Origin of the sequence: Aestuariivirga sp., assembly GCF_037139295.1 — a bacterium.
Taxonomy (GTDB): domain Bacteria; phylum Pseudomonadota; class Alphaproteobacteria; order Rhizobiales; family Aestuariivirgaceae; genus Aestuariivirga.
In genome coordinates, this window is sequence record NZ_JBAXGR010000003.1 from 56,642 (window position 1) to 113,233 (window position 56,592).

General features: G+C 65.2%; 51 protein-coding genes (2 of these 51 only partly in view). 23 read left to right on the forward strand and 28 right to left on the reverse strand.

Annotated features, from left to right (window positions below):
• The 3 genes in view from otnK to WCJ41_RS01790 are tightly spaced (at most 18 nt apart) and all read left to right on the forward strand, a layout consistent with a single transcriptional unit that may run on beyond the window.
• Nucleotides 1-678 carry the 3' portion of a 3-oxo-tetronate kinase gene (otnK, locus tag WCJ41_RS01780; RefSeq protein WP_336904104.1) on the forward strand. The gene continues 582 nt to the left of window position 1, outside the view, so only the last 678 of its 1,260 coding nucleotides appear in the window; its start codon lies beyond the left edge, outside the window; the stop codon is at nt 676-678.
• Complete coding sequence (gene otnC, locus WCJ41_RS01785) at nt 675-1,313, forward strand: 3-oxo-tetronate 4-phosphate decarboxylase (protein ID WP_336904105.1); 639 nt, start codon at nt 675-677, stop codon at nt 1,311-1,313. Before otnK ends, otnC begins: the two co-directional genes overlap by 4 nt.
• A gap of 18 nt (nt 1,314-1,331) precedes the next feature.
• Nucleotides 1,332-2,429 (forward strand): alanine racemase, encoded by a 1,098-nt coding sequence (locus WCJ41_RS01790; RefSeq protein ID WP_336904106.1) that lies wholly within the window; start codon nt 1,332-1,334, stop codon nt 2,427-2,429.
• Here the strand turns inward: WCJ41_RS01790 and WCJ41_RS01795 are convergent, their stop codons facing one another.
• Nucleotides 2,430-3,317 (reverse strand): LysR family transcriptional regulator, encoded by an 888-nt coding sequence (locus WCJ41_RS01795; protein ID WP_336904107.1) that lies wholly within the window; start codon nt 3,315-3,317, stop codon nt 2,430-2,432. It abuts the gene before it with no gap.
• A 99-nt stretch (nt 3,318-3,416) separates the two neighbouring features.
• On the opposite strand from WCJ41_RS01795, the gene WCJ41_RS01800 reads away from it, so the two are divergent.
• Together WCJ41_RS01800 and WCJ41_RS01805 are read left to right on the forward strand one after the other, a co-directional pair.
• Complete coding sequence (locus WCJ41_RS01800) at nt 3,417-4,913, forward strand: CoA-acylating methylmalonate-semialdehyde dehydrogenase (RefSeq protein ID WP_336904108.1); 1,497 nt, start codon at nt 3,417-3,419, stop codon at nt 4,911-4,913.
• Between the two features lie 176 nt (nt 4,914-5,089).
• Nucleotides 5,090-6,091: a Gfo/Idh/MocA family oxidoreductase gene (locus tag WCJ41_RS01805; RefSeq protein ID WP_336904109.1), complete on the forward strand. Its 1,002-nt coding sequence runs from the start codon at nt 5,090-5,092 to the stop codon at nt 6,089-6,091.
• 12 nt (nt 6,092-6,103) lie between these two features.
• Here the strand turns inward: WCJ41_RS01805 and WCJ41_RS01810 are convergent, their stop codons facing one another.
• Nucleotides 6,104-7,129 carry a LacI family DNA-binding transcriptional regulator gene (locus WCJ41_RS01810; protein WP_336904110.1) on the reverse strand — a complete coding sequence of 342 codons (1,026 nt, stop codon included), beginning with the start codon at nt 7,127-7,129 and terminating at the stop codon, nt 6,104-6,106.
• Nucleotides 7,130-7,219: 90 nt separating this feature from the next.
• Between WCJ41_RS01810 and WCJ41_RS01815 the strand changes: the two genes are divergently transcribed.
• Nucleotides 7,220-9,298, forward strand: coding sequence for a hydantoinase/oxoprolinase family protein (locus WCJ41_RS01815; RefSeq protein WP_336904111.1), 2,079 nt, complete (start codon nt 7,220-7,222; stop codon nt 9,296-9,298).
• Entirely contained in the window at nt 9,295-10,977 is a 1,683-nt protein-coding gene (locus tag WCJ41_RS01820; protein ID WP_336904112.1) for a hydantoinase B/oxoprolinase family protein, read from the forward strand. The genes WCJ41_RS01815 and WCJ41_RS01820 overlap by 4 nt, the downstream gene beginning before the upstream one ends.
• A gap of 57 nt (nt 10,978-11,034) precedes the next feature.
• Here WCJ41_RS01820 and kynB read toward each other — a convergent pair whose 3' ends face one another.
• The 3 genes from kynB to WCJ41_RS01835 are packed head-to-tail and all read right to left on the reverse strand — an operon-like array spanning nt 11,035 to nt 13,795.
• Complete coding sequence (kynB, locus tag WCJ41_RS01825; protein WP_336904113.1) at nt 11,035-11,652, reverse strand: arylformamidase; 618 nt, start codon at nt 11,650-11,652, stop codon at nt 11,035-11,037.
• Nucleotides 11,649-12,881 (reverse strand): kynureninase, encoded by a 1,233-nt coding sequence (kynU, locus tag WCJ41_RS01830; protein ID WP_336904114.1) that lies wholly within the window; start codon nt 12,879-12,881, stop codon nt 11,649-11,651. The genes kynB and kynU overlap by 4 nt, the downstream gene beginning before the upstream one ends.
• A 5-nt stretch (nt 12,882-12,886) precedes the next feature.
• Nucleotides 12,887-13,795 carry a choline/ethanolamine kinase family protein gene (locus tag WCJ41_RS01835; protein ID WP_336904115.1) on the reverse strand — a complete coding sequence of 303 codons (909 nt, stop codon included), beginning with the start codon at nt 13,793-13,795 and terminating at the stop codon, nt 12,887-12,889.
• 189 nt (nt 13,796-13,984) lie between these two features.
• Between WCJ41_RS01835 and WCJ41_RS01840 the strand changes: the two genes are divergently transcribed.
• The 6 genes from WCJ41_RS01840 to WCJ41_RS01865 all read left to right on the forward strand — a co-directional run bounded on the left by WCJ41_RS01840 (nt 13,985) and on the right by WCJ41_RS01865 (nt 20,436).
• On the forward strand, nt 13,985-14,845 hold the full coding sequence (locus tag WCJ41_RS01840; protein ID WP_336904116.1) for a xanthine dehydrogenase family protein subunit M: 861 nt from the start codon (nt 13,985-13,987) through the stop codon (nt 14,843-14,845).
• 1 nt (nt 14,846) lies between these two features.
• Nucleotides 14,847-15,317, forward strand: coding sequence for a (2Fe-2S)-binding protein (locus WCJ41_RS01845; protein WP_336904117.1), 471 nt, complete (start codon nt 14,847-14,849; stop codon nt 15,315-15,317).
• A gap of 5 nt (nt 15,318-15,322) precedes the next feature.
• Complete coding sequence (locus tag WCJ41_RS01850) at nt 15,323-17,680, forward strand: xanthine dehydrogenase family protein molybdopterin-binding subunit (protein WP_336904118.1); 2,358 nt, start codon at nt 15,323-15,325, stop codon at nt 17,678-17,680.
• Nucleotides 17,681-17,926, forward strand: coding sequence for a MoaD/ThiS family protein (locus WCJ41_RS01855; RefSeq protein ID WP_336904119.1), 246 nt, complete (start codon nt 17,681-17,683; stop codon nt 17,924-17,926).
• 251 nt (nt 17,927-18,177) lie between these two features.
• Nucleotides 18,178-19,395, forward strand: coding sequence for a sodium/glutamate symporter (locus WCJ41_RS01860; protein WP_336904120.1), 1,218 nt, complete (start codon nt 18,178-18,180; stop codon nt 19,393-19,395).
• A 120-nt stretch (nt 19,396-19,515) separates the two neighbouring features.
• On the forward strand, nt 19,516-20,436 hold the full coding sequence (locus WCJ41_RS01865; protein ID WP_336904121.1) for a ring-cleaving dioxygenase: 921 nt from the start codon (nt 19,516-19,518) through the stop codon (nt 20,434-20,436).
• A 334-nt stretch (nt 20,437-20,770) separates the two neighbouring features.
• Here the strand turns inward: WCJ41_RS01865 and WCJ41_RS01870 are convergent, their stop codons facing one another.
• Both WCJ41_RS01870 and ilvD read right to left on the reverse strand, forming a co-directional pair.
• Complete coding sequence (locus WCJ41_RS01870) at nt 20,771-21,406, reverse strand: carbonic anhydrase (RefSeq protein WP_336904122.1); 636 nt, start codon at nt 21,404-21,406, stop codon at nt 20,771-20,773.
• Nucleotides 21,407-21,410: 4 nt separating this feature from the next.
• Nucleotides 21,411-23,252, reverse strand: a complete 1,842-nt coding sequence (gene ilvD / locus WCJ41_RS01875; protein WP_336904123.1) for a dihydroxy-acid dehydratase — start codon at nt 23,250-23,252, stop codon at nt 21,411-21,413.
• 155 nt (nt 23,253-23,407) lie between these two features.
• Between ilvD and WCJ41_RS01880 the strand changes: the two genes are divergently transcribed.
• The 3 genes from WCJ41_RS01880 (at nt 23,408) to WCJ41_RS01890 (ending at nt 27,568) form a co-directional block, all read left to right on the forward strand.
• Nucleotides 23,408-24,385 (forward strand): CoA ester lyase, encoded by a 978-nt coding sequence (locus WCJ41_RS01880; RefSeq protein WP_336904124.1) that lies wholly within the window; start codon nt 23,408-23,410, stop codon nt 24,383-24,385.
• Between the two features lie 72 nt (nt 24,386-24,457).
• The gene (locus WCJ41_RS01885) at nt 24,458-25,372 is read left to right on the forward strand and encodes a fatty acid desaturase (protein WP_336904125.1); all 915 of its coding nucleotides are present in this window, start codon (nt 24,458-24,460) and stop codon (nt 25,370-25,372) included.
• 42 nt (nt 25,373-25,414) lie between these two features.
• Entirely contained in the window at nt 25,415-27,568 is a 2,154-nt protein-coding gene (locus WCJ41_RS01890) for a malate synthase G (protein WP_336904126.1), read from the forward strand.
• Nucleotides 27,569-27,689: 121 nt separating this feature from the next.
• On the opposite strand, the gene WCJ41_RS01895 is transcribed toward WCJ41_RS01890, so the two are convergent.
• The 5 genes from WCJ41_RS01895 to oiaX all read right to left on the reverse strand — a co-directional run bounded on the left by WCJ41_RS01895 (nt 27,690) and on the right by oiaX (nt 34,655).
• The gene (locus tag WCJ41_RS01895) at nt 27,690-30,062 is read right to left on the reverse strand and encodes an aldehyde dehydrogenase family protein (protein WP_336904127.1); all 2,373 of its coding nucleotides are present in this window, start codon (nt 30,060-30,062) and stop codon (nt 27,690-27,692) included.
• A 7-nt stretch (nt 30,063-30,069) separates the two neighbouring features.
• A complete protein-coding gene (gene deoC, locus WCJ41_RS01900; RefSeq protein WP_336904128.1) occupies nt 30,070-31,059 on the reverse strand; it encodes a deoxyribose-phosphate aldolase in 990 nt (329 codons plus the stop codon).
• A gap of 173 nt (nt 31,060-31,232) precedes the next feature.
• Entirely contained in the window at nt 31,233-32,069 is an 837-nt protein-coding gene (locus WCJ41_RS01905; RefSeq protein ID WP_336904129.1) for a phosphoenolpyruvate hydrolase family protein, read from the reverse strand.
• Nucleotides 32,070-32,094: 25 nt separating this feature from the next.
• Nucleotides 32,095-33,405 carry a four-carbon acid sugar kinase family protein gene (locus tag WCJ41_RS01910; protein WP_336904130.1) on the reverse strand — a complete coding sequence of 437 codons (1,311 nt, stop codon included), beginning with the start codon at nt 33,403-33,405 and terminating at the stop codon, nt 32,095-32,097.
• A complete protein-coding gene (gene oiaX / locus WCJ41_RS01915; protein WP_336904173.1) occupies nt 33,405-34,655 on the reverse strand; it encodes a 3-oxo-isoapionate-4-phosphate decarboxylase OiaX in 1,251 nt (416 codons plus the stop codon). The genes WCJ41_RS01910 and oiaX overlap by 1 nt, the downstream gene beginning before the upstream one ends.
• A 75-nt stretch (nt 34,656-34,730) precedes the next feature.
• Between oiaX and WCJ41_RS01920 the strand changes: the two genes are divergently transcribed.
• Complete coding sequence (locus WCJ41_RS01920; protein ID WP_336904131.1) at nt 34,731-35,441, forward strand: transcriptional regulator NanR; 711 nt, start codon at nt 34,731-34,733, stop codon at nt 35,439-35,441.
• A gap of 34 nt (nt 35,442-35,475) precedes the next feature.
• Here WCJ41_RS01920 and WCJ41_RS01925 read toward each other — a convergent pair whose 3' ends face one another.
• Together WCJ41_RS01925 and WCJ41_RS01930 are read right to left on the reverse strand one after the other, a co-directional pair.
• Complete coding sequence (locus tag WCJ41_RS01925) at nt 35,476-36,300, reverse strand: 3-keto-5-aminohexanoate cleavage protein (RefSeq protein WP_336904132.1); 825 nt, start codon at nt 36,298-36,300, stop codon at nt 35,476-35,478.
• 14 nt (nt 36,301-36,314) lie between these two features.
• A complete protein-coding gene (locus tag WCJ41_RS01930; RefSeq protein WP_336904133.1) occupies nt 36,315-37,118 on the reverse strand; it encodes an aldo/keto reductase in 804 nt (267 codons plus the stop codon).
• Between the two features lie 157 nt (nt 37,119-37,275).
• Here WCJ41_RS01930 and otnI point away from each other — a divergent pair, with 157 nt between their 5' ends.
• Together otnI and WCJ41_RS01940 are read left to right on the forward strand one after the other, a co-directional pair.
• Nucleotides 37,276-38,043, forward strand: a complete 768-nt coding sequence (gene otnI / locus WCJ41_RS01935; RefSeq protein ID WP_336904134.1) for a 2-oxo-tetronate isomerase — start codon at nt 37,276-37,278, stop codon at nt 38,041-38,043.
• A complete protein-coding gene (locus WCJ41_RS01940) occupies nt 38,036-38,815 on the forward strand; it encodes a DNA-formamidopyrimidine glycosylase family protein (RefSeq protein ID WP_336904135.1) in 780 nt (259 codons plus the stop codon). The genes otnI and WCJ41_RS01940 overlap by 8 nt, the downstream gene beginning before the upstream one ends.
• Here the strand turns inward: WCJ41_RS01940 and WCJ41_RS01945 are convergent.
• The 5 genes from WCJ41_RS01945 to WCJ41_RS01965 all read right to left on the reverse strand — a co-directional run bounded on the left by WCJ41_RS01945 (nt 38,812) and on the right by WCJ41_RS01965 (nt 44,187).
• The gene (locus WCJ41_RS01945) at nt 38,812-39,240 is read right to left on the reverse strand and encodes a BLUF domain-containing protein (RefSeq protein ID WP_336904136.1); all 429 of its coding nucleotides are present in this window, start codon (nt 39,238-39,240) and stop codon (nt 38,812-38,814) included. The two genes, WCJ41_RS01940 and WCJ41_RS01945, sit on opposite strands and share 4 nt — an antisense overlap.
• Nucleotides 39,241-39,248: 8 nt before the next feature.
• Complete coding sequence (locus WCJ41_RS01950; protein WP_336904137.1) at nt 39,249-39,962, reverse strand: GTP cyclohydrolase I; 714 nt, start codon at nt 39,960-39,962, stop codon at nt 39,249-39,251.
• Between the two features lie 112 nt (nt 39,963-40,074).
• A complete protein-coding gene (locus WCJ41_RS01955) occupies nt 40,075-41,130 on the reverse strand; it encodes a lipocalin-like domain-containing protein (protein WP_336904138.1) in 1,056 nt (351 codons plus the stop codon).
• The gene (locus tag WCJ41_RS01960) at nt 41,120-43,531 is read right to left on the reverse strand and encodes an ABC transporter permease (protein WP_336904139.1); all 2,412 of its coding nucleotides are present in this window, start codon (nt 43,529-43,531) and stop codon (nt 41,120-41,122) included. The genes WCJ41_RS01955 and WCJ41_RS01960 overlap by 11 nt, the downstream gene beginning before the upstream one ends.
• On the reverse strand, nt 43,531-44,187 hold the full coding sequence (locus WCJ41_RS01965; protein ID WP_336904140.1) for an ABC transporter ATP-binding protein: 657 nt from the start codon (nt 44,185-44,187) through the stop codon (nt 43,531-43,533). Before WCJ41_RS01965 ends, WCJ41_RS01960 begins: the two co-directional genes overlap by 1 nt.
• Before the next feature lie 143 nt (nt 44,188-44,330).
• Here WCJ41_RS01965 and WCJ41_RS01970 point away from each other — a divergent pair, with 143 nt between their 5' ends.
• Nucleotides 44,331-44,855: a 2,4'-dihydroxyacetophenone dioxygenase family protein gene (locus WCJ41_RS01970; protein WP_336904141.1), complete on the forward strand. Its 525-nt coding sequence runs from the start codon at nt 44,331-44,333 to the stop codon at nt 44,853-44,855.
• Entirely contained in the window at nt 44,852-45,586 is a 735-nt protein-coding gene (locus WCJ41_RS01975) for an SDR family NAD(P)-dependent oxidoreductase (RefSeq protein WP_336904142.1), read from the forward strand. Before WCJ41_RS01970 ends, WCJ41_RS01975 begins: the two co-directional genes overlap by 4 nt.
• A gap of 2 nt (nt 45,587-45,588) precedes the next feature.
• On the opposite strand, the gene WCJ41_RS01980 is transcribed toward WCJ41_RS01975, so the two are convergent.
• From WCJ41_RS01980 to WCJ41_RS01995, 4 genes are all read right to left on the reverse strand, one after another.
• Nucleotides 45,589-46,671 carry an ABC transporter ATP-binding protein gene (locus WCJ41_RS01980; protein WP_336904143.1) on the reverse strand — a complete coding sequence of 361 codons (1,083 nt, stop codon included), beginning with the start codon at nt 46,669-46,671 and terminating at the stop codon, nt 45,589-45,591.
• A 70-nt stretch (nt 46,672-46,741) separates the two neighbouring features.
• The gene (locus WCJ41_RS01985) at nt 46,742-47,884 is read right to left on the reverse strand and encodes an extracellular solute-binding protein (RefSeq protein ID WP_336904144.1); all 1,143 of its coding nucleotides are present in this window, start codon (nt 47,882-47,884) and stop codon (nt 46,742-46,744) included.
• A gap of 23 nt (nt 47,885-47,907) precedes the next feature.
• Entirely contained in the window at nt 47,908-48,717 is an 810-nt protein-coding gene (locus WCJ41_RS01990) for an ABC transporter permease (RefSeq protein WP_336904145.1), read from the reverse strand.
• The gene (locus WCJ41_RS01995; RefSeq protein WP_336904146.1) at nt 48,714-49,595 is read right to left on the reverse strand and encodes an ABC transporter permease; all 882 of its coding nucleotides are present in this window, start codon (nt 49,593-49,595) and stop codon (nt 48,714-48,716) included. The genes WCJ41_RS01990 and WCJ41_RS01995 overlap by 4 nt, the downstream gene beginning before the upstream one ends.
• Nucleotides 49,596-49,769: 174 nt before the next feature.
• Between WCJ41_RS01995 and dapF the strand changes: the two genes are divergently transcribed.
• Complete coding sequence (gene dapF / locus WCJ41_RS02000; RefSeq protein ID WP_336904147.1) at nt 49,770-50,591, forward strand: diaminopimelate epimerase; 822 nt, start codon at nt 49,770-49,772, stop codon at nt 50,589-50,591.
• Here dapF and WCJ41_RS02005 read toward each other — a convergent pair.
• From WCJ41_RS02005 to WCJ41_RS02015, 3 genes are read right to left on the reverse strand one after another with little or no spacing between them, the layout of a single operon-like run.
• Nucleotides 50,588-51,544, reverse strand: coding sequence for a sugar-binding transcriptional regulator (locus WCJ41_RS02005; protein WP_336904148.1), 957 nt, complete (start codon nt 51,542-51,544; stop codon nt 50,588-50,590). The genes dapF and WCJ41_RS02005 overlap by 4 nt on opposite strands.
• Nucleotides 51,545-51,567: 23 nt before the next feature.
• A complete protein-coding gene (locus WCJ41_RS02010; protein ID WP_336904149.1) occupies nt 51,568-52,266 on the reverse strand; it encodes an HAD family hydrolase in 699 nt (232 codons plus the stop codon).
• An 11-nt stretch (nt 52,267-52,277) separates the two neighbouring features.
• Nucleotides 52,278-53,117, reverse strand: coding sequence for an endonuclease/exonuclease/phosphatase family protein (locus WCJ41_RS02015; RefSeq protein ID WP_336904150.1), 840 nt, complete (start codon nt 53,115-53,117; stop codon nt 52,278-52,280).
• 128 nt (nt 53,118-53,245) lie between these two features.
• On the opposite strand from WCJ41_RS02015, the gene WCJ41_RS02020 reads away from it, so the two are divergent.
• A complete protein-coding gene (locus WCJ41_RS02020; RefSeq protein WP_336904151.1) occupies nt 53,246-54,817 on the forward strand; it encodes a phospholipase D family protein in 1,572 nt (523 codons plus the stop codon).
• Here WCJ41_RS02020 and WCJ41_RS02025 read toward each other — a convergent pair.
• Nucleotides 54,814-56,187 (reverse strand): hypothetical protein, encoded by a 1,374-nt coding sequence (locus WCJ41_RS02025; protein WP_336904152.1) that lies wholly within the window; start codon nt 56,185-56,187, stop codon nt 54,814-54,816. The two genes, WCJ41_RS02020 and WCJ41_RS02025, sit on opposite strands and share 4 nt — an antisense overlap.
• Nucleotides 56,188-56,189: 2 nt before the next feature.
• Nucleotides 56,190-56,592 carry the 3' portion of an ABC transporter ATP-binding protein gene (locus WCJ41_RS02030; RefSeq protein ID WP_336904153.1) on the reverse strand. Its footprint extends 293 nt past the window's final position, so 403 of the gene's 696 nt are visible here — the last part of the coding sequence; the start codon falls outside the window, past its right edge; its stop codon occupies nt 56,190-56,192.

Consider the following 56,592-nt stretch of genomic DNA (forward strand, 5'->3'; position numbering starts at 1 on the left):
ATCGTCGATGCGCTGGAGGACCGCGACCTCGAACATATCGGCGCCGCCTCCTCCGCACTGCCGCTGATCACCGGTGGTTCCGGCGTCGCCATCGGCCTGCCGCAGAACTACCGCACGGCAAGGCTCATCCCGAAGCGCGAGGGCGCGTCGCCATTGGCAAAGGTCGGCGGCCCCGGCATCGTGCTGTCAGGCTCCTGCTCCGCCGCCACGCTGGGCCAGGTGGAGCGTTTCGCGGCCAAGCATGCCGCACAGGCGATCGACCCGCAGGCGCTCGCGAACGATCAGGAGAAGACAGTCGCCGCCCTGCTCGCCTGGGCCATTGAGAAGCTGAAGAAGGGCCCTGCCCTCATCTATGCCTCCGCCGCGCCTGACAAGGTGGCGGCCGTGCAGGCCAATTTCGGGCGCGAGAAAGCGGGTGAGATGATCGAGCATGCCATTGCGAAACTGGCGAGCGGGCTTGCCGCGCAGGGCGTGCGGCGCTTTGTGATCGCAGGTGGCGAGACGTCCGGTGCCGTGGTTTCGGCCTTGAAGGTTGAGGCGCTCGAGATCGGGCCGCAGATCGCGCCCGGTGTTCCGACCTGCCTCTCGTACGGAAGTCCGCGCTATGCACTGGCCCTGAAGTCCGGCAATTTCGGCGGGCCTGATTTCTTCGCGGAAGCGCTGGAGGCCCTGGCATGAGCGAGGCGAAAGCGCGGGAGCTTATCTGCGAAATGGGCCGCTCGATGTTCGAGCGGCGCCTCACCTTCGGTTCCTCCGGCAACATCTCGATGCGTGTGGACAACGGCTGGCTGATGACGCCTACGGGTTCATCATTGGGCCGCCTCGACCCCGCACGGCTGTCGAAGCTGGATGATCAGGGCAAGCTTGTCGATGGCGACGATCCGACCAAGGAAAGCTTCCTGCACCTTGCCATGTATCGCGAGCGGGCGAAGGCGGGTGCGGTCGTGCATCTGCACTCCACCCATTCCGTCGCCGTCTCCTGCCTCGACTGCATCAACCATGAGGACGTTCTGCCGCCGATCACCGCCTATTATGTGATGCGCGTCGGCAAGCTGCCACTGATCCCCTATTATGCGCCGGGCGACAAGGCGCTGGGCGAGGCCGTGGGCAAGGCTGCCGCCAACCACAATGCGGTGCTGCTGGCCAACCACGGCCCGGTGGTGGCGGGCACCAGCCTCTCCGCCGCCGTCGATGCCATCGAGGAGCTGGAGGAGACCGCGCGGCTCTACCTGCTGCTGCATGGCCGCCCCACCCGCTACCTGACGGACGAGCAGATCGCCGACCTCAAGCGCCGCTTCCCGCCGCAGGGTTGATCAGGCTAGACTGTGCCCATGGACATTCTCAGCTACTTCGACTTTGAACCCGCGGGCCAGCGCCTCGAGGACCTCGAAACCCCCGTTCCGGTGATCGACATCGACGTGGTGGAGCGGAACCTGCGCAAATGGCAGGAGCGCTGCGATGCCGCTGGCTTCGCCAACCGCCCGCACATCAAGACCCACAAGCTGGTGCCACTGGCCCGGGCGCAGATCGACCTTGGCGCCAGGGGGATCACCGTCCAGAAGCTGGGCGAGGCCGAGGTGATGGCCGATGCCGGCATCACCGACATGCTGCTCACCTTCAATGTCGTCGGCCAGCACAAGCTCGAACGCCTCGCAGAACTCGCCAAACGCACCGCCATCAAGGTGGTGGCGGACAATGAGTCGGTGCTTGAGGGCTTGTCGCATGCAGCGGCGCTTGCAGGCCGCAGTATCGACGTTCTGGTCGAATGCGACACCGGTGCCGCGCGCAATGGCGTGCAGAGCCCTCAAGGTGCCATCGCCCTGGCGCAGGCCATCGACCGCACGCCGGGCCTCGCGTTCGGCGGGCTGATGACGCTGCCGAAGAACGGCGCACGGCCGCAGATGGCGAGCTTCCTCGACACGGCGCGCGAAGGACTTGCGAAATCGGGCCTCGACATTCCTGCCGTCTCTGTCGGCGGCACCCCTGACATGTGGAAGGACGACGGTCTCTCACTTGCCAGCGAATACCGCGCAGGCACCTACATCTACATGGACCGCATGCAGATCGCCGCGGGCTCCGCCACGCCGGACGACTGCGCGCTGACCGTGCTGTCCACCGTCGTCAGCGTGCCGACGGCTGACCGCGCGATGATCGACGCGGGCTCGAAGTCGCTGACCAGCGACCTCGTCGGCCTCGAAGGCTTCGGCGAAGTGCGGGCACTGTCCGGTTCAAGCGTCTACAACATGTCGGAAGAGCATGGCTTCCTCGACATCTCGAAGGTGAATGACAAGCCGAAGGTCGGTGATTTTGTCCGCATCACGCCGAACCATGTGTGCCCGGTGACGAACCTGTTCGACCGCGTGGTCTTCGTGCGCGGCACGCAAGTTCTGGGCGCGGTCAAGGTGGATGCACGGGGCACGGTGCAGTAGTCACCCCAGCACGAAACGCCCCTTCGCCTCCCCCACCGCGCGCGTGATCGCCGCATAGACCTCGGCCACCCGCCGCGTGTCATGCGTGTCCGGGTGCGACATCAGCCAGTAGGTGCGGGTGAAGCGCAGCTCGGGCAGCAGCCGCCGCAGCTCCGGATATTGCAGCGCTGCATAATCGTGCAGGATGCCGACGCCGTGGCCCGCACGCACCGCCTCCATCTGCGCCACCACGCTGCCGCACTCGTAGTGCCGCCGCATCCGCTTGCCGAGTTCCGCCGCATAATCCAGCGCGCGGGAATAGACGAAATCCTCGACATGGGTGACGAAGAGATGGCCGTCGAGATCGTCGACAGTGCGAATGGGCCCATGCCGGTCGAGGTAGTCCGCCGCAGCATAGACGCTGAGCGAATAGTCGGTGAGCTTGCGCACGATGAGGCGGCCCTGCTTCGGGCGGTCCAGCGTCACCACGATATCCGCCTCGCGGCGCGACAGCGAGAAGGTGCGCGGCAGCGGCACGAGCTGGATGGTGAGTTCGGGGTGAAGCTCCGCCAGCGCGCCCAACGTGCGGGACAGGAAGTAATTGCCCAGCCCGTCGGGGGCGCCGACGCGCACCGTGCCGGTCAATGCCTCGGTTGCCCCCGAGAGGCGGTTGCCGGCCTGCAGGAGTTCCGACTCCACCTTCTCGGCCGAGCGCATGAGCACTTCGCCGGCCTGGGTCAGCACGCAGCCATTGGTCTGCCGCTCGACGAGCGGGGTTCCCAGTTCCTCCTCCAGCGCCGTCAGCTGCCGGCCGACGGTGGCGTGGTTCAGCCCCAAGCCCTTGGCGGCGCCCGAGATTTGCCCGGCGCGGGCGACGGCGAGGAAGATGCGGATGCGGTCCCAGTCCATGGATTTACTTTAATTTATGCACATCGAAAGCGCAATCCTGCTCATTGCTGTGCAGAATTCAAAGGCGCATAGGAGGCCACCAATTCAGGAGGATTCCCCATGGCAAAGACCATTCCTTTCTTCATCGGCGGCCACGAAGTGGCAGGCAAGGGCCGCACCGCACCCGTCTTCAACCCGGCGACGGGCGAGCAGACGGCCTCCGTGTCGCTCGCGTCCACGGCCGAGGTGAACGAGGCCATCGCGGTGGCCAAGAAGGCCTTCCCGGCCTGGGCCGCGACCCCGCCGCTGCGCCGCGCCCGCATCCTCAACAAGTTTCTGGGCATCCTCGACACGCGCACCGACGAACTCGCTGCCGTCATCACCTCCGAGCACGGCAAGGTGTTGTCGGACGCAAAGGGCGAGATCCAGCGCGGTGCCGAAGTCGTCGAATTTGCCACCGCCGCCCCGCAGCTTTTGAAGGGCGAAGTGACCGAGAACGTCGGCACGCGCGTTGACAGCCATTCGCTGCGCCAGCCGCTGGGTGTCGTTGCAGGCATCACGCCGTTCAACTTCCCCGCCATGGTGCCGATGTGGATGTTCCCCGTGGCCCTTGCCGCCGGCAACTGCTTCATCCTGAAGCCCTCGGAGCGTGATCCGTCCGCCGCGCTGCTGCTGGCGAAGTGGCTAAAGGAGGCCGGGCTTCCCGATGGTGTCTTCAACGTCGTCCACGGCGACAAGGAGGCGGTCGACGCCATCCTGCATTCGCCCGACATCCAGGCGGTGAGCTTCGTCGGCTCCACGCCGATTGCCCGCTACATCTATGAAACCGCCGCCCGCACCGGCAAGCGCTGCCAGGCGCTGGGTGGCGCGAAGAACCACATGATCATCATGCCCGACGCCGACATGGACCAGGCGGTCGATGCGCTGATGGGTGCGGCCTATGGCTCCGCCGGCGAGCGCTGCATGGCGATCTCCGTGGCTGTCCCCATCGGCAAGAAGACGGCGGATGCGCTCATCGCCAAGCTCGAGCCCAAGGTGCGCGCCCTCAAGGTTGCGCCCGGCACCGATCCGGACGCCGAGATGGGCCCGCTCGTCACCAAGCAGCACCAGGAAAAGGTGAAGGGCTATATCGACGCCGGTGTGGCCGAAGGTGCGAAGCTCGTCGTCGATGGCCGCGGCATCAAGCTGCAGGGCTATGAGAACGGCTACTTCGTCGGTGGCACGCTGTTCGACAACGTAACGCCCGACATGAAGATCTACAAGGAAGAGATCTTCGGCCCCGTGCTCTCGGTCGTCCGTGCCGACACCTACGAGCAGGCTGCGACCATGATCAACGAGCATGAATATGGCAACGGCACCGCCATCTTCACGCGTGACGGCGACGCGGCGCGCGAATTCGCGCACCAGATCCAGGTGGGCATGGTCGGCATCAACGTGCCGATCCCGGTGCCGATGGCCTTCCACTCCTTCGGCGGCTGGAAGTCATCGCTGTTTGGCGACCATCACATGCATGGTCCGGAAGGCATCCGCTTCTACACCCGCCTCAAGACCATCACCTCGCGCTGGCCCACCGGCATCCGCGCGGGTGCTGACTTCGTCATGCCGACGATGAAGTGACGCGCCGCGGGCGCGTCATCGCCGGGCCTGACCCGGCGATCTCCCAAGTTCCGCACAGACTCCATCATGCCCGGGCTTGTCCCGCGTATGATGGGTTGAGAGGTTGCTGAAAGGCATTGCCTGTGGCCCATCGCCGTTGCCTCGGCTAGTCTGCCCCCAAACAGCGGGAGACGTGCATGAGCATCGGCATCGGCATCATCGGGGCGGGCATCATGGGGGCAGACCATGCCCGCATCTTCGCCAGTTCCGTGGCGGGCGCGCATCTGGTGGCAATTTCGGATGCCGATTCCGCCCGCGCCAAGGCCGTGGCGGAAGAGACGGGTGCCAAGCGCGCGCTTACTGACCCCTTTGCGCTCATCAACGATCCAGAGGTGGGTGCCGTCCTCATCGCGTCCCCCGATGCGACGCACGCCGATTTCGCCATCGCCTGCATCAAGGCCGGAAAGCCGGTGCTGTGCGAGAAGCCGCTCGCACCCACCGCCGCCGAAGGCCTGCGCGTCATCGAGGCAGAGATTGCAGGCGGGAAACGCCTTGTGCAGCTCGGCTACATGCGGCGCTTCGACCCCGGCTATGTGGAGATGAAGGGCCTGCTCGATTCAGGGCGCTATGGCGAGGCGCTGGCCTTCCACTGCGTGCACCGCAATGCATCGGCGCCGCCGCATTTCGATGCTGCTGCCGCCATCGTCAGTTCCGCCGGGCATGAGGTGGACGTGTCGCGCTTCGTGCTCTCCGCCGAGCTCACTTCGGTGAAGGTGTTCCGCGCCAAGCGCTCCAAGCTCGCGACCTTCGATGACCCGATGCTGCTGGTGTTCGAGACCGACAAGGGCCAGCTCGTCGACGTCGAACTCTTCATCAACGCGCAGTATGGCTATGACGTGAAGGGTGAGCTCGTGTGCGAGACCGGTACGATCAGTTTCGGCCCGACGCTCAACACGCAAGTGCGCGCCAATGGCGTATCGGCAACACAGCTTGCCCCCGACTGGCGCCCGCGCTTCGCGGCAGCCTACCGCATCCAGAACCAGGCCTGGATCAACGCCATCATGACGGGCAAGCCGGTAGGGTCCAGCGCGTGGGACGGATATGTTGCGACCACCGTCACCGATGCCGGCGTGAAATCGCTGGCGACGGGAGAGACGGTGGCGATTGCCTGTGAGACGCGGCCGGGGCTCTATTCCTGAGATCGGCACGCCCTACGGCAAATTATCCCGCAGGAAGATATCAATCCTGATCCGCTCCTGGCTTTCGATCAGCGGCATGTTGTCCGCCTTGGCGATCAGCACGCGGATGGCGCTGCGCACCTCGTGGCCGGGGTCCTGGTTGATCACCGCATCGATGGTGCCGCGGATCAGTGCCTTGCGGTTGGCATCGCTCAGATCATGGCCGAGCAGCACCACGTCCTTGGCGCGGCCCGCTGCCTCGAGTGCGGAGACGATGCCGCGCGTGCCGCCGCCGACATTGTAGATGCCGACGAGATCAGCATGCTCGGCAACGAGCTGCGCCGTCATCTCCTCGAGCTTGCGCCAGTCGTCGCGCGACTCGCGCACCGGCAGCACCTGCAGGTTCGGGTATTCATGCGTCAGCACCTGCTCGAATCCGAACTGCCGCTCGATGTGGTCACGCAGCGCCAGCGACCCGGCGATGAGCCCCACCTTGCCGGTAAGGCCGCGCAGAAAGCGGCCCATCAGGCTCGCCGCGGTGCGCCCGGCGGAGGAATTGTCGATGCCGGCATAATGCATGCGCTTGGAGCCCGGCACGTCGGAGACCAACGTGACGACCGTGACACCGCGGGCAGCCAGCGCGTTGATCGCCTCGCGCACCGCCGGGTGGTCGAGCGCCGCCACGGCAACGCCGTCATGCACGTCGCCGATCGAATCGAGGGTGGAGGCCAGAAGCTCGCCGTCGAACACGTCAACGCGCTTCACGGTGATCGACACGCGCTCGCCCGCCATGCGGTCCGCCATGGTGCGGACCTCCTCGTTGATGCGCTCCCAGAAGTCGCCCGCGCGGTCCGGCAGCACGAAGCAGAAGCGGTATTCGCGTGACCGCGCAAGCCGCGCCGCGATGCGGTCCGGCTGGTAATTGAGGTCGCGGATGGCGGTTTCGACCTTGTTGACGGTGACCCCGCGCACCCCGGGGCGGCGGTTCAGCACCCGGTCAACGGTCGCAACGCTCACACCCGCCACGCGGGCCACATCCTGGATTGTCACCTTGGCCATGAGGGGATTGATAGAGGGATGCCGAGGTTTCTGCAACACGCCCCTCAGAATCTGGATGCGAATGCCTCTTGAACGGGCTAACCAAGCGCCATGGCAAAGACCGCGAAACTCGCAGCCGATATTGGCGGCACCTTCACCGACATCGTGCTGGAGGATGGCGCCAAACGCTGGTCCGGCAAGGTGCTGACCACCACCCACGCCCCCGAACTGGGCGTGATCGAAGGCCTCAGGCTGGTTCTGGTGGCCTCGGGCCTCAAGCCGCAGGACATCGGCGTCTTCATCCACGGTACCACGCTCGCCACCAATGCGCTGATCGAGCGCAAGGGTGCCCGCACCGCCTTCATCACAACGGAAGGCTTCCGCGACATCATCGAGCAGGGCTACGAGAAGCGCTTCGACCATTATGACCTGATGATCGACCGCCCGGCCCCGCTGGCGCCCCGCACGCTGCGCTTCGAAATTGCCGAGCGCCTCGCTGCCGATGGCCGCGTGCTGCTGCCGCTGGACGAGGGCGCGGTGAAGGGCCTCGCGCAGCGCATCATCGCGGAAGACGTGAAGTCAGTCGCCATCGGCTTCCTCCACGCCTATGCGCATGACCATCACGAGAAGCGCGTCGCCACGCTGCTGGCGAGACTGCTGCCCAAGGACGTGACCATCTGCATCTCCTCCGAGGTCGCTCCGGAAATCCGCGAATACGAGCGCTTCTCCACCACGGTGGCCAATGCCTATGTGCGACCGCTGATGGCGAGCTATCTCTATCGCCTGCGCGACCAGTTGAAGGACATGAAACTCTCCGCACCGCTGTTCCTGATGATGTCCGGCGGCGGCCTCACCACGCTGGAAACGGCGGCGCGCTTTCCGATCCGCCTTGTCGAGTCAGGCCCCGCCGGCGGCGCCATCCTCGCGGCGCAGATCGCGGCGGAATGCGCGCTCCCCCACGTCCTCTCCTTCGACATGGGCGGCACCACGGCGAAGATCTGCCTCTTGACCAATGGCGAGCCGGAGCGGGCGCGCAAGTTCGAGATCGCGCGCGCCTATCGCGACATGAAGGGCTCCGGCATTCCGGTGCGCATTCCGGTCATCGAGATGGTGGAGATCGGCGCGGGCGGCGGCTCCATCGCGCGCGTCGACAAGTTGTCGCGCATCACCGTGGGGCCGGACAGTGCGGGCTCCACACCCGGCCCCGTCTGCTATGGCCGCGGCGGCACGGAACCCGCCGTGACGGATGCCAATCTTGCACTCGGCAAGATCGACCCCGCCTATTTTGCGGGCGGCAAGATTCCGCTCGATGAGGCGGCGGCCAAGCAGGCGCTGCAGAAGCACATCGGCAACAGGCTGGGCCTCAAGGACTTCTGGCCCGCCGCGGGCGTCACCGAGATCGTGGAAGAGAACATGGCCAACGCGGCACGCGTTCACGCCATCGAGCGCGGGCATGACATCGCCTCCTGCACCATGATCGCCTTTGGCGGCGGTGCGCCATTGCATGCCTGTCGTCTCGCCGAGAAGGTTGGCGTCAGCACCATCATCGTACCGAAGGGCGCGGGTGTGGGCTCTGCCATCGGCTTCCTGCGGGCACCCGTCGCCTATGAGATCACCAAGAGTGCGGTCGTCTCGCTCGAGGATTTCAACGCCGAACGCGTGAACAAGCTGCTCACCACCATGACCGCAGACGCCCGCGCCGTCGTCGCGCCGGCACTCGGCAAGACCAAGCCGACGCTCCACGTCATCGCCGACTGCCGCTATGTGGGGCAAGGCCACGAAATCCGCGTGAGCGTGCCGGTGAAGAAGCTCACCGGGGCCGACGGCGCGAAGCTGAAGGCCGAGTTCGAGCGGCTGTACGAGCAGGTCTATGGCCTGCGCATCCCCAACCAGGAGGCGGAAGCCATCACCTGGTCGGTCACCGTGTCGTCGAAGGCCGCAAAGCCGAAACGCGCCGCGAAGGCCGCAAAGAAGGCAGCCCCCAAGCCACGCGCCAAGCGCACCATCTATGATCCGGCGCTGGGCAAGCAGGTGCAGGCGCCCGTTTACTGGCGCTTCGACATGAAGCCGGGCTCCGCCATCAAGGGCCCCGCCATCATCGCCGAAGACGAGACGTCGACCATCGTCGGCGCCAATTTCAACGCCACCATCAACTCGCTTGGTTACATCGTTCTGGAGCGCAGCCGATGAGCAAGGACACAAGCAAAGACGCCTTGGCTGCCATTCGCACGCAGGTCATGTGGAACCGCCTGATCGCGGTGGTGGAGGAGCAGGCACAGTCCCTCCTGCGCACCGCCTTCGGCACCATCACCCGCGAGGCGGGCGATCTGTCCGCCGGTGTGTATGACCCTCAGGGCAACATGATCGCCCAGGCGATGACGGGCACGCCCGGCCACGTCAACACCATGGCCACGGCGGTTGCACATTTCTTCAAGCACTTCCCGCAGTCCACGATGAAGCCGGGCGACGTGTTCATCACCAATGACCCGTGGCTCGGCACCGGGCACCTGTTCGACTACGTGATGATGACGCCGGTGTTTTTGGGCAAAAAGCTCGTCGCTTTCTTCGCCTCCACCTGCCACGTCATCGACGTGGGTGGTGTGGGCATGTCGGCCAAGGCAAACTCTTCATTTGAAGAGGGAACCTTGATCCCGCATTCGCGCATCCGCAAGGAAGGCAAGCTCAACGAAGAACTGCTCGCCATCATCCTCGCCAATTCGCGCTCGCCCGTCGAAGTGCGCGGCGACATCCTCTCCCTCATCAGTGCCAATGACACGGGGGGGCGCCGCCTCGTCGACATGATGAAGGAATTCAGCCTCACCTCGCTCGACGCGCTGGCGAAGCACATCCTCACCCAGTCCGAAAAGGGTGCGCGCGCGGCGATCAAGGCCCTGCCGGAAGGCGAATGGTCCTACGAGATGCCACTCGACGGCTACGAGCGTGAACTCAGCCTCAAGTCCAAGCTCATTGTGAAGAACGGCAAGATCACGGTCGATTTCTCCGGAACCTCGCCCGCCTCGCTGTTCGGCATCAATTCTCCCCGCACCTACACCCATGCCTATGCAGTGTTCGGCTTGAAGGCCGTCATCGCGCCGCATGTGCCCAACAATATCGGCTCGCTTTCCTGCTTCGATCTCATCACCGAGCCCGGCAGCGTCGTCGACCCCATCCGCCCCTCGCCCGTCACCGCGCGCCACGTGATCGGCCAGATGCTGGCCGACAGCGTCTTCGGCTGCCTCGCGCAGGCGCTGCCCGGCACGGTGCAGGCCGAGAGTGCGGGCCCCATCTGGATTCTCTCGCTCTATTCCGCGCATGGCCGCGTGCCACCGGAGCTCACGGCCAAGGCCAAGCGCTTCGCCGTGATCAACATGGGCCTCGGCGGCATCGGCGGCAGGCCTGGCAAGGATGGCCTCAACACCACCGCCTTCCCGTCAGGCGTCGGCACCATTCCCATCGAGGTGACGGAGACGCAGTGCCCGCTCTACTTCAAGCGCAAGCACTATCTCGCTGACTCGGGCGGGGCAGGCCAATGGCGCGGCGGCGTCTCGCAGACGATCGAGATCGCCAACACCGAGGACGCGCCCTTCGCCATCTCGGCGGCCACCTTCGACCGCATCATCCACCCCGCGAAAGGCCGCGAAGGGGGTTCTCCCGGCTGCGTGGGATCGGCCGGGCGTGGTTCTGGTTCGAAGCTGCCCGACAAGGGCATGCACATCATCGACGCAGGAGACTCGCTGGTCCTCGAACTCCCCGGCGGCGGTGGCTTCGGCAAGCCCCACACGCGCGACCGCGCGGCATTGGAGGCGGACATCACCGCCGGGCTGGTGACGGTGGAGGCGGCGCGCAAGGATTATGGCTGGGAGGGGTGAGGACCATGAAGTCCCCCTCCCCCTTGTGGGTGTACGGAGGGGAATGATGTTGCGTTGTCACCGCCTCAGCACCGCCCGCACCGGGCTCGCATCCAGGTTCTCGAACTTCAGCGGCAGCGCGATCAATTCGTAGTCGCCCGGCTCCACATGCGAGAGTGCGAGGTTTTCCAGGATGCGCATGTCGGCCTTCCGGCAGGCATGATGCGCCGCCAGCGTCTTGGAGGTTTCCGGATCGACAGACGGCGTGTCGATGCCGAAAAGCACGACACCCTTGGACGCCAGCAGTTCCACCGTTTCCGCGGCAATCGCGCGGAAGCCCGTGGGCCACACCTTCGGGTCAAGCACGTCCATCAGCCGCAGCAGGATGCGCGGCGGTGCACCCTCCAGTGCAGCGGCAATGTCAGCCGGTTCGCACAGCGGCCCAGCACCCCGCGCATCAATGACGCGGCAAGGGCCGATATAGGGCTCCAGCGGCAGCGCGGCGGCGGTGGCGCCATTCGCATCGTAATGCAGCGGTGCATCGGCGTGGGTGCCGCAGTGGACCGAGAAGCTCACGCGCGAGACGTTCACCGGGCAGTCAGGCCCAAGCTTGAACGTCCAGCCCTCCTCATACTCAGCATCGCCAGGGAAGCCCGCCATGCCGGGCGACAGGCCCTGCGTGATGTCGATGATCACGTGACCGCCTTCTTCGCCAGGAACTGCGGCTGGTTCCATTCTTGTCTGTCGAGGATGCGGGCGAGGATGTCGACCGCGTCCCACACCTCCGCGAAGCTCGTGTAGAGCGGTGTGAAGCCGAAGCGCATCATGTCAGGCGCGCGGAAGTCGCCCACCACATTGGCGGCGATCAGCGCCTGCATCACGGCATAGCCCTGGGGATGGTGGATCGACACATGCGATCCGCGTTCATTCATGTCGCGCGGGCCCGCCACCTTCACGCCATGCGACGAGAGGCGGCTCTCCACGAGGTCGATGTAGGTCTTGCACAGGGCGAGTGACTTGGTGCGCAGCACGTTCATGTCCACGTCGTCCCACACGTCCAAAGCCGCATCAAGGGCGGCGAGCGACAGAATGGGCTGCGTGCCGCACTGGTTGCGGATGATGCCGGGTGCGGGCTTGTATTCGAGGTCGAAGGCGAAGGGTGCCGCATGCCCCCACCAGCCCGACAGCGGCGGCTGCACCTTGTCCTGCAGCTCCGGCTTCACATAGAGGAAGGCGGGGGCACCCGGGCCGCCGTTCAGGTACTTGTAGGTGCAGCCCAGTGCGAAATCGGCATTGCACGCCTGCAATTGCACCGGCGTCGCGCCAGCCGAATGCGCGAGGTCCCAGATGGTGAGGGCACCCTTGGCATGGGCCTTCGCCGTCACCGCTTTCATGTCGTGCAGCCGCGCGGTGCGATAGTCAATCTCGGTGATCATGGTGAAGGCGACACTCTCGTCGATGGCGTCCATCACCTGCTCAGGCGCAACCACCTTCAGCACATAGCCGTCATCCATCAGGTCCCGAAACCCTTGCGCCACATAGAGGTCGGAGGGGAAGTTGCCGTTGTCCGACAGGATCACCCGGCGCGACGGGTTGAGCTTGGCGGCGGCGCCGAGCAGCTTGAACAGGTTGACCGAGATGGTGTCGCCCGCAATCACGCTGCCCGGGGCCGCGCCGATGAGCCGCGCCAGGCGGTCGCCGATCTTCTGCGGCAGGTGGAACCAGCCATGCTCGTTCCATGACTTGATGAGCGTCTCGCCCCATTGCTTCGTCGCTACCTCGGCCACGCGGGCGGGCACGTTCACCGGCAGCACGCCCAGCGAATTGCCGTCGAGATAGATCATGCCCTCGGGGATCGAGAAGGCGGCGCGCTTGTGCCTGAGCGGGTCTTGCGCGTCGAGGGCTTCGCAGTCGCTGCGGTTCATCTGGGTCAGGCTCCGTATCGCGTGAGATAGTCTGCATGGACCCTATCGAAGCGGCCCAGATATTCCTTCGCATAGGCGACATAGTCCACACCGGGCGCGGCGAGGAAGAGTTCCGAGATCATGCCCCACACCGCCTCGCGCAGCGCACTCGCCGCCTTCATGGCATGAAAGGCGCGCCACAGCGCTTCCTGGGGTTCGCGCTCGAAATAGCGCTCGAGGATTAGCTTCTCGCCCGCCGCATCGAAGGAGTTGTTGGCGGCAATGGAGGAGAGGTCGAACATCGCCGTTCCGAAGGCACCGTACTCCCAGTCTATGAGCCAAAGCCTGTTGCCATCATCCATGAAGTTGGTGGGCAATATGTCATGGTGGCCGAAGACGATGGGCAGCGGCAGCTGGGCTGCTTCCAGCTGGTCCACGATCTTCATCAGGCGCGGCACGTCGGGCGCATGGCGGTGGCCGTGGCGGATGAGCGTCGCACCATAGTCGCGCAGGATCTGGAACACCCAGAAGATCGCCCCCTGCCCCGCGATGCGCCTGCCCATCTCCGCATGGCAGCGCTTCAGGATGTCGACACAAGGTTCCGCATTGGCGCGCACGTCGGCCTCGGCATAGGTGCGGGCCTCGATATAGCGCAGCACCATCAGCCCGTCCGCGGCATGGACGAGTTCCGGCGACAGCCCGGCCTCGAAGGCGGCGCGCGAGGCAACCGCTTCACGTTCGCGTGAAACCTGGTGGAAGGGATAGTCGCCGCCCAGCCGGGCGACAAAGCTTCCAGTCGAATCAGTGACCTTGAAACTGGCATTGCTCACGCCGCCCTTCAGCGGGGTCACCGTCAGGGTGCCTTTCCACAGGGGAAGCGCCCTGACCCGCGCCTCTGCAACGCCCCCGTCGCCCATGTTTTCCGCCGCCTGCATCGCCTGTTCTCGACATTTCCCCGTGCTGGCGCGACATTCCCCCGCCGCGCGCCTCCAAGTCAACGCCGCGCCGCACCATGGCCGGGTCTCCCGTGCGCCGCATTCATGGCGCTGACACGCCACGGTGGTTGACCTTTGGGGTCCGGTTGGCCCAAAATGCCCAGCGAAATTCCAAACAGGTGACGTGACATGCAATATGAAGCACCAGAAACGACCAAGGCGGCAGTTGGCCTGCTCGCCAAGGCCAAGGGGAGCGCCTATGTGCTCGCGGGCGGTTCCGACCTGCTCGTGCGCATGAAGGGCGGGTTCGTGGAACCCGACCTCGTGGTCGACATCAAGCGCATCAAGGCGATGCGCGAAATCAAGAAGACAGCGAGCGGATTCACCATCGGCGCCGCCGTCTCCTGCGCCGAGATGAACGAGAACAAGGCCCTCATCAAGGCCTGGCCGGGCGTCGTCGAGGCCGCAGGCCTCATCGGCTCCAAGCAGGTGCAGAGCCGCTGCACGGTTGCCGGCAACCTGTGCAACTCGTCCCCCGCCGCCGACAGCGTTCCGGCCCTCGTCGCCGCTGGCGCCAAGGCCGTGATCCAGGGCCCCAAGGGCAAGCGCAAGGTTGCCGTCGAAGACGTTCCGGTCGGCCCCGGCAAGAATTCGCTCAAGAAGGGCGAACTGATCGAAGCCATCGAGCTTCCGGCCCGCAAGGGCAAGTCGGGCGATGCCTATCTGCGCTTCATCCCGCGCACCGAGATGGACATCGCGGTCGTGTCTGCCGGCGTCAGCCTGACGCTCGGCGAGAAGGGCGTGATCAAGGATGCCCGCGTATCACTGGGCGCGGTTGCGCCCACCGTGCTGCTGGTGAAGGCTGCCGCCAAGGCGATCATCGGCACCAAGCTCGACGCCGCCGCCCTCGAGAAGCTGGGCGAGGCTGCTTCCGCCGCCTGCAAGCCCATCGATGACAAGCGCGGCACCATCGAGTTCCGCACCAAGGTTGCCGCCGTGCTGGCCAAGCGCGCCGCACAGATTGCGTACACGCGCGCAGGAGGTAAGTGATATGGGCGTTCTCGTCACCACCACCATCAACGGCGACACCGTCGAATTCGCCTGCGACCCGCATGAATCTTTGCTCGACGTGCTCAGGAACCGCCTCGGCCTTTCGGGCGCCAAGGAAGGCTGCGGCACGGGTGACTGCGGCTCGTGCTCGGTGCAGGTCGACGGCCGCGTCGTCTGCTCCTGCCTCATGCTCGGCGTCGAGGCCGAAGGCCGCGAGATCGAGACGGTCGAGGGCCTGTCCACCGGCACCGAGCTCCACCCGCTGCAGACCAAGTTCCTCGAGCATGCCGCACTTCAGTGTGGCGTGTGCACCCCGGGCTTCCTGATGGCCGCCAAGGCGCTGCTGGAAAAGAACCCCGATCCCACCGAGGAAGAAATCCGCTTCGGTCTGGCTGGCAATCTTTGCCGCTGCACCGGCTATGACAAGATCGTGCGCGCCGTCCAGGACGCCGCCAAGGTAATGAGGGGATAACGACAATGGCAGCTTCGGAAAACGCGACAGCCGTCCCGTCTGCGGACGGCAACATGGCCCATCCCTTCGAGGATGCGCCGAACCATGTGACGCCCACCGTCGTCCATGACCCGATCCTGACGAAGACCGACTTCAAGAGCGTCGGCACGCGCCCGCTCCGTCCGGACGGTCTCGACAAGGTCACGGGCCGCGCGCGTTATGGCGCGGACTTCAACCTGCCGGGCCAGCTCGTCGGCCTCGTGCTGCGTTCGCCCCATGCCCATGCAAAGATCAAGAAGATCGACACGTCCAAGGCTGAAAAGCTGGCAGGCGTGAAGGCCGTCATCACGGCGGCTGATCTTCCCGATCACACTGCTGGCGACCAGTCGATGTATGACATCCTGGAAAACTGCATGGCACGTGGCATCGCCAAGTATGACGGCCATGCCGTGGCCGCCGTTGCCGCCGTCGATGCGCCCACGGCGCGCGCCGCGCTGAAGCTGATCAAGGTGGACTACGAGATCCTCCCCCACGTCACCGACGTGGACGAGGCGGTGAAGCCCAACGCCCCGCTGGTGAACCCCAAGATGTTCACCGAAGGCGTGGAGCCGAAGCCCAAGAAGGCCTCCAACATCGCCAAGCGCACCGAGTTCGGCCACGGCGACGTGGACGCGGGCTTCAAGGACGCCGACGTCATCGTCGAGCGCTCCTTCCGCACCGAGCAGACGCACCAGGGCTACATCGAGCCGCATGCCTGCGTGGCCTCCGTGTCGCCCGATGGCACGGGCGAACTCTGGGTCTGCACCCAGGGTCACTTCGTCTATCGCAACCACTGCGCCATGCTGCTCGGCATGGAAGTGTCCAAGCTGCGCGTCACCTCGTCGGAAATCGGCGGCGGCTTCGGCGGCAAGACGCACGTCTGGGCCGAGCCTGTTGCCCTCGCCCTGTCGCGCAAGGCCAACCGTCCGGTGAAGCTCACCATGTCGCGTGACGAAGTGTTCCGCGCCTCCGGCCCGACCTCGGCCACGTCGATCGACGTCCGCATCGGCGCCAAGAAGGACGGCACCATCGTTGCGGCAGATGCCACGCTCCGCTTCTCCGGTGGCCCCTACTACGGCATGTGGGCCGAACTCGGCGCCATGACGGCCTTCGCCTGCTACGACCTCAAGAACGTCCGCACGGTCGGTTATGAAGTGCTGGTGAACCGCCCGAAGACGGCGGCCTACCGCGCACCGTCCGCCCCCATGGCGGCCTTCGCGGTGGAGAGCGTCGTCGACGAACTCGCCCACAAGATCGGCATGAACGAAGTGGACTTCCGCATCAAGAACGCAGCGAAGCAGGGCACCCGCGCCTCCTACGGCCCGGTCTATGGGCCCATCGGCATCGGCGCCACGCTGGAAGCCGCCAAGAAGCACCCGCACATGTCCGCACCCCTGGGCAAGAACCAGGGTCGCGGCATGGCTTGCGGCTTCTGGTTCAACTTCGGCGGCCAGACCTGCACCGACATCAACGTGGGGCCCGATGGCTCGGTGACGCTGACGGTCGGCACGGTGGATGTCGGCGGCTCGCGCGCCTCGATCGCGCTGTGCGTGGCCGAAGAGCTGGGGGTGCCTTACGAGCAGGTGAAGTGCATCGTCGCCGACACCGGCACGCTCGGCCACAATGACATGACCGACGGCAGCCGCGGCACCTTCTCCTCCTCGATGGCCGGCATCTTCGCCGCCCGCAACGCCATCACGGTGCTGCGTGAGCGTGCTGCCAAGATGTGGGAAATCTCGGTGGACGACGTGACGTGGGAAGACGGCCACGCCAAGGCCGTGGGCGAGAAGTACGGCAACCTCACGCCGCTCTCCCTCAAGGAGATCGCGGCGGCGGCCGGCAACACCGGCGGTCCGGTGGCGGGCCACTCCGAGATCGTCGCTGATGGCGCTGGCGTTTCCTTTGCCACGCACATCGCCGACGTCGAGGTCGATCCGGAAACCGGCCGTTCCAAGATCGTGCGCTACACGGTCATCCAGGACGCCGGCAAGGCAGTGCACCCAACCTATGTCGAAGGCCAGTACCAGGGCGGTGCCGCACAGGGCATCGGCTGGGCGCTGAACGAAGAGTACATCTACGGCAAGAACGGTCGCCTGCAGAATCCGGGCTTCCTCGACTACCGTATCCCGGTGTGCTCCGACCTCCCGATGATCGACACGCAGATCCTCGAGATCCCCAACCCCAACCACCCCTATGGCGTGCGCGGCGTTGGCGAAACCTCGATCGTTCCGCCGCTCGCCGCCATCGCCAACGCCATGTCGAACGCCTTCGGCGTCCGCATGACGCATGTTCCCATGTCGCCCCCGCGCGTCCTCAAGGCGCTCGAGGCGGCCAGGAAAGGCTGATTGGCCGAGATACACCTTTGGGGGGCGCTCCGTCCGGCAGCGGGCGGAGCGTCCGTCGTTTCAGTCGATGCAAATACCATCCGCGAGCTGTTCCGCAAGCTCAAGGAAACCTATCCCGGCATGGCCCCCCACCTCGCCCGCGGGGTGGCCGTCTCCATCGACGGCCGCATCTTCCGCGACAGCTGGGGAACAGAACTGCCGGAGGGCGCTGAGATCTACCTGCTGCCGAGAATCCAGGGCGGCTAGTTCACGCCATTGCCCTCATCGGGAAACATCATGGCCGGGCTCGTCCCGGCCATCCTCTTTTTTATGCTCTCCTATTGCCGTCACCCCGGCGAAAGCCAGGGCCCCGCTTCCTTGAATGCGAGTGCTGACGCAAAGCGGGGTCCCGGCTTTCGCCGGGATGACGGCATTTAGGAAGGCTTGCATCGCGTCCACCAGCCAGTTGCACGCCACCTCCCAGGTGTTAGCATCACACCGGACGTGGGGGACGATTCATGGACACAATGCAGCAATTCCAGCTGGGCGAACTCGCGACCGTGCTCATCGGCCTCGTCGCCCTCTTCGCCGGGCGCTGGGTGCGGCAATCCATTCCTCTGCTCAGCCGCCTCGACATGCCAAACGCCGTCGTCGGCGCCATGATCGTCGCGGTGCTGATCCTCATTCTGCAGCTCACCGCCCACATCGACATCGCCTTCGGCCAGCGCACGCGCGATGCGCTGCTGCTGGTGTTCTTCACCTCCATCGGGCTTTCCGCCAAGCTCTCGACACTGAAGAGCGGCGGCAAGCCGCTGGTCATCCTCTGCGCCGTCACCGTGCTGGCCCTGGTCGCGCAGAACCTCTCGGGCGCGCTCTTGGCGGCTGCCTGGGGCACGCACCCCGCCTATGGCATACTTGCGGGCTCGCTGTCTTTCGTCGGCGGCCCGGGAACCGCCATGGCCTGGGCGCGGGAGCTCAATGCGCAGGGCCTCGCCAATGCCCATGTGGTCGCGATCGGCGCTGCGACGCTCGCCACCATCGCAGGTGCTCTCGTCTCCGGCCCCATCACCGGCTGGATCATCCAGCGCCACAAGCTGCGCAGCAGCAGCGGTCCGACCGACCTCACCTTCGCGCCACCTGTCACCGAGAAACCTGCGACACCAGGTACCCGCACCGACTCGCTGCTCGCCACAGTCTTCCTCATCCTGCTCGCCGTCAGCATCGGCGAGAAGCTCAATGAATTCGCGGCCTATGGGGGCCTGCTGCTGCCGGGCTTCCTCTCCGCCATGATCGCCGGCGTCATCATCACCAACCTGGCGGATGCGGTCGGCTACAAGCTCGATTTCGCCCCCATCGAACAAGGCGGTGCCTTGGCGCTGCAGCTCTTCCTGGTCATGGCACTGATGTCGACGCCGCTGATCTCGGTCGCCGCCATCCTCGTGCCGCTGATGCTGAACGTCGTTCTCCAGGTCATCGTCACGGTGTCGATTGCCTATTTCATCCTCTTCCGCCTGCTGGGGCGGGACTATGACGCAGCGGTGGCCTCGGGTGGCTTCCTCGGCTTCGGCCTCGCCTCCATGCCCGTCGCCATGGCCACCATGGACGAAGTGGGCCGCCGCTACGGCCCCTCGCCCAAGGCCTTCCTGCTCATCACCATGGCGGGCTCCTTCTTCGTCGACCTCGCCAATGCCTTCGTGGCCAAGAGCTTCCTGGCCTTGCCGTGGTTCGCCATTTGATCCGTAACGTGATCGATTACTGTTGAAATCCCCTGCCAAAACCCCGATATCCGGATTTCCGGAGCAGACCCGCTCCCCAACAGGATCACCGCCACCTTCTGGCGTGCCGGACCAACCCCGATGAACCTCAAGGGCTTCCACCATCTCACCGCCGTCACTGCCGATGCGCCGGGCAACCACAAGTTCTACACGGACACGCTGGGCCTGCGCCTCGTCAAGAAGACGGTGAACCAGGACGACACCTCCGCCTACCACCTCTTCTACGCCGATGGCGTGGGCTCGCCCGGCACCGACATCACCTTCTTCGACTGGCCCGTCGGCAAGGAGCGCCGCGGCACGCATTCGGTCACCCGCACCGGCTTCCGTGTGGCGAGCGAGGACGCGCTCAAGTACTGGCAGCACCGCCTCACCATGAACGGCGTGAAGCAGGACAAGATCGCCGATGTCGCCGGCCGCCCGACGCTCGCCTTCGAGGACCATGAGGGCCAGCGCCTGTCCTTCACCGTCGATGCCGAAGGCGAGGCACACCCCTGGGACAAGAGCCCGGTTGCGGCCGAACACCAGATCCGCGGCCTCGGCCCCATCACCATGAGTGTCCCCGACATCCGCCACACCGACATGGTGCTGACCAAGCTGATGAACATGACGCCGACGGGCAGCTTCGCCGGCACCCATGTCTACAAGATGAGCGCACCGGGTGCGGTCGGCGAACTGCACGTCACCGTCGATCCGACCCTGCCGCCCGCCCAGCAGGGCGCGGGTGCCGTGCATCACGTCGCCTTCAACATCCCCTATGCGGACTATGAAGCCTGGGCCGACCGCCTGCAGAGCATGAAGGTTCCGAACTCCGGCCCGGTAGACCGCTTCTGGTTCAAGAGCCTCTACTTCCGCGAACCCAACGGCGTGCTCTTCGAACTCGCCACCGATGCGCCGGGCTTCGCCACCGACGAGCCGATGGACAAGCTCGGCACCACACTGTCGCTGCCGCCCTTCCTGGAAGGCAGGCGCGAGCAGATCGAGGCCGGGCTGAAGAAGCTGTAGCAGCAGCAGCAGAAGCAGCATCACGAAGACCTCCATAACCCTGACGTCTTCTCCCGCTCCTTCAGCGGGAGAAGAAGGGACGCGTTGCGGCACGCAACGGGGAGATAAGGGGACGCGCGTCGCAGCCGCCGGAGACCGCATCCCCTCACCTCCCCCAACTTCGTTGGGGCCCCGTCCTCTCCCGCAAGGCGGGAGAGGACGACAACACAAAAAGGCCAGCTTCCGCCGGCCTTCATCACCACTCACAGTTTCCGAGTATGCGCCCTTCTAGCACATCGAGCGCGCGCTGTCAAGGAGTATTTTCCGATATTAGGAAGAGCTCATGCGAGGGGCCTCACCCCTTGACCGCGCCCCACTCCGCCGCATCCTCGTCATAGGCGTGCAACTCCCCCAGCGAGATATCGAACCACACGCCGTGCAGCGAGATCTCCCGCTTGTTCTCCTTCATGCGAATCCACGGAAAGGTGCGCAGGTTCGCCAGCGAATGCTCGATCGAGGCGCGCTCGATGTGGCGTTCATGGACGGCCTCGTCGCAGCCCTCTTCGCGCGGCACGATGCGGGTCACGTCCTTGATGGCGCGCATCCATGAGCCGATGAAATCGGTGTGAGTGAGCGGGAGTGAATCCTGCACCGCAGCGCGAATGCCGCCGCAGCGACCGTGCCCCATCACCACGATGTTCTGCACGCCCAGCGACATGACGCCGAATTCCAGCGCCGCCGAAGTGGCATGGTGCCCGCCGTCCGGCGTATAGGGCGGCACGAGGTTCGCCACGTTGCGCACCACGAACATCTCGCCCGGCCCCGCATCAAAGATCGTCTCCGGTGCCGCGCGCGAGTCGCAGCAGGCGATGATCATCACCTTCGGCTTCTGCGTGCCCTCGCCCAACTTCTGGTAGCGCTGCGCCTCGGAGGCATAGCGCCCGGAGCGGAAGCTCGCATAGCCTTCCAGCAGCTTGGCCGGCAGCACCATGCGATCACTCAACGACGCGGACGGCGCCCTTGGCGGCCGAGGTGGTCAGCGCGGCATAGGCCTTGAGCGCGGTGGTGATCTTGCGCTTGCGGTTCTCGGTGGGCTTCCACGCCTTGTCGCCACGGGCCAGCATGGCCGCGCGGCGCTTGGCCAGCACGTCATCCGGCACGGCAAGGTGGATCGAGCGGTTCGGGATGTCGATCTCGATCGTGTCGCCCTCTTCCACAAGCGCGATCAGCCCGCCCTCGGCGGCTTCCGGCGACATGTGGCCGATGGAGAGGCCCGAGGTGCCCCCCGAGAAGCGGCCGTCGGTGATCAGCGCACAGGTCTTGCCGAGGCCCTTCGACTTGATGTAGCTCGTGGGGTAGAGCATTTCCTGCATGCCGGGGCCGCCGCGCGGGCCTTCGTAGCGGATCACCACCACGTCGCCTGCTTCCACGCCGCGATTCAGAATTCCGTGTACGGCCGAATCCTGGCTCTCGAACACCTTGGCCTTGCCGGTGAACTTGAGGATCGATTCATCCACGCCCGCCGTCTTCACGATGCAGCCCTCTTCCGCGAGGTTGCCATAGAGCACGGCGAGGCCGCCATCCTTCGAGAAGGCGTGCTTCACGTCGCGGATCACGCCCTTGGCGCGGTCGAGGTCGAGTTCGTCCCAGCGGCTCGACTGGCTGAAGGCCACCTGGGTGGGAACGCCACCCGGTGCCGCGCGGAAGAATTCGCGCACGGACTCGGAGTTGGTGCGGGAAATGTCCCAGCGGTCCAGCGCCTCGCCCAGCGTGCGGGTGTGGACGGTGGGGAGATCACGGTTGATCAGTCCGCCCTTGTCGAGTTCGCCGAGGATCGACATGATGCCGCCGGCGCGGTGCACGTCTTCCATGTGCACGTCGGACTTCGCAGGCGCCACTTTCGAAAGGCAGGGAACGCGGCGCGACAGCCGGTCGATGTCCTTCATGGTGAAGTCCATCTCGGCCTCATGCGCAGCAGCCAGGATGTGCAGCACCGTGTTGGTGGAGCCGCCCATGGCGATGTCCAGCGTCATGGCGTTCTCGAAGGCGCCGAAGCTGGCGATCTTGCGCGGCAGCACGTTCTCCTCATCCTGCTCATAGTAGCGACGCGCCAGATCAACGATCAGGTGGCCCGCTTCGATGAACAGTCGCTTGCGGTCGGAATGGGTGGCCAGCGTCGAGCCGTTGCCGGGCAGCGACAGGCCCAGCGCCTCGGTGAGGCAGTTCATCGAGTTCGCGGTGAACATGCCCGAGCAGGAACCGCAGGTCGGGCAGGCGGCCTTCTCGATGGCGCTGACGTCCGAGTCCGAAATGCTGTCGTCCGCCGCGGCGACCATGGCATCAACGAGGTCCAGTGCCTTGGTGACGCCGGAGAGCACCACCTTGCCCGCTTCCATCGGCCCACCCGAGACGAACACGCAGGGGATGTTGAGGCGCAGTGCCGCCATCAACATGCCGGGGGTGATCTTGTCGCAGTTCGAGATGCAGACCATCGCATCGGCGCAATGGGCATTGACCATGTATTCGACCGAGTCCGCGATGATCTCGCGCGAGGGCAGCGAATAGAGCATGCCGTCATGGCCCATGGCGATGCCGTCATCGACCGCGATGGTGTTGAACTCCTTGGCCACGCCGCCGGCCTTCTCGACCTCGCGGGCGACCATCTGGCCCAGATCCTTCAGGTGCACGTGGCCCGGCACAAATTGCGTGAAGGAGTTGCAGATGGCGATGATCGGCTTGCCGAAATCCTCGTCCTTCATGCCGGTGGCGCGCCACAGGCCGCGAGCGCCGGCCATGTTGCGGCCATGAGTGGTGGTGCGGGAACGGTAGGCGGGCATGGAAAACACCTCGAAAACAGCAAGAGCACTCCCGATTGCCCCATGGGCGAGGCGGAATCAAGCCCGGCCTCCACAGGCCGTCTTTGGGCCAATTGCATGGCTCGACCGACGGGGGCTAAGTCCCAGCCTGGAATTGCAAGAAGGACCGCACCACCATGAGCTTCAAGACCATTGAACAGGCCCCCGCCCGCCTCAACCGCAGCGAACTGGCCGTGCCGGGAAGCCAGCCCAAGCTGTTCGAAAAGGCGGCCAAGTCCGCGGCCGACGTGATCTTCCTCGACCTCGAGGACGCCGTGGCGCCTGACGATAAGGAACAGGCCCGCAAGAATATCATCCAGGCCATCGGTGACATCGACTGGGGCAAGAAGCAGCTCTCGGTGCGCATCAACGGGCTGGACACGCATTACATGTACCGCGACGTCGTTGACGTGCTGGAGAACTGTTCAGAGCGGCTGGACCTGATCATGATCCCCAAGGTCGGCACCGCGGCTGACGTTTACGCCGTGGACATGCTGGTCACCCAGGTCGAGGCCGCGAAGAACCGGAAAACGCGCGTGGGCTTCGAGCTCATCATCGAAACCGCACTCGGCATGCAGAACATCAACGAGATTGCCGCCGCCTCGCGCAGGAACGAGTCCCTGCACTTCGGTGTGGCCGACTATGCCGCCTCGACCAAGGCCCGCACCACCTCGATCGGCGGCCCGCACCCCGACTACGTGGTGCTGACCGACACGCTGGCCGATGGTTCACGCGCCACGCACTGGGGCGACATGTGGCACTATGCGGTGTCTCGCATGGTGGTGGCGGCGCGTGCCAATGGCCTGCGCCCCATCGACGGCCCCTTCGGCGACTTTTCCGATGCGGAGGGCTTCAAGGCCCAGGCGCGCCGCGCGGCAGTGCTGGGCTGCGAGGGCAAGTGGGCCATCCACCCCTCGCAGATCGCGCTCGCCAACGAGGTGATGAGCCCGTCCGAGGCTGACGTCACCAAGGCCCGCCGCATCATCGCCGCCATGAAGGAGGCAGAGGCACAAGGCAAGGGTGCAGTTTCCCTCGATGGCCGCCTGATCGACTATGCCTCGATCCGCCAGGCCGAGGTTCTGGTGAAGAAGGCGGAGCAGATCGCCGGGGCGTAAAGCCGCGGCATCGCCGGGCTTCAAAATTCATGCGGGGGAGTGCTACATTCCCCGCATGATTTGGTTCGAGACATGGTGAAGGAACACTCCCGCGAGATCGAATGGCCGACCGTGGCCCTGATCGCCGCCGATTATCTCGTGCTGGCGTTCGTCGTGTGGTTCCACGCCAGCCTGCCATGGTGGGTGATCCTGCCCGTCGGCGCCTATTGCGCCGCCCTTCACGCCTCGTTGCAGCACGAGGTGCTGCACGGCCACCCGACCGGCAACAAGGTCCTCAACGAGGCGATGATCTTCCCGACGCCTACCCTGTGGCTGCCCTATCTGCGCTATCGGCAGACCCACCTGCAGCACCACAATGACCAGCACCTGACCGACCCGCGGCTCGACCCCGAGTCCTACTACCTGCTGCCGGAGGACTGGGCCCACGTTCAGGGCATCCGCCGCGTACTCTACGAGTTCAACAACACGCTGGCCGGTCGCATGCTGATCGGCCCCGCCATCTCGATCATCCGCTTCTGGTCATCAGAGTTCCGCGACATGCTGGCCGGAAACCGCAGGACGATCCGCGCCTGGGCCTGGTTCGTGCCGTCCTGCGCCATCACGCTGTGGTATGTCGTGCATGTCTGCGGCATGCCGTTCTGGCAATACTACCTGCTCATCGCCTATCCCGGCATCTCGCTCGCCTTGGTGCGCTCCTTCTGCGAGCACCAGGCGGCGGAGAGCGTGGAGCACCGGACCATCATCGTCGAAGCCTCGCCCTTCTGGTCGCTGCTGTTCCTTTACAACAACCTGCACGTGGCCCACCACACCGTGCCCGCACTCGCCTGGTACAAGATCCCGGCCTTTTACAGCGCCGAGCGCGAGCGGCTGATCGCAAAGAACGACGGTTACACGATGAAGGGCTATGGCGAGATTTTCGTCCGCTATTTCCTCAAGGCGAAGGAGCCGGTCCCCTACCCCAACATGGACTGGCTGAAGAAGCCGTGATGGTCTAATTCTCCCCCCGGCAGACCAAAAGGGGACGTGCAGTTGACGAACCGGATCGAGATCTCAGGGCTCAGGGTTGCGGGCGAACTCTTCACCTTCGTGGGCGACGAGGCCCTGCCGGGCGCCGGCATCGCCGAGCTCGACTTCTGGCAGCGCTTCGCATCCATCGTGAACGACCTCGCGCCGAAGAACCGCGCCTTGCTGGCGCGGCGCGACGAGCTGCAGGCGAAGCTCGACGACTGGTACCGGACGAACGGCGCACCCACCGACATGGCAGCTTACAAGGCCTTCCTGACCGAGATCGGCTACCTCCTCCCCGAAGGGACGGACTTCAAGGTGACGACGAAGCACGTCGACCCCGAGATCGCGCAGGTGGCAGGCCCGCAGCTGGTCGTGCCCGTGATGAATGCCCGCTACGCGCTCAATGCCGCCAATGCCCGCTGGGGCTCTCTCTATGACGCGCTTTACGGCACTGACGCGATCCCCGAGCAGGACGGGGCGGAGAAGGGGAAGGCCTATAACCCGGTGCGCGGCGCCCGCGTCATCGGCTGGGCGCGGAACTTCCTCGACCAGTCCGTGCCGTTGGCCAAGGGCAAAGCCAAGTGGGCCGACGTCTCGCGCGTCTTCGTCGACGGTGCGGTGCTGATGACCGACCTCGGGAGCCTGAGGGCGCCCACGCATTTCAAGGGCTGGCGCGGGCCGAAGGACAACCCTTCCGCCGTGCTGCTGGCCACACATGGGCTGCACATCGAGATCGCCTTCGACCGCACGAGCCTCATCGGGAAGGACGACAAGGCAGGCATTTCCGACGTCATCCTCGAATCCGCGCTGACCACCATCATGGACTGCGAAGACTCGGTCGCGGCGGTGGATGCGGCCGACAAGGTGACGGTCTATCGCAACTGGCTGGGCCTGATGAAGGGCGACCTCGCCGAGGAGATCGAGAAGGGCGGCCATACCTTCACCCGCCGCCTGAACCCCGACCGCACCTACGAGTCGCCCAACGGCGGAACGGTGACGCTGCCCGGGCGCTCGCTGATGCTGGTGCGGAATGTCGGCCACCTGATGACCACGCCCGCCATCCTCGACGAGCAGGGCCGCGAGATTCCCGAAGGCATCATGGACGCCATGATGACGGCGCTCATCGCCATTCATGATCTCAACGGCAAGCGCATGAACTCGCGCGCCGGGTCGATCTATGTCGTGAAGCCCAAGATGCATGGGCCGGACGAGGTGGCCTTCGCGGTGGAGCTCTTCACGCGCGTCGAGGCAGCGCTCGGCCTCAAGCCCAACACCATGAAGATCGGCATCATGGACGAGGAGCGGCGCACCACCATCAACCTCAAGGAATGTATCCGCGTCGCGAAGGACCGGATCGTGTTCATCAACACCGGCTTCCTCGACCGCACGGGCGACGAGATCCACAGCGCCATGGAGGCGGGCCCGATGATCCGCAAGGGCGACATGAAGCAGGCGCCGTGGATCAAGGCCTATGAAGACTGGAACGTCGACACCGGCCTGCTCTGCGGCCTGCCGGGACACGCCCAGATCGGCAAGGGCATGTGGGCGATCCCCGACCATATGGCCATCATGCTGTCGATGAAACTCGCCCATCCGCAGGCCGGCGCCAACACGGCCTGGGTGCCGTCACCCACAGCGGCGACGCTGCATGCCACGCATTATCACCGGGTGAACGTCAAGGCGGTGCAGGAAAAGCTGAAGAGCCGCGCGCGCGCCAGCCTCGACGACATTCTGTCCATTCCCGTCGCCACGCGGCCCAACTGGACGCCGGAGGAAATCCAGAAGGAACTCGACAACAACGCGCAGGGCATTCTGGGTTACGTGGTGCGCTGGATCGATCAGGGCATCGGCTGTTCCAAGGTTCCGGATATCGACGATGTCGGCCTGATGGAAGACCGCGCCACGCTGCGCATCTCGTCCCAGCACATCGCCAACTGGCTGCGCCACGGCGTAGTCGCCGAGAAGCAAGTGATGGCGACGATGAAACGCATGGCGGCGGTGGTGGACGGGCAGAATGCAGGCGACCCGGCATATCGTCCGATGGCGGAGGATTTTGCGAGGTCCATCGCGTTTCGGGCGGCCTGCGACCTGGTGTTCAAGGGTGCTGAGCAGCCCAATGGATATACGGAACCGCTGTTGCACAAGTACCGGCAGGATGTGAAGGCACGGGGGTAAAGATGAGGGGAAGTGGGGACGACCATTCGGCGGAGTCCGCTTCCCCTCACCTACCCCGACTGCGTCGGGGGCCCCTCCTCTCCCGCTTCGCAGGAGAGGACGAGGAGGGAAGACATCCAATTCACTCCCCGTAAGGCACCCAGATGTTCTTCACCTGCACCGCACGGCGCAGATACTCGGACCCCTGCCCCTGCACGCGTGACAGCCAGTCGCGCGGCTTGGGTGACGCCCAGGTGGCCTTCAGATTTCCCGCACTCGCAGCCTCGACCGCCTTCACGCCGGGGCCAAAATACCAGAGTGCCGCCACCTCATCATGCTCGGCCAGCGTCCTTGACAGTTCGTCACGCTCGCCCGTCACGATGTTCACCACGCCACCCGGCAGGTCGGAGGTATCAAACACCTGGTAGAGGTCCGTCGCCGCCAGCGGTGCGCGTGATGACGGCACCGCCACCACACGATTGCCCATGGCGATCACCGGCATGACCAGCGAGACGAAGCCCAAGAGCGGCATCTCGTCAGGGCAGACCACGCCCATCACGCCCCACGGCTCGTTCATGGCCAGCGTCACGTGGCGCGACTTCGTGGCGTGCACACGGCCATCATATTTGTCGGCCTGTGCGGCATACCAGAAGATGCGGGCGAGCGCGACTTCGACCTCGACCTTGGCCTCGCGCGCCGACAGCCCCCTCTGGCGAAGGCGCGCGGTGAATTCATCGGCGCGAGAAGACAGGTTCTCGGCAATATAATAGAGCACCTGTGCGCGATTGTGTGCCGTGGCGGAGGACCAGCCGGAGGCCTTGGCTGCAGCCTCCACCGCGTTGCGGATGTCCTTGCGACTGCCGAGGCCCGCCTGGCCGATGGCCTTGCCCTTCGCTCCGTATACGGAATAGCTATAGCCGGCATCCGGTCGGGCCTGCCTGCCGCCGATGTAGAGCTTGGCAGTGCGGTCGATGGATGAGGCATCGACACTTTCAGGTGGCAGTGCGCTGAGCGGCGCGGATTTCGTTGGTGCAACGGGCTTCAGCGCCGCTTCCCATGCCGGCACCAGATACTCATACATGCCTTCACGGCCGCCTTCGCGGCCGAAGCCCGATTCCTTGTAGCCGCCGAACCCGGCGGCGGCGTCGAAGAGGTTCGTCGAGTTGATCCAGACGACCCCGGCCTTCACCCGCGCGGCGGTGTCGAGCGCCAGATTGATGTTCTCCGACCACACGGTGGCGGCGAGGCCATAACGCGTGTGGTTGGCGATCTGCACGGCCTCTTCCGGTGTGCGGAAGGTCATCATGGCGGCGACGGGGCCAAAGATCTCGACATCCATCACGGTGGAAGATGTCTCGACGTCAGTGAACAGCGACGGCGCGAACCAGTTGCCTGATGCAGGCAGTTCGCAAGATGTCTGCAGCAGGGTGCCGCCCTCTGCCTTGCCCTTCTCCACGATGTCGGTGATGCGCTGGAGCTGGACAGGGTCGACGATGGCGCCCATGTCGATGGACTTGTCGAGGGGATCGCCCACGCGCAGCGTTTGCATGCGGCGGCGCAGCTTGGCGAGGAAGCGGGGCGACACGCCCTCCTGCACGAGGATGCGCGAGCCCGCACAACACACCTGGCCCTGGTTGAACCAGATGGCATCGACAACACCTTCCACCGCCGCATCAAGGTCAGCGTCCTCATGCACGATGAAGGGCGACTTGCCGCCCAGTTCCAGTGAGAGCTTCTTGCCCGAACCGGCGGTCGCCTTGCGGATGAGGCGGCCCACATCGGTGGAACCGGTGAAGGCGATCTTGTCGACGCCCCTGTGAACGACAATGGCCGCGCCCGTGGCGCCGTCACCCGTGACGATGTTGACCACGCCCGGCGGCAGGCCTGCCTCGCGGCAGATTTCGGCGAAGGCCAGTGCAGTGAGCGGCGTGAACTCGGCGGGCTTCAGGACTACCGTGTTGCCGGCGGCGAGTGCCGGCGCGATCTTCCAGGCCAGCATCAGCAGTGGGAAGTTCCACGGGATAATCTGGCCGCAGACGCCGACAGGCTGATAGCCCGGGAACTCATCACCGATCAGCTCCGCCCAACCCGCATGGTGGTAGAAGTGGCGAGCGACCAGCGGAATGTCGATGTCGCGCGACTCGCGGATGGGCTTGCCATTGTCCATCGTCTCCAGCACCGAGAGGAAACGCTCGCGCTTCTGGATGATGCGGGCAATGGCATAGAGATGCTTGGCGCGCTCATGGCCGGAGAGTCTCGACCATGCGCCAAAGGCCTTGCGCGCCGCCTTCACGGCGGCATCGACATCCGCCGCCGTGCCCTGGCTGACGCGGGCGAGCACCTGGCCATTGGCCGGGTTGGCAACATCGAAGGTCTTCCCCGACCTAGTGAAGGTGCCATTGATGAAATGGCCGAAGCCCTTGGCATGGGCCGTGAGCCACTCCACCGCATGGGCGTTGCTCTCAGGTGCCGTGCCATAATCCATGGTGTCGAGAATGTCGGTGACGCTGGGCATGATGATCTCAGGCGAGGGGCTGGTGGGAAGAGGCCGCATAGCGGCCGGTGACATGGTGCTCGAGCTGGCGTTCGATGTCGCCCAACATGGAGGACGCGCCGATGCGGAACAGGTCCGGCTCCAGCCAGCGGCGACCGAGTTCTTCCTTCATCAGGATCAGCCAGTTCATCGCGTCCTTCGCGGTCTTGAGGCCGCCCGCCGGCTTGAAGCCGATCTCGAAGCCGGTGAGCTCGCCGTAATCCCTCAGTGCACGGACCATGGTGAGGCTGACGGGCAGCGTGGCGTTGACGTCTTCCTTGCCGGTGGAGGTCTTGATGAAGTCTGCCCCCGCCTGCATGGCCACCATCGAGGCCTTGTAGACATTGCGCAGCGTTTTCAGGTCGCCCGTGGCGAGAATGGCCTTCATGTGCGCATCGCCACAGGCCTCGCGCATCGCGGCGATCTCGTCATAAAGCGCCACCCAGTCCTGCAGCAACACTTGCGCACGATGGATGACAATGTCGATCTCCTGCGCTCCCTGGTCCACCGCATAGCGGATTTCGGCCAGGCGCTGCGGCAGCGGCATGAGGCCCGCGGGGAAGCCTGTCGCCACCGAGGCGACGGGAATGCCGGATCCCTCCAGCGCTTTCACCGCAGGCGGCACCATCGACGGATAGACGCAGACAGCGCCCACCGTGGGCATCGCGGAAAGCCCCAGCGCCGTGACGATATCATCACGCAGCGGGCGCTTCGCCTTGGCACAGAGGCGCTGCACGCGGCCCGGCGTGTCGTCACCGGCCAGCGTGGTGAGGTCGATGCATTGCAGCGCCTTGATGAGCCACGCGGCCTGATAGTTCTTCTTCACCGACCGGCGCGCCGGCAGGCTCGCCGCGCGGCGCTCGGCGGCGGAGAGGTTCACCTGCACGTCCTCGAACCAGTCGAGGGTGAGCGGCACACCCGGATTGCGCGCAACGGGTGCAAAGCGCGTGGCCGCACCCACGGGGCGAAGTTCATTCATGACGCATACTCCTTGCAGGCCGGGGCCCGAAGCTCTTGGGTAGAGTCTTAGAACATCTTGCGGTGTGCTCCAAATCCCCCTCATTCAGACCGTCATCCCGGCGAAAGCCAGGACCTCGCGTTCCCCGTGGTTGATGTCCAAAGCTGGGCCCCGGCTTTCGCCGGGGTGGCGATTTATTGTGGGATGGTCAGCCCCTTGAAAGCCTTCGTCTGCTCAACCAATGCGATTTCGGTGGGCAGCCGCTCCATCGAGGAGGCGCCGTAGAAGCCGTGGCAGTTCTTGGTGTTGTTCAGGATGAACTGCGCATCGTCCGGCATGGAGACGGGGCCGCCATGGACGATGATGATGGCGTCCTTGTTCACCTTCAAAGCGGCCTCGGCCCATTCATCGACGAGGGCCGGGCAGTCGGCGAGCTTCAGCGACGTCTGCGATCCGATACTGCCACCGGTGGTGAGGCCCAGATGGCAGACGATGATGTCCGCCCCGGCCTTGGCCATCGCTTCTGCCTCGGAAGCGTTGAACACGTAAGGCGTGGTCAGCATGTCCTTGGAACGGGCGAGCTTGATGAGATCCACCTCGAGACCATAGGACATGCCGGTCTCCTCGAGGTTGGTGCGGAACACGCCGTCGATGAGGCCCACGGTGGGGAAGTTCTGGATGCCGGAGAAGCCCATGGCCTTGAGCTGGTCGAGGAAGGGATCGAACAGGCAGAACGGGTCGGTGCCGTTCACACCCGCCAGTACTGGCGTGCATTTCGTCACCGGCAGCACCTCGCGCGCCATTTCGACCACGATCTCATTGGCATTGCCATAGGCGAGGATGCCCGACAGCGAGCCTCGGCCCGCCATGCGATAGCGGCCGGAATTATAGATGACGATGAGGTCGATGCCGCCCTCTTCCTCGCATTTGGCGGAAAGCCCGGTGCCAGCCCCGCCGCCCATGATGGGAATGCGGCGGCGCTTCATGTCCTGGAACTTGTCCATCAAGGCTTTGCGTTCGAAGCGTGGCACGTCCGTCCTCCCAGATTTTCCGAAACTATGCCGCGAGGCCGTCGCGCAGCGCAACGAAGTAATCGTCACCCCCGACCTGCCCGCCCTTCATGGCGATCTCGATGCCATCGAGCCGGGCATCGGCGCTGGCGGCCGTGCACAGCGGCGAACCGGGCGTTGCCACCAGCGGAAAGCGCGTGGTGAGGGCAAAGACGTCAAGCTCGCCCAGCGCGTGGCTCGAGGTATCGCCGCCCGCGAGAATGGCGCGCTTCAGTCCGAAACCCTCGATGCAGGCGCGCGCGATGCGGCCCAGCGCCTGCCCCACGCGGTGGCGGCCACCGGGAATGGCATCGAGTGGCCCGCCGCGATCCGTCTCGGGGTCGAGTGCGGTGTAGACGAGCACGCTTCGACCCTCGCCCATCAGGCGCTTGGCTTGTGCGGAAAGATGCGCGACCGCGGCATCTGGCATGCGTGCCAGATCGAGGGGGTCGGCGTGGAGGCCGGTGAAGCCGTTGGCCAGCGCGTGCCGGATCTGCCGGGCCGTGGTGGGCGAGCAGCTGCCCGAAACGGCAATGATGCGCTCGACTTTCGGCAGTGCGGGGAAACTGGCGGCGCCGGGAATTTCGCCCGCTGCCGCCAGCGCCTTCACCAGCGCATAGTTGACGCCCGAGGAGCCCGCGATGAAGGGGCCGACGCGATCGGCGATGCGCAGCAGCTGGCGACCTGCTTCCAGTTGCGCGGCCATGTCGAAGACATCGAACAGCACGATGCCCCTGGCCGCGGCGATGACCCCATCGACGGCGCTATCATTCAGCGCAGTGGCCGGAACGAGATCGATGGGAAGCTGCGTCTGCCTTGCCAAGTGCAGGCGAAGGTCCGCCTCATCCATCGGCGTCACCGGGTGGCGGCTCATCACCGGGTGGCGGTCGATGCGGTAGGTCTGGCCCTGATAGCCCGCGAAGAGATGGCCGAAAGCAGTGTAGCGCTTCAGCTGGGGTGCTCCGACGACCAGCGGCGTCACGCGCTGCGCGAAGATGCCCCGCGCGATCTCGATGGCGCGGCCGATGTTGCCCACATGCGGGGCGGAATCGAAGGTGGAGCAGACCTTGTAGTGGCAGAAGCGTGCGCCGACGTGCTTCAGCCACATGAAGCGCTGGGGCAGGTGCTCGTCCATCCACTCCGGCGTCTGGCTGCGACTGGTGCCAGCAATGCCCACCGCATCGAAGCCTGCGAAGCGCGCCTGCTCCTGCAGTGTGGGGATGCGCGTGAACAGCACCGTCTTCACGCCATGCAACGCCATCGACTCCATCACGTCGGTCGAGCCGGTGAAGTCATCGCCGTAGTAGCTCAGCAGCATCAGCCGGCCTTCCCGTCACCGAAGAAGGCGAGTGACTGCGCGAGTTCCGCGTGGTCCTTCGCGTAAGCCTCGAGCGGGATGCCCGCCACGGCGGCTTCCCACGCCTGGCGTACTGCGCGCACGCCCGCAGCGGGCCCCGAAGGGTGGCTGACGATGCCGCCGCCACAGAGATAGAGCAGGTCCTGGGTCCTGCCCGTGCGCTCATAGGTTTCCGGCGCCTGTCCGCCCCACTGGCCGGAACCGGCCACGGGCAGCGGGCAATCGCCTTCCGAGAACAGCGGCTGCCTGAGCGCCTTGAAGGAGGCCACGAAGCTCTCGTCCGGCTCCCAGTACTTCACCTTGATGCCGTTGATCTGGAACTGATCGACGCCGAGCAGCCGCCAGAATTGCTGGTACACGGAAAAATCCATTCCGATGCAGGGGTGCCTGGTCAGCAGGTCCCAGCCGTTGCGGTGGGCATGCAGCACGAGGCCGGAGCGCTTCCTCAGGAAACTCATCCCGCCGAAGCCGATGGAATTGATGTTGACCACCGCACAGTTGCCACCGGCCTTCAGCACCACGTCGTGGTTGCGCATCATGACATCCGGGTCGGCGTGGCTGATGCCGAAGGCATACATCACCTTCTTGCCGGTCTTCTGCTCATGGTCGAGGACGAGCGGCATGATGGCCTTCACGCGCTCTTCGAGCGGCGAGTAGGCCGGGCTCGCCAGCTTCTCGTCATCCTTGATGAAGTCGACACCGGCCGCGATCAGCTCCTTCACCAGCGCCGCCGTCTCTGGCGGGCGGAGGCCCAGTGCGGGCTTCACGATGGTGCCGATGATCGGGCGGCCCTCGACGCCGGTGAGCTTCCGGCTGCCGGGGATGCCGAACTGCGGACCGGGGTGTGCACCCCGGAACTCCTCCGGCAACTGCATGGCGATCACACGGATGCCGGTGAAGCCGCGGATCGACCAGACGCCGCCCATGGTAATGGTCATCAGGGCGGCAAGGTCCGTGCCGATGGCATCAAAGGGAAAATCGATGTCGGCCTCGGCGCGGTTGAAGGGGCCAGGACTGTCCGAGGGGAATGATGGCTTGGGCGAAGATGGCAGCGGCCGTACGGCCGCGACACGGGCCGCCACGCGGGCCTTCAGTTCCTCGGTCTCGCCCGGCACTGCGACGAAGGTGCCGGTCGACTGGTCGGAGGCGATCTTGGCCGCCAGTTTCTCCGGACTTCCTTCCGTTTCAACGAGATAGGTGAGGCGGATCATGTGGGTCGGCACATTGCGCATTGGCAGCTAACTGGTATGATGACCTAAACTCAACGTAACCTAGCAGCCAAGACGGTGACGATGCAAACCGAGCGTATCACCCGCCGCAAATTGTCCGACGAGGTGCTGGAACGCCTGCTCCGGCTGATCTCGGAAGGCAACCTCAAGGCAGGCGATGCCATGCCCTCCGAGCGCGAGCTGATGGAGCGTTTCGGCGTCGGCCGCCCGGCAATCCGCGAGGCGATGCAATCACTCTCCAACATGGGCCTCGTCTCGATCAGCCACGGCGAGCGGGCACGCGTGCAGGAACTCACCGCGCAGTCGATTATCCGCCAGGTGGACCTCTCCGCCCACATCATGCTGCAGCGCTCTTCCTCGTCGCTCGAGCATCTGAAGGAAGCCCGCCTGCTGTTCGAGCGCGGCATGGTGTGCGAGGCGGCGGCCAAGGCAACGCCGGAGGATGTGGCGCGGCTGCGCGCCATCATCGCGGAGCAGCGTGCCCGCCTCGGCAAGGCGGAGGCCTTCATGGAAGCTGACATGCGGCTTCACACCCAGATCGCCGCCATCTCCGGCAACCCGATCTTCGTTTCCATCAGCGAGGCGATGCTCGGCTGGCTCAAGGCCTATCACACCGAGTTGCTGCTGTGGTCCGGCAAGGAGACCTATACGCTGGCCGAGCACATGGTGATCGTCGATGCCATCGCGAAGGGTGACGCCGATGCCGCGGAGGCCGCGATGGTGCAGCACCTGCAGCGGTCGAGCGGGCTGTATGGGTTGAAGGGCTAGCATTGGTCTTATGCCTTCGCCGGGATGACGGCCGTTAGTTCAGCCGCAATATCTCCCGCGCCTCGGCCGCACTCGCCGCGTGCCGCCCATATTCGCCGCACATCTTCGCCAAGCGCATCACCAGTTCGGCATTCGATGCCGCGAGCCTGGTCTCATCCCAGCGGATGTTGTCTTCAAGCCCGGTGCGGCAGTGGCCGCCGCGCTCGAGGCACCAGCGGTTGACCTCCAGCTGGTGCCTGCCGATGCCCGCCGCAACCCATGTCGCTTCCGGTGCAAGGCGCGTCACCTCATCCACCATGAAGTCGAAGGCCTGGCGCACCACCGGCATGGCGTTCTTCACGCCCATCACGAACTGCACGTGCAGCGGTTTCCTCAGCAGGCCCTCATCGGCCAGGCGCAGCGCCTGGTAGAGCATCGAGAGGTCGAACACCTCGATCTCCGGCTTGACGTTGTACTCCAGCATCTTGACCGCGAGTTCACGCACGAGGTCCGGGTGGTTCTCGTAGATGATGGTGGGGAAGTTGCAGGAGCCGGTCGACAACGAAGCCATGTCGCAGCCCAGATGCAGCATGCCGCCACGCTCGGAACCCTTGCCGGAGCGCCCGCCGGTGGAAAACTGCACGATGAGACCAGGGCAATGCCTGCGCAGACCCTCCAGCAATGCCGCGAAGCGATCAGGGTCGGAGGTCGGCGTCTGGTCGTCCTTCCTCACATGCACATGCGCGATGCTGGCGCCCGCCTCGAAGGCGGCTTGCGTCGATTCCACCTGCTCGGCGATGGTGATGGGAACGGCCGGGTTATGCTCCTTGCGCGGAACGGATCCGGTGATGGCGACGGTGATGATGCACGGCTTGGTCATGGCCTGAGCCTACGTTAATCCCAGCTGCGCATCCAAGAGGGATTGATGAGCCGCATGTTGCGGCTGCCCAGGGCCGAGATGGCGCTCATCTCCGCTTCAGTCAGCGTGAACTCGGCGGCGCGCAGGTTGGAAGCCGCATTCTCGCGCTTGCGGGTCATGGGGATCGCCGCGACACCCTGCTGGGTGATCCAGCGCAGCACGATTTCGGAGGCCGGGCGCTGGTGGCGCGCCGCGATTTCCTGCACCACCGTCTCCTCCATGCACTTGCCGCGTGCCAAAGGGCTGTAGGCGGTGAGCACGAGCCCAAGCTCGCGCGCCGTGGCGAGCCATGCCGACTGGTCAAGCAACGGGTGGAATTCGATCTGGTTGCAGATCAGCTTTCCGCCGGCCAGCGCTTGTGCCCGGCGCATCAGGCGCGGACTGAAATTGCTGACGCCCAGCTGCTTTGCCATCCCCTGCTCGCCGGCGCGCAGCAGGCGCTCGACCGGGCCGTCGATGTCGCCGTCGGACGGCGGCCAGTGAATGAGCAGCAGGTCGGGCACCGCGCCCAGGTCATCGACCGAGCGTTTGACCGAGTCCGCGAAACGCGCCGCACCGAGGTTGGAAGGGTCGACCTTGGTGACGAGAAAGACGTCATCACGCTTGACACCCGAGGCGGTGATGGCGCGGCCCACCTGCTTCTCGTTGCCATACATCTGCGCGGTGTCGATGTGGCGGATGCCCACCTCCAGCGCGGTGGCCACGCAGCGCTCCGCCTCGGCACCGCTCAGCGGATAGGTGCCGAAGCCGATGGCGGGGATGCCGTTGAAGCGGTCCATGGCTGTTCTCTCCCTTTACCCACTCTCTGGTAGAGCGCAGCGGCGAGGCCCGCAAGGGCGGAGCATCGCTTCGGCCCGGAACAGCGGTGGATTGCGCTGGCCGCAGCGGGCGCTAGTGTTTGCGCCGACCGCTGTTGAGTCGCCCCGGGGGACGCCCATGCCGAAATTCGCCGCCAACCTCTCCATGATGTTCAATGAATGGGACTTCCTCGACCGCTTCAAGGCGGCGGCGGACAATGGCTTCACCGCCGTCGAGTTCCTCTTCCCCTATGCCCATGCGCCGGACGAAATTGCCCGCCGCCTGCAAGACTCAGGGCTCACCCAGGCGCTGTTCAACCTGCCTCCGGGCGACTGGGACAAGGGCGAGCGCGGCATGGCCTCGGTCGCGGGCCGCGAGACGGAGTTCCGCGCCTCGGTCGAAACCGCGCTCCCCTATGCCAAGGCCACGGGCGTCAAGCGCCTGCACGTGATGAGTGGCCATGGCGACCGGCATGACCCGCGCGCGGTCGAAGCCTACAAGACGGCGCTGCGCCATGCCTGCGCGGTAACCGCACCCCTTGGCATCGACATCCTGATCGAGCCGATCAACGGGCGCGACATGCCGGGCTACTTCCTCAACGACTTTCCCTTCGCGGCGGCCTTGATCAGCGAGTTGGCGCTGCCCAACCTGAAGCTCCAGTTCGACATCTACCACCGCCAGATCCTGCATGGCGACGTGATGAAGGGGCTGGACGCGCTGCTGCCCATCACCGGCCATGTGCAGGTGGCCTCCATCCCGAAGCGCAACGAACCCGGCACCGGCGAACTCGACGATGTGCGCATCTTCCGCCATCTCGACCAACTGGGTTACGACGGTTACGTCGGCTGCGAATATCGCCCGGCGGGCCACACCGTCGAAGGCCTCGGCTGGTTCCGGAATGCCTGAAGGCCATACCATCCACCGCGCCGCGCGTGACCAGCGGCCGATGCTCGTGGGCAAGGCGCTGGACGTCTCCTCGCCGCAGGGCCGCTTCATGGAGGGGGCAGCCCGGCTCGACGGGCGCATCTGCACCGCCATCGATGCCTATGGCAAGCACCTGCTCTACCGCTTCGACGATCTGAGCCTGCACATTCATTTGGGTCTCTTCGGCCGCTTTCGCTGCTCCAAGCGGCCGGCGGCGGAGCCCAAGGGCGAGGTGCGCATTCGCATGATCAGCGACAGCCATGTGGTGGACATCAACGGCCCCAACAGCTGCGAGGTGCTTGACCCTCCGGAAGCCCTGGCTCTCACCAGTCGCATCGGGCCAGACGTGCTGCGATCCGATGCCGACCCTGATAGCGCCTGGGCGCGCATCTCGAAGAGCCGGACATCGGTCGGGCAACTCATCATGGACCAGTCGGTGATGGCGGGGATCGGCAACATCTACCGCAGCGAGATCCTGTGGCGGCAGCGCATCCACCCGCATGTTCCGGGCCAGCGCCTGGCGCGCGCCGATTTCGACAGGATCTGGGAAGATTCGGTCACGTTGCTTGAACGTGGAGTGAAGGCCAATGCCATCATCACGGTCGAGGGCGCAAAGAAATCGAAGAGCCGCTATGGCGAGCGCGTGAACATCTTTGCCAAGGACAATTGCCCCGCCTGCGGCGGCGCCATCAGTGCCTTCGAAATTGCCGGCCGTCGTGCCTTTGCTTGCGAGGCCTGCCAGCCGAAGCCCTAGCCGACCCGCGTGCTCACGGCGGCCGTGGCGACAAGCTCGTCGAGCAGCGCCATGGTGGCAGCGCCTGAGCTGGCGAAGGGGTTGAGAACCGCGCGCTCGTGATATTTCAGCAGCAGGCCGGGGTTGACCTTCGACAGGTCGACGTGGCCCATGGTCCAGTTGCAGAACTTGCGCTCGCGGATTTCCTCGAAGGCGAGGATGCGCACATTGCTGTGGCGACCATCGCGGACGATGGCGTTGTAAAGCTCGCACACCTCGTCACGCCCGCCTTCCAGCACCTGGATGAACACGTCGCCACTGTAGCAAAGGATTCCAGTGATGCCGCTCGCCGGGTTGTGGCTGCGCGACTTCTCAAGGATGTCCTCCACCATGGCGGGGGTGAGGCTCGTGGCGGCCCGGCTGGCATAGACACAGCGAACGATCATCTGGCGTTTCAGTCCTTGAGGTTGACGAGGGCGAGGAATTCGCGACGGAGCGAGGCGTTCTTGAGGAAGGCGCCGCGCATCACGCTGTTGATCATCTTGGTGGCGTTGTCCTTCACGCCGCGCCAGTGCATGCAGAAGTGATCGGCCTCCATGACCACGGCGAGGCCATCGGGCGCCACCTTGCTCATCAGCAGGTCAGCCACCTGGGCGATCGCCTCTTCCTGAATCTGCGGGCGCGACATGATCCACTCGGCAAGGCGGGTGTATTTCGACAGGCCGATGAGGTTCGAATGCTCGTTGGGCAAGAGCCCGATCCACAACCGGCCCATGATCGGGCAGAGGTGGTGGCTGCAGGCGCTGCGCACGGTGATCGGGCCGACGATCATCAGCTCGTTCAGGTATTCGGCATTGGGGAATTCGGTGACCGGCGGCTGGCCCACATAGCGGCCACGGAACACTTCGTTCAGATACATCTTGGCCACGCGGCGCGCCGTGCCCTGCGTGTTGTGGTCATGGTCGACGTCGATGACCAGGCTCTCGAGCACGCCCTGCATCTTGCCTGCAACCTCGTCGAGCAGCGCCTCGAGCTCGCCGGGTTCAATGAAGGCGGAAATGTTGTCATTGGCGAAATAGCGCTTGCCAGACTTCACGACCCGGGCGCGGATGCGCGCCGACACGGGTTCAGCGTGTCCGTCCTGCGTCGACTTCGGTGGCTTGTCCATTGTCATCCGATCTGGGGAACCAATGTGTGGATTGTAGCAGTTCGGCCGGCCTGAAACAACAAAGGCCATTTGCAATCATTACGCTGCCGGCCCGACGGCGGACCAGCGGCGCTCAGTCGCCCGTCATCTCCACATAGCCCTGGCCGGGGTGCGTGCCCGCGAGGCGCACCGGCCCCTCCCAATAGGACACCTGCGTGTCCATCCACGCCTGCGCGTTCACCGAGCTCGTGGTCACCTCAAGCCCCTTTCCGGGCAGGGCGAGTTTCCACTGCACCGGCACGCGGTGGCCTTTCACGTCCGTCCACGCGAGCGGCGTCATCGTCAGCGCGCCGGGCGGTTGCGGCTCCGGTGTGCCATCCGCCGCGATCCATGTGGCGGAGGTGAAGCCCGCGCTCGCGTCACGCAAACGGAAGCCCATCAGCTTTTCCCCACTCTCGAAGTGGAAGGAGAACCAGTCCCAGCCCGTCTGATCCTTGGCCAGCGGCTGGGAGGACCATTCATGGTCGAACCACGCCTGCCCCGTCACCGCGATGTCCTTGCCGCCGACGGTGATGGTTCCCGTCACCTCATAGAAGGGCTGCGAATAGTAGAAACTGGCCTGCCCCTGCGCCGACTTCACTGAATAGCCGTGGTCACCCTGCAGCACCAGCGGACCTTGTGCCGTGAGAGCGAGACGGTAGGAAAAGCCATCCCCCGCCGCGTTGACGCTGAGCGCCGAGAGCGCATCAACCGAGGGCAACGCACGGCTCGTCATGGTCCAGTCATCGATCGAGGCCACGAAGGGCGACAGCGTGACCCCCGCCTGCCCCACCCCGCCACGCGCCACGCGCTCGGCAGAATAATGCGTCTCCGCCGTGGTGAGTGCTGCGTGCCCCATCCACAGCTGCGGGCTCTGCCAGCCTGCCTTCTCCCCGGACGCGAGCCCGGAGCGGAACAATGTCCACTGCGCGCCATAGTCCTTGCCGTCAGCCCCCTTGAGATTGGCGGTGAGGTACCACCACTCGATGCGATAGTCGGGGTGTGCGCCGTGATCCGGCGGGAAGGACAAGGCCACGCCGCGCTCCGGCACCGCGAAGCCCTGCGCATCACCACCCAGTCCAGCAAAGCCCTGCGCCAGCGCCGGGCTTGCCATCAGCAGCAGTGCGAGCAGCAGCATTCTAACGTTCATTGGCGAACACCTTCACGAGATCGGCGGGCTGGCGGCGCGTCAGCCACAGGGCGGGCAGAAGTGCTGCGAGAATGGCGCTCGCCACGGCGAGCAGGAACAGCCGCAGCCAATCCATCGGGAACACATGCATCGGCAGCCGCCAGCCGAAGGCCTCGACATTGATCACCGCGAGCAGCATCCACGCGAGCCCAAGCCCCACCGGCACCGCCGCCAGCATGGTGAAGCTCGCCAGCGCCACGCTGCGCAGGATTTCGAGCAGCGCCAGCCGCTTCAGCGTCAGGCCCATGGCCCATGCGGGTGCAAGCTGTGCCAGCCGCATTCCGGAGAGCGTCAGCAGGCTGGCGAAGATGGCGATGGCCGCCACGCCCAGCGTCAGCACGTTCAAGGCCGCCGTCACTGCGAAGGTGCGCTCGAAGATCTTGAGCGAGAAATCCTTGATGGTGGTTTGGTTGACGACGTTCTCCTCCGGCAAGTCGAATGTGGCACGCAGCTCTTCCGCCAGCTTTGGCGCCTTGTCGTGCGCGATGCGCACCGCATAGCGCAGCCGGCTGGCATCGGGATAGAGCGTCATCAGTTCATCAACGCCGATGATCACCTGTCCCTTGGGATTTCCATAGTCGGAGAAGACGCCGACCAGCGGCAGGCTGTGCCCGCCCTCGAGGGAAATCATGTCGCCGAGTTTCAGCCTCTGCCGCCGCGCCAGCTGCTCGTTGGCGAGCGCACCCTCGCCTCTTGCGATCCTGTCCCATGAATCCAGCGTTGCCTCCAGCATCGGCCAGTGGTCGCGATAGGTGGCGTGGTCGGCGATGCCGAAGACCTGCACCGGCTGGCCGAAGATGCGCACTTCGGTGTTCCAGATCGGCAGCACCGCATCGCTGCGGCTTGCCAGCCAGTCATGCACCTTCTGCGATTCATCATTGGAGCGCGTGGTGACATAGAGTTCCGACGGCAGCCGCTGGTCGAGCCAGCCCACGAAGGTGAGGCGGAAGCTCTGCACCATGGTGCCTACGCCCGCATTGGCGGCCAGCGCCAGCAGCAGCGCCATCAGCGCCAGAGATAGCCCCGGCAACTGCTGGCGCGTATCGGCCCAGAACCATTGCGCGATGGCGCCCTTCGACAACCGCTCACCCAGCTTGAGAAGCAGCGACAGCACCAACGGCAACAGAAGCGCCGCACCGAGCAGCATGGCGCCAAGTGCAGAAAAGCCCGCCACCAGCCCTGACCCAAATTGCACGACCAGCCATGCCGCGACGAGCAGCGCAACACCGCCCGCCGCCTGCAGCCGCAGCGCGCGTTCCGAGGCGAGGCTCCAGGCGCGCGGCCTCGCGGGGGCCAGCAGCGGCATGGTGGCGATGCGCCACAGCCGGGAGGCGGCAGAAACCAAAGTACCCGCCACCGCAATGGCCAGCCCCAGCCCCCACACCGAAGGCCTCATCGACAGCGAGCCCGGCACCTCCGCGCCATAGAGCCCGCGCAGGCTCGCCGCCACATCCGGCAGCAGCAGCGAGGCCACCCCATAGCCCAGCGCCACGCCGATAAGGCCCGCGACCGTGGAGAGCACCAGCAGCTCCACCACCATCAGCAGCACGAGCGTGCGCAGCGGCAGGCCCACGGCGCGCAGCGTGCGGATCACCGGGCGGCGTTGCTCGAAGGCAAGCCCGATCGCAGAATGCACGATGAACAGACCCACCGCGAAGGCGAGCAGGCCGAAGGCCGTGAGGTTCAGGTGAAAGCTGTCAGTGAGGCGCGAGAGGTCACTCTCAACCGCCGGCGCACGCCGCACGAGCCCGGGCGCAACCTCCGCCAGCGGCTTCGCTGCCGCGGGCTGCGTTGGCGCAAGCAGCAGGCGCGACAGCTGCCCCGGCGCATCGAGAACCTGCTGGGCAATGCCGATGTCGGTCAACACCGTCCCCGGTGGCAGGGCATCGCTGATGCGGATGGGCGGTGTGTCCACGCCCTTCAGCCGCGCTGCCGTTTCAGACGACATGATGAACAGGCCGGGCGGCGTGATGAAGCGAGCGAGACCGATGTCGGCCGCACCCACATTCACCTGCACGGCGTCCGCCGGCAGTGTGATCGGATCAACACCAAGAATACGCAGCCGTTCGCCGCCGAAGCGCTTCTCGCCTTCGAGCACCGGTGAGACCAGCCAGCCCGCCTTGCGCAGCGCGATGTAGGTTTGCTGCGGAATACGCGTGCCGTCTGCCGTCGCAAGCTGTTCCAGCCTGTCCTGTCCCACCACGGCGGCAGCGCGCGCATAGCTGGCGCGCGCCTCGCCATTGATTGCCTGCACGGCCGACCAGAGTGCGGTGGCCAGCGCCAGCCCCAGCAGCAGCATGGCGAACTGCAGCTTGTGCCGCCACCAGTGCGACAGGAGGACGGCGAAGCCCTGGGTGAGCATCAGCCGAGCTTTCCCGCGGCAAGGTGCAGGCGGCGGCCCAGCCTTGATGCAAGCCGATTCGAATGCGTGACCATCAGCAGTGCGGCATCGCTCTCGCGCATCAGCGCCAGCATCAGCTCGAGCACCGCATCACCCGTCGCCTCGTCGAGATTTCCGGTGGGTTCGTCGGCGAGAATCAGCTGTGGCCTGCCCGCCAGCGCCCGGCCGATGGCCACACGCTGCTGCTGCCCGCCCGACAGCTGTTCGGGATAGCGGTCAAGCAGCTTCGAAAGTCCCAGCCGCTCCGTGAGCCGCTCGCTCCATGCCGCGTCATAACGGTCGCCCAGTCGCGCCTGAAAGGCGAGGTTGGCGGCAACGTCAAGCGACGGGATCAGGTTAAACTGCTGGAACACCAGGCCCACGCTCACCCGGCGGAACGCCGCCAGCTCTACGTCGCCCAGCCCTGCGATGTCCTTGCCCTCGAAGCGAATGGCGCCGCTGTCCGGCCGGTCGAGGCCGCCCGCCAGATGCAGAAGCGTGCTCTTGCCGCTGCCGGACTCGCCCGTCAGCGCCAGGCTCTCGCCCGCATCGAGCGACAGGCTGACGCCGCGCAGCACCTGCAGCACCCCTTCGCCGGTGGGGTAGGACTTGCTGACGTCATGGAGGTCGAGAAGCATCGCGGGTTCCTCTAGTCACTCGCTGTTCTTACGCATGAGAGCGGTCACCGGACCCGTGGTTCCTTGCCGCAAGCCGTGCCCGGCATGACTTCCTCAGCCTTCCGGCATGGTCTAGTCTGGCGGCATCGACAAGGGGGATTCCGATGCCGGCCGAGCCAGACGAACACGCGCGCATGCCTTACCAGCTGCCTTTCCCGCCGGACGCGCTGGCCGAAATCGTGGTGCCCGATGCCATTCCGCAGGATGAACGATTGTGGGTGCCTCAGGCGGAGAACGTGTGGTTCCGCCCGCTTTGCCTTAACCGCAGCCAGGGCTACTGGATGAACCTGCTGAAGGTGCGGAAGGCCGGCGTTCTCTCCCGCCACCGCCATCCGAACGCAGTGCACGGCTTCGTGCTGAAGGGCCGCTGGAAATATCTCGAGCATGACTGGGAGGCCACCGCCGGAAGCTATGTCTTCGAGCCGCCGGGCGAGACGCATACGCTGGTGGTGCCGGACGACGTCGAGGAGATGATCACCTTCTTCCAGGTCAACGGCATCATGTATTACGTCGACCCGTGGGGGAAGAACCTGGGTTACGAGGACGTCTTCACCAAGATCGACATGTGCCGGGCGCATTTCGAGAAGGTGGGGCTGGGTGCTGACTACGTGACCCGCTTCATCCGATGAGCATCTGGCCCAACGACTGTTTTGCAGGGAAACATGTGCTCGTCACTGGCGGCACCTCCGGCATCGGTGCGGCCATCGCTTCGGCCTTTCTCGATGAGGGTGCCATCGTCACCGCGACCGGTGTATCGCTGGAAGAAGCAGCGACGGCGGCGCAAGCCATGCCCGGCCTGCGCACCACACTGCTGGACGTGCGCAATGCCGCCGTAATCGAAAGCCTCGTCACCTCTCTCCCGTCGCTGCATCACGTCGTGAACTGCGCCGGCGTCATCAGGCGCGGTGCGGAGCATGATCCGGAAGTCTTCGCCGACGTCATCGACATCAACCTCACCGGCACCATGCGCATCTGCACGGCGGCGCGCGCAAAGCTGAAGGAGGCCAGGGGCAGCATCGTCAACACTGCCTCGGTGCTGAGTTTCTTCGGCGGCGGGCTCGTTCCGGGCTATGCGGCGTCAAAGGGCGGCATCGCGCAGCTCACCAAGTCGCTGGCCATTGCCTATGCGCCGGATGGCATTCGCGTCAACGCCGTGGCCCCGGGCTGGATCGAGACGCCGCTCACCACGGCACTGCGCGAGAATGCCGAGCGCAATGCCGCCATCCTCGCCCGCACGCCGCTTGCGCGCTGGGGCAAGCCGGAAGACATCGCAGGTGGTGTTCTCTACCTGTCATCACCGCTGTCGAGCTTCGTCACCGGCACGGTGCTGGCCATCGACGGCGGTTACATGGCGGTGTGAGGTCAGCGCAGCCTGTGCCCGCCTTCGTCGAGCAGCAGCACATCTGACAGGGCAATGGCAATCGACACCTCTTCACCCTCGCGCCACACGCGGTCGTCAATAGTCGCGATGGACTGCAGCGTGATGCCGCCCATGTCGACGAAATAGGCGGCGGAGCCTCCGAGATAGGAAGTCGAGATGATGCGGCCCTTCAGTCCGGCACGTTCCGGCGGCCCCAGCACCACCTTCTGGGCCCGCACGATGGCAGTGACGGCTGCACCATCCTTCAGGCTTGCAGGCGCGGCCGCCACAAGGTCATGGCCCTTGTCGAGACGCACCGTGGCAAGGCCATCGGCTATCCCCATGATGCGGCCCGGCAGCAGGTTGGACTGGCCGAGGAAGCTCGCCACGAAGCGCGACTCCGGGCGACGGTAAACCTCTTCCGGCGTTCCCACCTGCTCGATCAGGCCCTTGTTCATCACCACGATGCGATCGGACATGGCGAGCGCCTCGTCCTGGTCATGGGTCACGAAGATCGTGGTGATGCCCACCTCGCGCTGGATGATCTTCAATTCAGTGCGCATCTCCTCGCGCAGGTTGGCGTCGAGCGCGGAGAGCGGTTCGTCGAGCAGCAGCACGTCCGGCTCGATGACGATGGCGCGGGCGAGTGCGATGCGCTGCTGCTGGCCGCCGGACATTTCCGAGGGAAGCTTCTTCTCCACGCCGGGCAGTCGCACCATCTCAAGCGCCCGCGTAACCTTGGTGGCAATCTGGGACTTCTCGACATTGCGATACTTGAGGCCGAAGGCGATGTTGTCGAAGATCGTCTTGTGCGGAAACAGCGCATAGTTCTGGAAGACGAGCCCGATGTTGCGCTTGTGAATGGGTATGTTGTCGATGCGCCGACCGGCCACGTCGATCTCGCCACCGGTCGGCTGCACGAGACCAGCGATGGAGCGCAGGATCGTCGTCTTGCCGCAGCCCGAGGGGCCGAGCAGTGTCACGAACTCACCCTTGCGGATCGAGAGGCTCACGTCCTTCACCGCTACGAAATTGCCATAGGCAAGCGTCACATGGCGAAGGTCAACGGCGGCGGCTGCGGTCATCTGGTCTCTACTCTCTGGCGAAAAAAGACCTCTCCCGCCCAAAGGCGGGAGAGGAAATGTCGTTTGCGGATCAGCCACCCTTCGAGATGCGGTCCCACTGCTTGGTCCAGGCGTCGAGGTTCGAGGCCCAGTAGTTGGGATCAGCGAAGGTCAGGCTCTTCATGGTGCCCGTCGGGTCGAAGGCGGGCATCTTTGCGATCTTTTCGGTGAGCTTCACCTTCATCGGGTCGAGCGAGGGCGGATAGTTCTGGCCCTCTGCCACTGCGATGGCCGTTGCCGGGTCGAGCATGAAGTTCACCAGTTCCTCGCACTCGGCCATCGGCGAGCCCTTGAGGATCAGCATGTCTTCCATCCAGGCATAGGAGCCTGCCGGATCGAGATAGCCGATGGGGCTGCCTTGCTGCTGCAGTGCCGCAACGCGGCCCGACCAGGCGTCGGTCACCACGATCTCGCCCTTGGCGAGGAGGTCCATGAGCTCGGCACCCGACGACCAGTACTTCTTCACCAGGTCACGGTTCTCGCGCACCTTCGCCCATACGGCATCAATATCCTTGATATCGTTCGGGTTCTGGCCGGTGGCCAGGGCCGCGTACCAGACGCGGGTGGCCATGTCGCCATAACCGCCGATCTTGCCCTTGTACTTCGGGTCGAACAGCAGGGCTGCGCCCTTTTCCTTGGCCTCGGCTTCCGAGATCACCGTGGTGTTGTAGGCGATGCCGGTGGTGCCGTAGTCATAGGGGACGCCCGAAAGCTTCGGCGTGATCTTCAGGAAGGGGTCGATCATCGCCTGCATCACGAACTTCATGTTCGGGATGTTGGCCTCGTTGATCTCGCTGTTGAAGCCGCCGTCCACGTAGCGCTTGTAGTATTCAACGCCCGAGGAATGGATGATCTGGTATTCGCCCGGCGTGGCGGTCTTCACCTTGGTGATGATCTCGCTTTCATCGCCGAAGGTGCCTTGCGTAACCTTGTTGCCGGTCTTGGCCGTGTAGGGCTGGAAGGCATACTTGTCGATTGCCTCCTGCACCACGCCGCCCCAGCCGTCGAAGCGCACTTCGGTGGCGGCGGCAAGTGCCGAGGGCATCCAGCGCATGCTCACACCCGCGGTCGCGGCAGCGGCGGCGGCGAGGCCAAGGAAGGAACGGCGGTCGAGGCCGCCGTTCATGTAGCGCTCGGTCAGGCGTTCCAGGCGTTTCGTTGTTGTCAGTTTCATTCTTGTAGCTCCCTGTTGGTGGTTCAACGCGCGCTTCGTGCCAGATAGCGGGCAAGCCCGCCGCCCAGCAGGGGAAGCCCCACGGTTACGACGATCATCAAGGTGCCCAGGGCGTTGATCTCCGGGCTGATGGAGATTTTCAGCATCGACAGGATCTCGGTCGGCATGGTCTCGACGCCCGACGGGCGCCAGAACATCGAGGCCGTGATGTTGTCGAAGGAAATGGTGAAGACAAGAAGCACGCTGGCCACGATGGCCGGCATGATGAGTGGCAGCGTGATCTCGCGGAAGGTCTGGAAGCGGTTGGCGCCAAGCGACATGGCCGCATCTTCATAGACGCGCTTGACGCCGATCAGCCGTGCCTGCACGACGAGCACCACATAGGGCAGCGCGAGCATGATGTGGCCCAGCACGAGAAGCCACAGCGTGCGCGGCTGGTGGGCGAAGCGGATAAGCAGCAAGAGGCCCACGCCCAGCACCGTCTCTGGCACCAGTGCAGGTGCTATGAGGATGGTGTTCACCCATTCCTTGCCAGGAAACTCATAGCGCACCAGCGCCACCGCGGCGAGAATGCCCAGCACCGTACAGACGACGGAGGTGACGACCGCCACCCACAGGGACGTCTGGAAAGCGCGCAGCACCGACTCGTTCTCCAGCAGCTTCGCATACCAGTGCAGCGAGAAGCCGGTCATCGGGAAGCCGCCGAACTGCGAGGCGTTGAACGACAGCACGATGACAACGAGGATGGGCGCGAACATGAAGATGTAGACCAGCACGGTGAAAACCTGCACCGCGCGCCAGCCGAAGCCCCTGGTTGAGGTGTCGAGGCTCATCCGCCCAGCCCCTTGAACACGCGCGACAGGCCCATATAGCGGCTGTAGACCGCCGCCACCGCGCCGAGGAAGATCAGCAGCACGAGCGACAGGGTGGAACCCATCGGCCAGTTGAGCTCGCCCATGATGGTGTCGAAGATGATGTTGCCGAACAGCGCATCGCGCGTGGAGCCGAGGATCTGCGGCGTCACATAGCTGCCTGCCGCCAGCACAAAGCACAGGAGAAGACCCGCCATCAGTCCGGGCAGCGACAGCGGCAACACCACCTCATAGAAGGCCTGCCAGGCGGTGCAGCCCAGCGTGCGCGCCGCCGAGATCAGGTTGCGGTCAATGCCCTCGATCGCCACATAGACGTTGAGGATCATGTAGGGCAGCAGGAAGTGGATCATGCCCATGATCACCGCGCCCTCGGTATAGAGCATGGGCAGGGGCTCGCTGATGAGCCCGAGCTTCAAGAGCGAGACGTTGATCGCCCCCTGCTCGCCCAGGATGTGAATCCACGAGAAGGTGCGGATGGTGAAGCTGATCCAGAACGGCACGATCAGCAGCAGCAGCAGCACCCACTTGTGCTTGTAGGTGGTCATGGCAATGCAATAGGCCGCCGGATAGCCCATGACGGCGCAGAGGATGGCGGTGATCGCCGACACGCGGATCGTCTTCCACAGGAACATGTGGTAGAATGGATCGGTCAGAAACTCGTGCCAGTTGGCGGTGGTGAAGGTTTCCTTTTCCACGCCCGCCGTGACGAACTCATAGAACGAGAAGATCGTCATGATGCCGATGGGCAGGATCATCAGCAGGAACAGCGTGATCAGCGACGGCGCCAGCAGCAGCCAAGGCCGCCGCCTGTCCGCCGCAGAAAGCGCCGATGCACTCATGTGCGAGCCCTGCCGAAGGGCGCGGCAACGTCGTTGTTGCGGATCAGGTGTTTCTTCACGTCAACTCGTCACTGTTTTGCAACATGCTCCGCGCTTTGGCATGAGGTGTCAACCCCGTCCGGCCCGCGGGCTGCAGGTGTTGACAAGCGTCCGGCGCGGTTCTCTTCTCTGGCGATGCCAGTCACCGATTTCCTCAGGTTGCTGCCGCCCGCGCAACAGCCCTTTGCCCGCCCCTTCATCAAGATGCAGGGCCTGCGCAACCACTTCGTCTTCCTTGACTGCCGCGCGGCACCCCTGCCGTCCAAAGCGGAGGTCATCCGCATCTGTGACGTGCATGAGGGCGTGGGTGCCGAGCAGGTCATCACCATCGAGCCGCCGCGCACGCCCGCTGCCGCCGCATTCATGGGCATCCACAACACCGACGGCACCGAGGCCCAGGCCTGCGGCAACGCCACCCGCTGCCTCGCCTGGCTGCTGTTTGATGAGACGGGCCTGAGCGAAGTGCTGATCGACAGCCTCGGCGGCCCCCTGCACTGCCGGAAACACGGGGATTGGGACGTCAGCGTCATGCTCGGCCCCATCTCGGTCGATAACCCGCATCTGCCGCTGGTGAGCGGCCCGCTGAAGGATGGCGTGGCGCTGTCTATCGGCAATCCGCATGCGGTGTTCTTCGTGGATCAGGACGTCGACATTCCCGCCGCTGCACCGGGCATCGCGCAGGATCCTTTGTTCCCGCAAAGCGTCAATGTCGGTGTGGCGCAGGTGGTCGATGAGCGGACTCTCAAGCTCGCCGTGTGGGAACGCCCCGGCATGCTCACCGAAGCCTGCGGCACTGGTGCCTGTGTGGCAGCCTATGCAGGGCGGCTGCGCGGGCTCCTGAAGGGCGATGCGTTCACCGTGCACCTTCCCGGCGGCACGCTGCTGATCCGCCTGCTGAAGGATGGCCGCGCGGTAATGACGGGGCCAGTGGCGTTCTGCTGCACGGGCTACGTCTAGGTTTCGAGCAGCAACTCGGCCATCGTCTCGTTGGTGATGAGGCCGTTGATCAGCTTGCCGCGCATGGCGCCCTTCACGGCGCGCAGCCTTGCGGTGGCCATGGCGACGCCAATCACCTTTTTCTCGGCGGGCTGATCCAGCGGCACGCTCAGCACGCGGTCATTCGTCAGGCCCTCGATCAGGCTGCCCTGCGCATCGAAGGCCCAACCGGTGATCTCGCCAACGGCACCGGCGCGCATCAGCGCGCGGATCTCGTCATGGCGCACGAAGCCGTCGCGCAGCAGCGCCGCCGTCTCGTCCACCGTGCCGATGCCGATGAAGGTGACGTCCGCCTGGCGCGCAAGCTCGATCACGTTGCGCAGCGTCTTCTGCGACAGCAGCAACGTCTTCTCATGCACGGTGGGGGCGATCACCGGCAGCGGCATGGGATAATGCGGCGCTTTCACGCGGTCGCCGATGCGGCTCACCACGTCGAACAGCGAGGCCGATCCATCAGGCGCGATGTTGCCGACGAGCGAGACCATCTTGTGCTGCGGGCAGTCCATGGGGCTCACCTGCTCCACCATGGCGCGCAGCATGCGGCCCGTGCCCATGGCGCAGATCACCGGATGCTGCGAGACCAGATAGCGTTCGAGCTCGGCAGCTGCGGCCTCGGCCACGCCGAGGGAATCCGATGTCGATGCAGGATCCGCCGGCACGACCTCGCACATGTTGAGGCCATAGACCTCCTTGAGCCGCCCGGAGAGCTCGATGCAGCGGCCGATCGGATGGTCGAGCCTGACCTTGATCAGCTTCTCGCTGACGGCGAGGGACACCAGCCGTTGCGCTGTCTGGCGGGAAACGCCCAGCTTCTTCGCGATCTCGTCCTGGGTGTTGCCGGCGATGTAATAGAGCCAGCCGGCGCGCGCCGCATCGTCAAGCCTGTCGCTGTCCGCGTCGATCTTCCGGGTCATGCCATCACCTTTCCCGAACACAACTAAGGTGAGAGGGCCGAAGAGGAAAGCCCCAATTCGCGGAAGGCAGCTCCCAGCTCGCGCATGCCCGGCACCGCACGCTGCGGCATGAGTTCCGACGGCAGCCTGTAGCCCGCCCGCACATGGCAACCCCCGGCGAAATGCCAGACCTCCATGCCCGCCGCCATCCCGGCCCGCACGCCCAGCTCACTGTCCTCGATCACCAGGCACTGCGCTGGTGCAAAGCCCATCCGTGTTGCGGCATGCAGGAACAGGTCGGGAGCAGGCTTTCCTTTCTTCACCTCGGAGGCGGTGAAGCAGCGCCCTTCGAAGAATTGCGCAAGGCCCGACGCGCGCAGCGACAGTGCCAGCCGCCGCGGGGTCGAACTGGTGGCGAGGCAGAAGGGCACGCGCAGCTGGGCCAGCACCTCCGCCACGCCGTCCATCGCCTTCAACTCGTCCTCCAGCACCGCAAACAGGCGGTCGCGATAGCGGCTTTCGAAATCCTCCGGCAGCGGTCGCCCGAAACGTTCCTGCACGCGCAAGGCAGCGGCGGAGAAGCTGCGCCCCAGGAAGTCGCTGCGAAAGGCCTCTTGCGACAGCGGGAAGCCCTCACCCGCCATCATGGCCATGAGCACACCGGCACTCAGCATCTCGCTGTCCACCAGCACGCCGTCGCAATCGAAGATAACAAGTTGCGGTGCGGGCGCTGGGCCGTCCACGGAACGCGCCCTCAGCCGCCAGCCACGGCACGACCGCGCGTCACCCCGATCACCGCCTTGACCGGCAGGTGGTCGGACGCGATGCGTGACAGTTCCGTCTCCACCGCCTGCATTTCATAGACCGTCACATGCTTGTTGGTGAGCACGCGGTCCAAGGGCCACAGCGGAAAGCGCGAGGGGAAGCTGGCGATGGTCATGTCGACGTCGCTCAGGTGCGGGTCGAAGGGCTTGAGGGCCGAGCGCCCGCCGGTGCGCCACTCGTTGGTGTCGCCCAAAAGGATCAGCGCGCGGTCATCCACCGGGTGGGCGACATTGAGTATCGCCTCTGCCTGCAGGGCGCGCGACGACTTCAACAAGCCCAGATGCGCGCCGATGATTCGCAGCGGCAAGCCTGAGAATTCGAAGTCAACCAGCACCGCACCACGCGGCTCGAAGCCGGGCAGCGCCATCTTGTGCACATTGGCCACCTTGCCGCTGGCTTCGCGATAGAGGATGACGTTGCCGTGCCAGCCATGGCTCAGCTTGCGCGAACCTACGTCCAGCACCGAGCGGTAGCCGCCCTTCTCATAAAGTGCCTTGAGGTCCAAAAGGCCCTTGCGGCTTCCGAAGCGCTGGTCGGCCTCCTGCAGCGCCACGATGTCGGCCCCCAGTTCCAGCACCACGCTGAGAATGCGGCCAGGGTCGAACACACCATCCGTGCCCACGCATTTGTGAACATTGTAGGAGGCAACCGAAATGGTCAGCGCGGGGTCATGGCCGTCATGGGTGGGGCGCTTCTGACCGACAGGCCCCGGCTCCCGGCCGGCCCCGCGGGTGAGGTTCCGGCGCAGTGCGGGAACGATATGTTTCATCGTGCATTCATCCTCGCCGTCCGGGCCCTTCTCCACCCCGGATGACTCGTGCTGTCCGGCATGACAAGGTGCCCAGTCGGGCGTGCAGGTTCAAGACTGTTCTTGGCGCTAACATGACGGACTGAACATTGCACCTTTCTTTCCAGATCTGGGCCCTGATGGCCGTCGCCGCCGCGATCGTGGTCATCCTCGGCCTTGCCGGCATCAATGCCTTCGGCCGCGTGGCGCAGCGCCGCCTTGGCGCCCCCACCCTGTCGCTCTCCGTCCAGCCGGACCAGACGCCCCTTGACCGCGCCATCGCGCCGCTGCTGGCGGAGCACCCGGAGGAAAGCGGGCTGATGCTGATGACGTCGAGCCTCGCCGCCTTCCGGGCCCGGCTTGAAACCGCCCGCCTCGCCGGCCGCAGCCTCGACCTGCAATATTACTTCTGGAAGAGCGACCTCACCGGCCAACTGCTGATGCGCGAGGTGGTGGCGGCGGCGGAACGGGGCGTGCGGGTGCGCCTGCTGCTGGACGACATCAATTCCTTCGGCTTCGACCCTTCACTGCTGGCACTCGACCGCCACCCCAACATCGAGGTGCGACTGTTCAACCCCAGCCGCAGCCGCACCAACACGTTCCGTCGCGGCGTCGAACTCATCTTCAAGTATTTCACGGCCACGCGCCGCATGCACAACAAATGCTGGCTGGCCGATGGCCGCGTGCTCATTGCCGGGGGCCGAAACATCGGCGATGAATATTTCGATGCCTCGGCCGAGGCCAACTTCCATGACATCGACGTGCTGGCCGTGGGCGATTGCCTCGCGGCGGCGCAGGCCAATTTCGACCGCTACTGGAACAGCCAGCCTGCACTGCCCATCCGCACCCTGCACAAGCTCCGCCGCCTGCGCCGCCCGCGCTTCACCAGGCTGGCGGCCCGCCTCGACAAGCATGCGGCGTCGGAGCGCGCGGTGGCCATGCTCGAGCATGTCAATGCTCACGCCAAGGCGCCGGACTTCGCCAGCGCCAGCCTGCTGGACTGGTCGAGGGATGTCGAGGTCCTGGCCGACCCGCCCGAGAAGGCGGCGGGTCTCGCGCGCGAGACATGGATGGGCGAGCGCATCAACGGTCTCATCGCAGCGGCCAAGCTGAGCCTGCTCGTCAGCTCTCCCTATTTCATCCCCGGCACGGCGGGTGCCCGCACGCTGGCCTGCCTCGCAGCAGGGGGCGCCAGCATTCGCATCCTCACCAATTCACTGGCGGCTACCGACGTCATTGCCGTTCACGGCGCCTATGCCCGGTATCGCCGCGCGCTGCTCTCCGCCGGTGTCGAACTCCACGAAATGAAACCGGAGCCGCGGCGTCGGCGTGCCTCGCTCTTTGGCTCGCGCACCGCGAGCCTGCATACCAAGGCCTTCCTTATCGATGATGCCCATGGCTTCGTCGGCTCCTTCAACCTCGACCCGCGCTCAGCCTCGATCAACACCGAGATGGGGCTGCTCATCTCGTGCCCCGGCATCGCGCAGCAATTGAAATCCGCCCTCGAGGCACAAATGAAGCCCGACGTCAGCTATACGCTGTCACTCCGCAACAGCCGCCTCGTCTGGACTGAACGCAAGAACGGCCATGACCTCGCGCATGCCTCCGAACCCGAGGCCCCGCTGCGACGCTATCTCCCGGCGTGGTTCATCTCCTGGCTGCCGATCGAATCCCAGCTCTAGGAAATCGCAGCCGCACCCAGAAGCCACAGGCCGAAGCCCGTATAGGCCACCATGCACAGCGCCAGCGGCAGCTCCAGCTTCATCACGCGTTGCGGAGAAAGCCCTTCCTCCACCGCCATTGAATGCGCCACGGCCACGCCGATGACGTGGCCGATCACCAGCGCGGAGGTCTGCGCCGCATAAATTGCCAGCGCACCCGATGCCGTGTTCTGGAACGACGTCATCACATGCGCGTGGCCAATGCCGAGCAGATCGGCATCGGTCTCGAAGGGATCGTTCAGCGCCAGCAGCAGGTATTGCGACTTCACCAGCGTGTCGCTCAGGTAATGCGCGAAGTGATAGGCAATGGAGATGGGGATCAGCGAATAGACCAGCCGCCCGCACAATCGCGCGAACGAGCCCGGCCTTGCCGCCCAGGTCCAGCCGACCCGCACCGCTGCGAAGAAGCCCGCCGCCAGCACGCCGCTCACCAGCAGGATGCCGAGCGTGTTCGCCCCCATCACCTCCGAGCGGCCGGGGAAGTCCAGCGGGTTGATGCCGATTGTCGACAGCCACAGGAAGGTATTGGCGAATCCGTCGAAGGTGATGGTGCCCAGCGTCAGCAGCACGAAGATGACACCACTCAGCGGCAGCACCGGCAGCGAAAGCAGCCCCGCCCCCGGCCAGCGCAATCCACCGCGCCCCAGCGGAGCCGCAGCGCCGAGCTGTGCGAGGAACACCGCGAAAGGATCAGCCTTTCCCAGCCAGTCCTTCACCCCGAAGGCCAGCACGCCAGCGAAGCTGACCCCGAGATAGACCAGTACGGCGACCGCCAGGGCCGCCGGGTCTTCCGGTGCCGGATAGACCAGCTGGAACCACGCGAAGCCGAAGAAGATGACGATGGCCGGCCAATAGGAGGCCCAGGCCGGGTAGCGCAGTGGCGCTGCAGCCTCCGCGCGGCCGAAGCGTCCCGTCAGCAACGCAGCAGGTCCGCGCAGCGGGTTGATCGACTCCCACAGGTTTCCGAACAACGGGTGCAGCATCACGATCTCCACCCACCACAGCGTCCAGATGGCCAGCGGCAGCAGGTTTTCGACAGGGTCTCGCGGGCCGATGAAGCCCATCACGATCAGAACAGCGAGAACGAGCGCCGAGATCAGGCTCATGACCTGCGCCACCACGGGCGCCAGCGGCGGCACAGGTGACGGCACCTTCATCGCAAGGCGCGGCAGCAGCGATACGGCGGCAAACGAGACAAGCACAGCCAGCGCACCGCCCGCGATCACCCAACCGGTTGGCAGCAGCATCACGAAGCCGCGGCCTGCGGCATGGGCGAAGGCGGGCACTGTCAGCGACAGAAGCGCGGCGAAGGCGATTGCCAGCCGCCTCATGCTCAGATCCCCACGTAACGGTCGATCAGGGCGCGGTCCTTGGCGAGGTCGGCCGCACTCTCGAGCCCGGTGACACGGCCATTCTCGACGAAGGCCACGCGGTCAGCCACCGGCAGCACCGCATCGACGCGCTGCTCGACCAGCAGCGTCGTCACGCCATGTTCCTTCAGGTCCAGCACCGACTGGCGGATGCGCGCGATCATCGCCGGCATCAGCCCTTCGGTGGGCTCGTCCAGCAGCAGCAGTTTTGGGCTGATGCACAGCGCGCGCGCCATGGCCAGCATCTGCTGCTCGCCGCCGCTCATGGTTCCGGCGCGCTGGGTGAGGCGGTCCTTCAGAAGCGGAAAGAGCGAGAGAACGTGCTCCAGAACCTCCGGTCCGGAATCGCGCGTCATCAGACCAACC

Bases quoted from the DNA above. Each gene is read 5' to 3' on its own strand.
- otnC (WP_336904105.1), top strand. From the start codon at position 675: ATGAGCGAGGCGAAAGCGCGGGAGCTTATCTGCGAAATGGGCCGCTCG.
- ilvD (WP_336904123.1), bottom strand. From the start codon at position 23,252: ATGCCCGCCTACCGTTCCCGCACCACCACTCATGGCCGCAACATGGCC.
- WCJ41_RS01970 (WP_336904141.1), top strand. From the start codon at position 44,331: ATGCCGGCCGAGCCAGACGAACACGCGCGCATGCCTTACCAGCTGCCT.
- WCJ41_RS01880 (WP_336904124.1), top strand. From the start codon at position 23,408: ATGAGCTTCAAGACCATTGAACAGGCCCCCGCCCGCCTCAACCGCAGC.
- WCJ41_RS01865 (WP_336904121.1), top strand. From the start codon at position 19,516: ATGAACCTCAAGGGCTTCCACCATCTCACCGCCGTCACTGCCGATGCG.
- WCJ41_RS01910 (WP_336904130.1), bottom strand. From the start codon at position 33,405: ATGCTGCTGAGCTACTACGGCGATGACTTCACCGGCTCGACCGACGTG.
- WCJ41_RS01895 (WP_336904127.1), bottom strand. From the start codon at position 30,062: ATGCCCAGCGTCACCGACATTCTCGACACCATGGATTATGGCACGGCA.
- WCJ41_RS02015 (WP_336904150.1), bottom strand. From the start codon at position 53,117: ATGAAACATATCGTTCCCGCACTGCGCCGGAACCTCACCCGCGGGGCC.
- kynU (WP_336904114.1), bottom strand. From the start codon at position 12,881: ATGAACCGCAGCGACTGCGAAGCCCTCGACGCGCAAGACCCGCTCAGG.
- WCJ41_RS01815 (WP_336904111.1), top strand. From the start codon at position 7,220: ATGGCAAAGACCGCGAAACTCGCAGCCGATATTGGCGGCACCTTCACC.
- WCJ41_RS01810 (WP_336904110.1), bottom strand. From the start codon at position 7,129: ATGGCCAAGGTGACAATCCAGGATGTGGCCCGCGTGGCGGGTGTGAGC.
- WCJ41_RS01820 (WP_336904112.1), top strand. From the start codon at position 9,295: ATGAGCAAGGACACAAGCAAAGACGCCTTGGCTGCCATTCGCACGCAG.
- otnI (WP_336904134.1), top strand. From the start codon at position 37,276: ATGCCGAAATTCGCCGCCAACCTCTCCATGATGTTCAATGAATGGGAC.
- dapF (WP_336904147.1), top strand. From the start codon at position 49,770: ATGCCAGTCACCGATTTCCTCAGGTTGCTGCCGCCCGCGCAACAGCCC.
- WCJ41_RS01845 (WP_336904117.1), top strand. From the start codon at position 14,847: ATGGGCGTTCTCGTCACCACCACCATCAACGGCGACACCGTCGAATTC.
- WCJ41_RS01990 (WP_336904145.1), bottom strand. From the start codon at position 48,717: ATGAGCCTCGACACCTCAACCAGGGGCTTCGGCTGGCGCGCGGTGCAG.
- WCJ41_RS01995 (WP_336904146.1), bottom strand. From the start codon at position 49,595: ATGAGTGCATCGGCGCTTTCTGCGGCGGACAGGCGGCGGCCTTGGCTG.
- deoC (WP_336904128.1), bottom strand. From the start codon at position 31,059: ATGAATGAACTTCGCCCCGTGGGTGCGGCCACGCGCTTTGCACCCGTT.
- WCJ41_RS02025 (WP_336904152.1), bottom strand. From the start codon at position 56,187: ATGAGGCGGCTGGCAATCGCCTTCGCCGCGCTTCTGTCGCTGACAGTG.
- WCJ41_RS01925 (WP_336904132.1), bottom strand. From the start codon at position 36,300: ATGACCAAGCCGTGCATCATCACCGTCGCCATCACCGGATCCGTTCCG.
- oiaX (WP_336904173.1), bottom strand. From the start codon at position 34,655: ATGATCCGCCTCACCTATCTCGTTGAAACGGAAGGAAGTCCGGAGAAA.
- WCJ41_RS01800 (WP_336904108.1), top strand. From the start codon at position 3,417: ATGGCAAAGACCATTCCTTTCTTCATCGGCGGCCACGAAGTGGCAGGC.
- WCJ41_RS01950 (WP_336904137.1), bottom strand. From the start codon at position 39,962: ATGGACAAGCCACCGAAGTCGACGCAGGACGGACACGCTGAACCCGTG.
- WCJ41_RS02005 (WP_336904148.1), bottom strand. From the start codon at position 51,544: ATGACCCGGAAGATCGACGCGGACAGCGACAGGCTTGACGATGCGGCG.
- WCJ41_RS01965 (WP_336904140.1), bottom strand. From the start codon at position 44,187: ATGCTTCTCGACCTCCATGACGTCAGCAAGTCCTACCCCACCGGCGAA.
- WCJ41_RS01835 (WP_336904115.1), bottom strand. From the start codon at position 13,795: ATGCAGGCGGCGGAAAACATGGGCGACGGGGGCGTTGCAGAGGCGCGG.
- WCJ41_RS01870 (WP_336904122.1), bottom strand. From the start codon at position 21,406: ATGGTGCTGCCGGCCAAGCTGCTGGAAGGCTATGCGAGCTTCCGCTCC.
- WCJ41_RS01960 (WP_336904139.1), bottom strand. From the start codon at position 43,531: ATGCTCACCCAGGGCTTCGCCGTCCTCCTGTCGCACTGGTGGCGGCAC.
- WCJ41_RS01930 (WP_336904133.1), bottom strand. From the start codon at position 37,118: ATGGACCGCTTCAACGGCATCCCCGCCATCGGCTTCGGCACCTATCCG.
- WCJ41_RS01940 (WP_336904135.1), top strand. From the start codon at position 38,036: ATGCCTGAAGGCCATACCATCCACCGCGCCGCGCGTGACCAGCGGCCG.
- WCJ41_RS01840 (WP_336904116.1), top strand. From the start codon at position 13,985: ATGCAATATGAAGCACCAGAAACGACCAAGGCGGCAGTTGGCCTGCTC.
- WCJ41_RS01795 (WP_336904107.1), bottom strand. From the start codon at position 3,317: ATGGACTGGGACCGCATCCGCATCTTCCTCGCCGTCGCCCGCGCCGGG.
- WCJ41_RS01955 (WP_336904138.1), bottom strand. From the start codon at position 41,130: ATGAACGTTAGAATGCTGCTGCTCGCACTGCTGCTGATGGCAAGCCCG.
- WCJ41_RS01980 (WP_336904143.1), bottom strand. From the start codon at position 46,671: ATGACCGCAGCCGCCGCCGTTGACCTTCGCCATGTGACGCTTGCCTAT.
- WCJ41_RS01885 (WP_336904125.1), top strand. From the start codon at position 24,458: ATGGTGAAGGAACACTCCCGCGAGATCGAATGGCCGACCGTGGCCCTG.
- WCJ41_RS01945 (WP_336904136.1), bottom strand. From the start codon at position 39,240: ATGATCGTTCGCTGTGTCTATGCCAGCCGGGCCGCCACGAGCCTCACC.
- WCJ41_RS01975 (WP_336904142.1), top strand. From the start codon at position 44,852: ATGAGCATCTGGCCCAACGACTGTTTTGCAGGGAAACATGTGCTCGTC.
- WCJ41_RS01985 (WP_336904144.1), bottom strand. From the start codon at position 47,884: ATGAAACTGACAACAACGAAACGCCTGGAACGCCTGACCGAGCGCTAC.
- WCJ41_RS01790 (WP_336904106.1), top strand. From the start codon at position 1,332: ATGGACATTCTCAGCTACTTCGACTTTGAACCCGCGGGCCAGCGCCTC.
- WCJ41_RS01860 (WP_336904120.1), top strand. From the start codon at position 18,178: ATGGACACAATGCAGCAATTCCAGCTGGGCGAACTCGCGACCGTGCTC.
- WCJ41_RS01850 (WP_336904118.1), top strand. From the start codon at position 15,323: ATGGCAGCTTCGGAAAACGCGACAGCCGTCCCGTCTGCGGACGGCAAC.
- WCJ41_RS01805 (WP_336904109.1), top strand. From the start codon at position 5,090: ATGAGCATCGGCATCGGCATCATCGGGGCGGGCATCATGGGGGCAGAC.